The following is a 52581-nucleotide window of genomic DNA, read 5'->3' as shown; positions in this document are numbered from 1 at the left end:
CTCGTGATCGTGGTGGATCGCCGCATTCCGGCACTCGTGCCGGCGATCGACGAGGCGCTCGCATCGGGGGTGTTGCGCAATGCGGGTGAGCGGCTCGCGTTCCGGCACCCGCTGATCCGCACGGCGTTGTACGACGGGATCGCGGAGGCCGTCCGCCCCGCGTGGCACCTCGACACAGCCCGCGCACTCGCCAGGGCGGGCGTACCGCACCGGCGGGTCGCCCAGCAGCTGCTACACGCATTCAGCACGCCCAACGCCGGCCAGCTGGACGAAACGCTGCTGAGCTGGCTCGCCGACGCCGCGCCGACACTTGTCGCCCAGGCCCCGCGGACCGCGATCGACGTGCTGCGCCTGGCATGCCGCCGGTCGCCGGTCACGAGCACGCGGGGTGCGGCCCTGGTCGGCCGGCTGGCAGACGCGCTGTTCCGGGCGGGGGAGCACGCCGAGGCCGAGCGCATCGCATCCCGAGCCATGGAGCGCGTCGCCGATCCCGAGGCACTAGCTGATCTACATTGGACAGTTTCGCAGTGCCGGGCGCTGACCGGCCGGACGGGCGAGTCACTCGAGTCGCTGACCCGCGCACTCAGGCGGCCGAATCTGACCGACCGGGAACGAGCGCGGCTGCTCGTACTGGTCGCTCGGGCCCAGCGAAACCTAGGCGAAGTAACGACGGCCGATGAACTCGCCCGAGAAGCCCTTGCCGTGGCCGAGCAAGTCGGCGACAGCTGGGCGATCGGCTGGTCCCTGCACGTGCTGATCATCGTCGCGATGATGCGGGGCGACGCCTCCACCGCCCTTCCGCTGTTCAAGGGTGCGCTGGACGTCGTCGAAGGCGACACCGCCCTCACAGACCTCGGCCTGCTGTTACGGGTCAATGAGGCAGTTGCGCTCGGCGACCTGGACCGCTATGACGAGGGCATAGCTGCGGCTACGCGAGTGCGCGAACGCGCAGACAATGCCGGCAGCCTCGTGCGGCTTGCCCAGGCCCAGAGCGCGCTCGGTGAGTTGTTGTTCAGAGTAGGGCGCTGGGACGACGCCCAGGCGGAAGTCGAGACGTTGCCGGACGAGTTCAAAGATCCGGCCGTGATCTGTTGTGACCGAGGAGTGGCCGCGGTGATCGCGTTTCATCGCGGCGATCCGATCACGGCACGGAGACACCTGGCGTCTGCCGCCTCCAGCGCGGAAAAGATCGGTACACGTGTCATCGCGACGTTGGCCGCCGCGCGAAGCCTAGAACATGAAATCTCCGGCGATACCGGCAAAGCACTGGGGTTACTCACTGCCGGTGTGGCCGACAACCTCGAGGAACTCGACGAGATGGAGGACCTGCTTCCGGAAGTCGCTCGGCTGGCCGCACGAACCGGATCCGCCGAAGTCGCCGCCGATGTCGCCATTCGAGCCGAGGCTCTGGCCCGACAGGCGGACATACCCCATCGACGTGCCGCCGCGGCCTACTGCCGCGGCCTGCTCGACGACGATCCGGCGCTGCTCCAGGACGCGGCCGACCTCTTCGGCGACGCGGGCCTCCCGCTGTTGCGTGCCAAGGCGTTGGAGGCGGCCGCCGTCGGGCACGCGATCCAGGGTCATCGCGCCTCCGCGCGCACGGCGTTCACCCGGGCGGACGACCTCTACGACCAGCTCGGCGCGCACTGGGACCTGGCCCATCTGCGTGCCCGGCTGCGCCGGTACGGCGTCCGTCGCGGGCCCCGATCGAAGCACCGCCAGGATCGGACGGGTTGGCACAGCCTCACCCCGACCGAGACCAGGATCGCCGCGATGGTCGCCGAGGGACTGTCGAACAAGCAGATCGCCGAGCAGCTGGTCCTGTCCACCCGCACGGTCGAGACGCACGTGTCGCACATTCTGACCAAACTCGCCGTCCGGTCTCGAGTGGACATCACCCGCGAGGCGGGCAACCACCTCCGGACATCGGGTTGAGCACGGCCTGAGCGGTCACGACGTCGGGGCGGCGGCGGGCTGGTCCGGGTCCTGCTCGTCCGACGCGGCGCGGAGGTACTCGTCCACCAGCGCGGTGTCCGGTTGGCCGGCGCGCAGCTGCTTCGCCTTCTCCAGGAGCTCGACCGCGTCGGTCAGGACTTCGGCCACAGCGGGATCGGACAGGGCCGCGGCGCCCAGGTGTTGCAGGCAGCGTGCCTCGCCCTGTTCCTCGCCGATCGCCTGGAACAGCTGGCGGGCCTCCTGCCACATCGGCACCGCCTCGGCGAGATCGGTTGCCGCCAGCGCGATCCCGCGCAGCTCCACCGCCTGCGCCCGGCAGCCGACGTCGTGCCGCTCGCGGGCCATCGCCTCGGCCTTCTCCAGGTAGCCCAGCGCCTTGTCGTACGAGCTCTCCGCCAGGTGCAGCGCGCCCAGGTTCAGCATCGCGATGCCGGCACCCGGATGCCGCTTGCGGCAGGCGATCTCCTCGAGCTCCCGGCGCGCCTTCTCGCGGTCCGCGGTCCGGGTCGCGGCCATTCCGAGCAACGCCTTCTCCACCCGCACGCGCGTCACGAGCTCGGCCGCCAGGTCGTTCGCGGTCGGGTCGCGCGCCTCGCCGGCTGCCAGGGCCAGCGACGCCATCGCCTGCTCCCGGTGCCCGACCATCCGGTGCGCGGTCGCCCGGCGCGCCGCGGCCAGCGCGGCGAGACCGGAGCGGTCCGCTCGGTCGGCCAGCTCGCCGAACGCGGCGCTGACCTTGAGCAAGCCGTCCGCCTGCTGCTCGCGCACGTACCAGTACTCGAGCGCGCTCGCGATGCGCGCCAGGTCGTCGATCACCGCGAGCAGTACCGCGGTGTCCTGGTAGTGCTCGGCCGAGAACAGCGGGCGCAGGGACGGCTCTTCCTCGTGCAGCCACGCCGCCGCCCGGGCGCCGACCGACCGCACGTCGAGCTGGTTCGCCTGGCGTACCACGCGGTCCGCGTGGTGGCGCACCAGCGCGGGCACGGCGACCCGCGCGATCTCGAGGTTCTTCTCGGGGGTCTGGCCCGTGATCGCCCACCGGATCTCCAGCGGCAGTCGGTACCGGTCGCGCACCCGGTACACGAACCCCCGCACCCGCAGCTCCTCGAACGGCGCGGGCAGCGAGTCAGCCGAGCCCGCGTCCGCGTCCGGCACGCGGGCGGCCACGAGCGCCCGGATCGCGTCTCGGGTCAGCGCGGTCACCGGGAGCTCGGCCAGCGCGTGCAGCAGCCACGCCGCCGCGGGGCTCAGGCTGTCCTCGGTCCGGACCTTGATGGCCCGCCAGATCCCGACGAGCGGGTTGCGCTCGTCGGAGTGCAGCGACGACAGCAGCTTGGCCACCTCGGCGTCACGCTCGGATCCGGACGTCTCCCGTGCCACGGCCTTGATCGCGCGAGGCCGGCCGCCGCAGACCGCGACCAGCTCGTCAATCGGGTCCCGAGTGGACGGGGGGGCCGGCTGTGCCTCGTCGGGCCGTGGCCGGAGCACGTCGCGTAGCCGCGCCAGGAAGGACCGGTGCCGCCGGTCGGGCAGCGGACGGGGCGGCTCCTTCGGCACCGTGTCGGTGTCGGCGTACCAGATCTTGCGCATCCCGTCCGCCGACAGCGGAGCGACCGGCACGCGGCTGCCCGGTACGGCCGCGCCGATCGCCATCTCGCCGGCGATCACGAGCCACGGCTGGCGGTTGTTCCGCTCCGTCCACTGTGGAAGGAGCCAAGAGATCTCGTCCGGCGCGGTCACGTTGTCCAGCAACAGCACCGAGTACCGCTTGGCGAGCACGTCGTGCAGCCGCTCGGCGGCGTTGGCCAGGACCTCCGGCGTCCCGTTCGCCGGCTCGTCCAACCGGAACATCGACAGGATGCGACCCGCCGTGGCCCGCGCGTCGTCCGGGCTCCGGCTCGACCGGCTGCGTAGGTCCAGCCGGACGACATACCGGTCCTCGATCCGCCGCTCGTCGATCAGCGACTGCACCGCCGCCTCGGCGACCGCGGACGTGCCGACGTCACGAGCCCCGCACACCACCGCCACACCGGTGTCCAGCAGCGTGCGTACCACCATCGCCACCTCGGCGTCACGTTCGTAGACCGGGCCCGGCGGCCGCCACTCCGGCGGGTCCGGCTCGGCGGGCCAGGTCACCGTCGCCGGCGCAGGCGGTTCGGGCAATGCCGGATGCCGCCACTGCCACAGCTTGATCCCGGCCCACCCCACCGCGATCAGCGGCATCACGCCGATCCCGATGATCAGCAGGTACCAGCCGATCCGCTGGCCGACCTCGGTCGCGTTCGCCTGGTTGCCGATCAGCTCGCCGGCCAGCGCAGCGAGGAACCAGCCCAGCGCGCCGAGCGCGAACACGCCGATGCGCCTGAGGAACGTCTTGACCGTGGGGTTGCCGTCGCTCATTCGGTGGCACCTCCGGCGAGCCCGGAGATCACCTTCGGCCAGGTGGCCAGCAGCAGCGCGACGGGAATCACCGACGCGACGACGGCCCCGGCGGCGACCGTGCCGGTCGAAATGCCGAACTGCCGCGCCTCGCCCCACAGCAGCAGGTTGAGCGGCGTCGACCGGGGGCCGCTGATCAGGAAGCCGACGATGAAGTCGTTCCACACCAGGACGAACTCGAGCACGCCCACCGCGATCAGCGCCCGCATGTACCGGGCGAGCCAGGTGCCGTCCAGCGCGGGCCGGCGGGTGCCCGACGGATCCGGCGGCGCCGCCTGGAACGCGGTGCGCAGAACCAGCGTGGCGAACGGGAGGCCGGCCGCCGCGTGCACGAGGGACAGCGGCGTGCGGGCTCCGGCGATGCCCAGCGCGTCGAAGATGTCGCGCAGCGGCCCGGCGTACATCTGCACCGGCGCCACGGCCAGGATCACGAGCAGCAGGGTCAGCGAGCGGGTGAGCCACCTCGGCATCCCGCCCCAGGTGAGCAGGTAGGCCGCCGGAACCGCCGCCGCCACGACGAGGGCGGTGGCGAGCACGGCGAGGAACACGCTGCCGAGGACGGCCGGCCACAGCCAGCTCGCGCTCACCTCGGCGAACGACTCGAACCCGAGGCCGGAAAGCCGCCACCAGCCGGCCGATCCGGCCGCTCTCGGGTCGTGGAAAGCGGTGGCCAGCAAGATCACTACGGGCACCAGCCAGAGCACCGCGAGGCCTATCCCGACCAGCCAGCTCAGCCACCGGCGGTTCGCCGACGTGGTGGTCGCGGGTCCGCTGGGCTCGGCGGGCGCCGGGATCTCCTGCTCGGCCCGGCGCTGCCGCATGGTCGCGAGGCTGAGCGCACCCACGATGACGAACAGCAGCACCGCGAGGGCGGCGGGCGCGCCGGTGTCCGCGCTGCGCGAGGTCATCCGCCACCAGTGCAGCCCGACCACGTCGACGTCGTCCTGCATCGAGCCCGGCGCCGCGATCAGCACCAGGTCGAACACCCGGATCGCGGCTACCAGCACGGTCAGGAGCACGATGTAGGTGACCGGCCCCGGGTTGGGGAGTCCGGAACGGCCGAGCAGCACCGGCTCGCCCCGCGGTTGCGCGTCCAGGCCGGCCCGGAACAGCACCACGACGAAACCGACCCAGGTCCAGGCGAACGACGACGCGAGCACGAGCCAGATCAGCCCGGGCCCGAGCCACACGACGTCCCCGCCGAACAGCGCGCCGGCCATGCCGCGCTCGGGTGCCGGGTCGAAGATCATCCGGAACAGGGCGCCGGAGACGAGCGCGGAGACGCCGAACGGGAGGATCAGCAGGTACAGCAGGACGCGCCACAGCCCGTGGACCACCCTGCTGACGACCGCGATCCCGTAGCCGAGCGCGACGACGATCAGCGCGATGCCCACCCACAGCACGCTGTTCCGCGCCGCGGCCAGCGCGTCCTCATCGGTGACGACCGTGACGAAGTTGCCGATCAGCGGGATGTCGGCGTGCAGCGCCCAGACCACGGTCCACACGATCGGCACCAGGAGCACGAGCAGCAGCACGACCGCGGGCACGCCGAGCAGGAATCGCGTCGGCTGGCCCTGGTCGCCGGTCTGGTCGAGCGCACGGCCGGCGACTTCACGCCCGGCCACCTCGAGCTTGAGGCCGGGCTGGGGTTCGACGTACCGCGGGGTCATCCGGCGTCCTCCGCGATCGTGACCATCTTTCGTGCGGCCTCGCGTGCCGCGGTCGCCGGTGGCGTGCCGTCGGCGAGGGCGCGCACGAGTTGTTGCAGGACACGGCCGAGCCCGTCGCGACCGCCGACCGGGCCGAGCTGGTCGGCGAGCCGGAAGCGGATCGGCTGCTCCCGCACCTCGCGGGCGAGCCGGCGCTCGGTGGTGCTGTAGTAGCGGTCGTCGGTTTCCGGGTTCGCCGCGATGAAGCCGCCGGTGTCCCGGATCCACGGCATCGGTGCTTGCGGTTTCGCCAGGTAGCGCAGGAGGTCCCACGCGGACTCGCGCGCCGGCTTGACCACGACCAGCAGGTCGCCGGCCACGGCGAGCGGGGGAGAGGTGCCCTCACGCGCGGGGAAGGTGAACGTGTCCACTTCGCCCTCCGGCGCGCCGAACCGGCGGATCACGGACTCGGCGTAGTCCGGCGCGACGACCATCGCGGCCCGCCGGTACAGGAACGCCTCCTGCACGGCGTCCGGATACTGCAGGACGAGCGCACGGTCGAGCCCACCGGAGACCGCGCCCGGCACGACCCACATGCCGGCCAGCATGCGCAGTGCCTCCTCGACGTCGCCGCGGCGCCACAGGTCGGGGTCGTAGGACGGCTCGCTCAGCTTGTCGTAGGTGGCCGGAAAGTGGCGCAGCAGAACGTTTTCGAATGAGACCGCCAGCAGCCAGCTGTCCGCACAGCCGAGCGCGAGCGGCGCGATCCCGGCGTCGCTGAGCGCGGGGTCGTCGATGATCCGCTGGTTCAGCTCCATCCAGTCCGACCACGTCTGCGGCGGCCGGAGGTCGTGCTCGTCGAACAGCCGCTTGCGGTACCAGACCACCGACGAGTGCGCGAGCTTGAACGGAAGCGCGAAGTGCCGGCCGTCCCGGGCGCCGGCGATCCCGTCGTACGCCGGCTGCCACACGTCGTCCGGCAGGGGCGCCAGATCGTCGATGCTGGCGCTGACCGTCCCGGGCTGCGGCATCGCCACCACGTCGGGCCGCCCCGCGGTGCGGGCACCGAGCGCGGAGGCGATGTCGTCGCCGAGCGGGACGAGCTCGTAGCCGTACCGGTAGCCGGCGAGCACGGCCCGGAACGCCTCGAGCTCGGCGGCACTCCACGCGACGCCCACCCGGACGTTGTCCCCGACGCCGGCGGTGCTCGCCAGCACGGAGCAGCCGGAGAGCGCCATGGCCGCCGAGCCGAGCCCGCCGGCGCGGAGCAGGGCACGCCTGGACAGCCCGGTACCGCGGACACACGCGGCTTGTGGCTCCGCCATCCCACCCCCAGCGACGCGGACGGATTCCGCGCTCACCTTACGCGCACGATGGATGACGGAAGCGAGCCCTTCCCCGAGCGGTCAGCCCACGAGCTGGTCCTCGCTGGACGGCACCGCGGCCGCCACCGGTGCCTGCCGTATTCCTGTGTGGACGAACGCGAAGCCGGCCAGGGCGGCCAGCAGCGCCGTACCCAGGAGGTAGGGGACTGTGGGGGCGATCTCGTAGAGGCCGGTACCGAGCAGCGGGCCGCCCATGAACGCGAGCGCGCTGCTGGAGCCGACGAGCCCGGCGACGGCGCCCTGCTCCTCGCGGGTGGCCAGGAGCGTCGGCGCGGACATGAACCCCGGCGTGCCGAACCCCATCCCGGCGCCGAGCACGGCGACCCCGGCGTCGAGGAGGATCTCGCTCGACGCGAAGGCGACGACGACCATGCCGGCGGCCATCACGACGGTGCCCACCCGGATGAGCCGCACCGGGGCCCACCCGAGGCGGGGCACCGCCAGGACCTGGACGAGGATGACCATCCCGGCGCAGGCCAGCAGGACCAGGCTCGTCACCCGACCGGTCTCCTGCGTGCCCAGGTGCAACCGGTCCTGCACCAGGAAGCCGACGGTCATGAGCACGATCGCGAGCGCGAGGTACAGGCCGAACCCGACGGTCAGGAACGGCCACATGCGACGGTCGAGCGGGCTGATCCGCACCGTCGCGGGACGTGCCCGGCCGGCCGGCGGCCGCGGCAGGCCGCGCCAGACCACCACGGCGATCACGCCGAGGACGACGGGTGCGGCGTAGATCGGCACCAGCAGGCCGGCAAGGCTCAGCACGCCGCCCAGCGCGGGCCCGACGGCCAGGGCGAGGCCCTGCGCCGCGCCGATCATGGACATGCCGCGCACGCGCTCCGCCGTGCCGGAGGTCATGTCGGCCACATAGGACTGTGCGGTCACCGGCGTCGCCGCCCAGGCGAGGCCGAACACGACGCCGCGGCTGAGCAGGACCAGCGTGAACAGCAGCGGCACGGCGAGCACGCCGGTCAGCCCGACCTGCGCGATGATCGCGAACGCGAGCAGGCCGGCCAGCGCGCCCAGCAGCGAGATCAACAGCACCGGCCGGTGTCCCCACGACGCGCCGCGGCGACCCCAGAACGGGCTCGCCAGGACGACACCCGCGCCGCCGACCGCCCACACGGTGCCCAGCGCGAGCTCGCCGAAGCCGAACTCGCGGGCGAGCGGCGGAAGGATGGGATTCAGCATCTGCTGGCCCGCCATGAGGCCGAACACGGCCAGGCACGCCAACAGGATCGGCCGTCGGGTGCTCATCGTTATTCCGCCGCCTTCTCGTGTTCGGTGCCGGCGCGCGGGGTGATCGTCAACATGTCGCCGGCCTCGACGACTGCCAGGCGGTGCCACCGTCCGGCGGGGACGATGAAGGACCGGCCCGCGGTCAGCGTCGCCGCCGGCGCGTTCCCGCGGTCGCGCAGGTGGACATGCAGCTCGCCGGAGAGCACGACGAGCACCTCGTGCCCGGTCGGGTGGCGCTCCCAGACATCCGCGTGCACCGCCCGGTCGCTGTCCGCGTGAAACGCCCCCACGGTCCAGAGTGCGGCGTCGGCCGGACCGCCGGGTCTTGTGCCCGCGTCGGCCACGCCGCCGTGCCGGAGGTGGATCCGGTGGTCGTAGAGGTCAATCGAGTCAAGGTTTTCGAACATGTTCCGAAAGTATCACCAGCCGCGTCGACGTGTCGAACGCGATTGGCGACCGCGTGCCGGTTTCGCGCCGGATCGCGGGGAGCAGCATGATGTGGTGATGCCACGACCAGCGACGTCGCACGGCCGCACCGGCCGGCCGCCGACCACGTCGCGCGAGCGGATCCTCGCGGCGGCGCGCCGGATCATCGACCGGGACGGCTGGCAGAAGCTGACCATCCGCCGGCTGGCCGCGGAGCTCGGCGTCGGCGCGACGACGCTGTACCACCACGTGCGCGACAAGGAAGACCTGCTCGTCCAGCTGCTCAACCACTACGCCGAGCAGATCGAGCGACCGCCGCTGCCCGCGGACCCGAGAGAGCGCATCGTCCTCGCGGCCACCGTCATGCACGACGGCCTCGCCGCGTGGCCGCAGGCCGCCGAGATGCTGACGGCGGACAACCTCCTCGGGGAGTCGGCGCTGTGGATGGTCGACACGATCGTCGGCGGCGCGCTCGACTGCGGCCGCACGCCGGAGCAGGCCGTGGAGCTGTACCGCAGCATCTGGTACTACACGGTCGGCGAGATCCTCGTCCGCGCACACGCGAAGCGCCGCGCCGCGCAGGACCGCCCCCGCTACCGCGACGTGATCTTCAAGAACCTCGACGCGTCCCGGTTCCCGAATCTCGCGCCGCTCGCGAACCGCTGGCCGGAGCTGACGGCCCGCGACACGTACGCCGAAGGCCTGCGCGCCTTCGTCGACGGGCTGCTCGGCCACGAACACTGACCGGGAACCGCCTTCGGCCCCGAACTCCGGCCGACCGGCACACCACCGGCCCTGGCGGCGCCGACCGCTCTCACGCGGCCGGCTTCGCGCGGTCAGGCGCCGGACGGGCCAGAATTGACGCGTGGCGATCGAGTTGCTGGAGCCGGCGCGGGCCGCGGCGCTGCGTACCCAACGCCTGACCTATCCGGAGGTCGGTGCGACGGCCGGCGACCTGCCGCGCGGCTACCGGGTGATCACCCGCACGGCTGCGCTGCCGGCCGGGGTCGACCTCGACGGGGCCGCCCGGGAGCTGTTTCGATGGCAGGTGCAGCAGCGCGCCGGTCTTCGCGTCGCCGTGTCGGACGAGCGGGTCGTGCCGGACGCCGTCGTCGTGCTGAGCTTCGGGATCGGCCCGCTGGCGGTGCGGGCGCCGTGCCGGGTCGTTTACGTCGTGGACGAGCCGCAACGCCGCGGCTTCGCCTACGGCACGCTGCCCGGCCATGCCGAGAGCGGGGAGGAGGCGTTCGTCCTGGAGCGCCGGGCCGACGGCAGCGCGACCTTCACGATCACGGCCTTCTCGCGGCCCGCCACCGCACTGGCCAAACTCGCCGGTCCACTCGGCCGGCGGGTCCAGGACCTCGCCACCGCGCGCTACCTCCGCGCGTTCGAGTAGGCGCCTTCGCCGGTCAGGGCCGCGACAGGCAGCGGTCGATCGCCTTCCGTGCTGCCTCGAGCACCTCGGCCGTTGCCTGGTCGCCGACGCGGCCCGCCCGGGCGGCCCACCCGATGTCGTCAGCGGTCGGCATGTCGTTTGCGGCAGGCCGACAGGAAGGCGACGCTCGCCACGATGAACGGCACCACGTAGTTGACCGCGATCCGTACCCACGTGCCCGCCGTGGCGTGCCCGCCGATGATCACGTCGGCCTGGTTCACCACAGACAGGACCGTGCCCACGATGGCCGCGATGGGGCCGGCGGTGTGTGCGGTCCGGCCGCGCAGGATCAGTCCGACCGCTTCAACCCGTGTCGACCAGATCGGCGTCGACGCAGTCATCGCTCACCTCTCTCGCAACTGCCCTACCACGACAGCTTCCACGCCGGCCGCTCGCATGTCAGCACATGGACGCCACTGCGGCGCGAGAACGGCACGATGCGAGACATGAGCTTCGGCCATCGGCGGCGCATCCGCCGCAGACCAAGATCACGCTCAGGTGGCCGCGCCCGCCGGAACGGCATAGCCTGCGGCCGTTAGTGCAGCTACACGTCTTGGAGCGCCATTCATGCGTCTGTCCACGCGTAACCAGCTCAGCGGAACCGTCGACTCGGTCGAGCCCGGCGCCGTGATGTCGATCGTGAAGGTCACCCTCACCGGCGGCCAGCAGATCGTCTCGTCGATCACCAGGGACGCGGCCGAGGAGCTCGCGCTCGAGCCCGGCAAGCCGGTCACCGTCCTGGTGAAGTCGACGGAGGTCATGCTCGGCGTCGAGTGACCCGGCTCGCCGGCCGACGAAGCTCGAGGTTCGCGGCCTGGGCGGCGGAACCGGGAGGCTGGCTATCATCGCGCAGGTGACCGCGGCTGGTGTTGTGCTTGCGGGTGGGCGTTCCACCCGCATGGGTACCGCCAAGGCCGACCTCGAGTGGCACGGGTCCACGTTGCTGTACCGGGCCGCGGCGGTCCTCGCGCGTTCGGTCGACGGGCCGGTGGTCGTCGTCGCGGCGCCTGGGCAGGCGTTGCCCGCACTGCCGGGCGGGGTCGCGGTCGTCGAGGATCCGGTCGAGGGGCTCGGGCCGATGCAAGGGCTCGCTGCCGGGCTGGCGGCGGTCGCGGACCGGGCCGACGTCGCGTTCGTGTGCTCGACCGACCTGCCGTTCCTGCACCCCGCGTACGTGCGCCGGGTGCTGCGTGGGCTCGCCGGCGACGCCGAGGTGGCGCTGCCCGTGGCACGCGGGTTCCGCCAGCCGCTGGCCGCCGCGTACCGCACGCGGATCGCCGGGCTGGTGGCCGACCTGCTGGCTCAAGGCAACCAGCGGCCGGGCATGATCTTCAAGCACTGCGAGGTCGTGCAGCTGGACGACGCCGCCCTGCTCGACGACACCGCGCTCGCCAAGCACGACCCGGAGCTGGACTCCGTGGTCAACGTGAACACGCCGGAGGACTACCGGGCCGCACGTGACCGGGAGCCGCCGGAGGTCGTGATCGAGCGGTTCGGCGCGCTGGCCAAGGGCGGCGGGCACCGGCCGAGAACCTTCCACGCGGCCACGATCGGCGCCGCCGCGGCGGCGGTGGGCCTCACGTTGGACCGCCACGTCGTCGCCGCGCTCAACGGCGACCAGGTCACCCGCGACGCGCTGACACCGCTGGTCGCGGGGGACACCGTCGCCTTCCTGTCGGCCGACGCGGGCGGCTGACGGACGGCGAGGCATACAGTCGACACATGGCCCCGGGTGGATTCTTCGGACGCGCGCTGGTCGTCGACGTCAGCGGCCGCGCCGCCACGGGCACCCCGCTCGAGCTCGACGACCGCGTCCTGCGGTCCTACCTCGGCGGCGTCGGCCTGGGCACCTGGCTCCTGCACCGGCTCGCCCCGCCGCAGGTCGACCCGCTGGCTCCCGAAGCCCCGCTCGCATTCGTCTTCTCCTCGCTGGTAGGCACACCGCTGACGACGAGCGCCAAGTTCGCCGTGGTCGCCAAGTCCCCGCTGACCGGCCTGCTGACCGACGCGCTCGCGTCCAGCCAGTTCGCGATCGCCGGCAAGCTGACCGGCCACGACGCCATCGTGATCCGCGGCCACGCCGACGAGCTGTCCGTGCTCCTCGTCGACGGCGACGGCGCGCGCCTGGAACCCGCGCCCGAGCTGGCCGGGCTGCCGGCCGCGAACGCGGAAACCCAGGCACGGCAACGGTTCGGACGCGGCTGGCGCACCGCCGCGATCGGCCCGGCGGGGGAGCGCGGCGTGCGCTACGCGACGATCAGCCACGACGGCCGGCACGCGGGCCGGGGCGGCCTCGGCGCCGTGCTGGGCGCGAAGAACATCAAGGCCGTGCTGGTCAAGGCCGCCACCAAGGTCGGCGTGGCCGACCAGGAAAGCGTCCTGCGGGCCGCCCGCGACCTGCGCAAACGCAGCTTCGGCCCGGCCACCGCGAAGTACCGCGAGCTCGGCACGCTCGCGAACCTGCTGGCGTTCAACGCGGTCAGCACGCTGCCCACCCGCAACTTCACCGCCGCCACGTTCGACGGCGCGCCCCGGCTCGCGGCCGAGGAGCTGCACGAGCTGCGCGGCGTGGCCCGCAACAGCTGCGCCTCCTGCTCGATCGGCTGCGAGCACATCTACGCCCGCAAGGGTGGCGGCAGCCAGCGGATGGAGTACGAGAACGTGTTCGCGCTGGGCCCGCTGTGCGGCGTCGACGACCCGGACGACGTGTTCGCGGCGAGCGCGCGCTGCGACGAGCTCGGCATCGACACGATCTCCGCCGGCGGCACGATCGCGTGGGCCATGGAGTGCGTCGAGCGCGGCCTCATCGACGAGCCGTGGCTGCGCTTCGGCGATGGCGCCGCGTTGCTGCGCGCGCTCGACGAGATCGGCGGCCGCAAGCCCGGTGTCGGGGAGCTGCTCGCGCACGGCTCGCGGCGCGCGGCCGAACTGGTCGGTCACGGCTCGATCGACTTCGCCGCCCAGGTCAAGGGCCTGGAGATGCCCGGCTACGAGCCGCGCAGCCTGCAGTCGATGGCGCTCGGTCTGGCGGTCAACGCCCGCGGCGCCGACCACAACCGCTCGGGCGCGTACGAGGCCGACCTGTCCGGGAACGTCGACCGGTTCGCCGGTGGATCCGCGCACGTCGCGGCCGCTGTCGACACCGAGGACCGCGCGGCCGTGATGGACTCGATGATCTTGTGCAAGTTCCTCCGCGGTGTGTTCGAGGACCCGTTCGCCGAGTGGGCCCGGCTGCTCGCGCTGGTCACCGGCTGGGACCTCGACGCGGCCGAGCTGCACGCCGCCGCGCGCCGGATCGTCCGCGCGAAACGGGCCTTCAACCTGCGCGAAGGTGCCACCGCGGCGGACGACACGCTGCCCGCCCGGATGCTCTCGACACCGCTCGAACTGGGGTCCGGCCGGACCGTCACACTGACCGCCGATCGCCTGCGTGCGATGGTCGCCGGCTACTACGCCGCGCGAGGTTTGGACCAGGACGGCAGAGTGGCGCCCGCCGATCTGGCGGATCTTCTTCTGGACGCCTAGCGTCGGCCTCACGACCGGGTCACAGCCATAGTCGTATGCTGTATGCAATACCATGAGAACGGAGCGACATGACGACTCTTGAGGAACCGGAGACGTCGGTGCGGACCGTTACCGCCGAGATCGACGGCCGGTCCGTGACCGTGCCGGAGGGCACCACGATCTACGACGCCGCCAAGCAGGTAGGTGTCGACATCCCGGTGCTGTGCCACAACGAGCGCTACGACCCGGTAGGCGTGTGCCGCATGTGCGTGGTCGACACCGGCGGGCGCGTGCTCGCCGCCGCGTGCGTGCGGCCGTGCGAGGACGGGATGACCGTCAAGACGCGGACCGAGGAGATCGAGCGCAACCGGGCGGTGCTGACCGAGCTGCTGATCTCCGACCAGCCGCCGCGCGCCGAGGACCCCAAGCAGACGACGACGGCCGACAACATGCTGCTGGACCTGGCCGACCGGTTCGATGTCGCCCGCGAGACGACCGACCTGCCGTGCGGCTCGGGCCGCGGTCACGACTCGTCGAACCCCGTCATCGACGTCAACCACGACGCCTGCATCCTCTGCGACCGCTGCGTGCGCGCGTGCGACGACATCCAGGGCAACGACGTCATCGGCCGCTCCGGCAAGGGCTACTCGACCACCATCGCGTTCGATCTCAACGACCCCATGGGCGCGAGCTCCTGCGTGACGTGCGGCGAGTGCGTGCAGGCCTGCCCGACCGGCGCGCTGACCAACAAGCCGATCAACAACATCCCGATCCAGCCGCGCGAGCAGCTCGACGCCGTCGACAGCGTCTGCCCGTACTGCGGCGTCGGCTGCGCGCTGACCTACTACGTGGACCGCGAGCGCGGCGCGATCGCCTTCGCCGAAGGCCGCGACCAGCCGGGCTCGCAGAGCCGGCTGTGCGTGAAGGGCCGCTACGGCTGGGACTACGCCGCCTCGCCGCAACGCCTCACGGTGCCGCTGATCCGCCGCGAGGACTCCTACCCGAAGGGGCCGCTGTCCGCCGACGTCCGCGGCGACATGTACAACGACCGCGGCCGTGGCCTGGAGGGCGGCGACCGCAGCGGTGGTGGCCGGGGCAAGGGCGGCAAGAAGGGCCGCCGCAAGCCGGGCGGGCTCGTCGACTACGACGAGGTCCTGCCGCACTTCCGGGAGGCCACCTGGGAGGAGGCGCTGAGCCTGGTGGCCCGGCGGCTCAAGGAGATCCACGCAGAGGGCGGGCCGGGCGCGATCGCCGGCTTCGGCTCGGCGAAGTGCTCCAACGAGGAGGCCTACCTCTTCCAGAAGCTCATCCGGGCCGGGTTCGGTACGAACAACGTCGACCACTGCACGCGGCTCTGCCACGCCTCGTCGGTCGCGGCGCTGTTCGAGGGCGTCGGCTCGGGCGCGGTGTCCACGACCTACGGCGACGTGGCGAACGCGGACGTCGTGATCATCACCGGGTCCAACCCGACCGCGAACCATCCGGTCGCGAGCTCGTTCTTCAAGCAGGCCCGCCGGCGCGGCACCAAGATCGTGTACGTCGACCCGCGCGCGAGCACGGTCGCCGAGCACGCCGACTACCACTGCCAGGTCAAGCCCGGCACGGACGTGGCGTTCTACAACGCGCTCATGCACGAGGTCATCCGCCTCGGGCTGATCGACCGCGAGTTCATCGCCGCGCGCGTGTCGAACTACGAGGAGCTGGCCCGCACGGTCGCCGACTACCCACCCGAGCGCGCCGCGCAGATCACCGGCGTGGACACCGACCTGATCCGCGAGGTCGCCCGCGTGTGGGGCGAGGCGGGCGCGGCCGTCATCTACTGGGGGATGGGCATCTCCCAGCACACCACCGGCACCGACAACGCCCGCTGCCTGATCGCGCTGTGCTCGATCACCGGCAACGTCGGCCGCCCGGGAACCGGGCTGCATCCGTTGCGCGGGCAGAACAACGTGCAGGGTGCCTCGGACGCCGGGCTGATCCCGATGTTCTACCCGGACTACCAGGGCGTGGACAAGGACGGGACGCGCGAGCGGTTCGAGCAGGCGTGGGGCACGAAGCTGGACCCGAACCGCGGCCTGACGGTCACCGAGATCATCGGCTCCGTGCTCAAGCCCGGCGGGGTGCGCGGCATGTACATGCTGGGCGAGAACCCGTTCCTGTCCGACCCGAACATCAACAAGGTGCGCAAGGCCCTCGCGGCGCTGGACTTCCTGGTGGTGCAGGACATCTTCCTCACCGAGACCGCCGAGTTCGCCGACGTGATCCTGCCGGCGTCGTCCTACCTGGAGAAGGACGGCAGCTACACCAACACCGACCGCCGCGTGCAGCTCGGCCGGAAGGTGATGGACCCGCCGGGCCAGGCGCGAGTGGACTGGGAGGTCATCCAGGACATCGCGCAGCGCGTCGGGCTCGACTGGTCCTACACCTCCGCGAGCGAGGTGTTCGACGAGATGGTCGCGCTGATGCCGTCGTACGCGAACCTGCAGCACGGCAACCTCGGGCTCTCCGGCAAGCTGTACCCGAACGCCGACCCCGAGCACACCGACGGGACCGTGGTGCTGTTCGACGAGCGGTTCAACACCGACGACGGGCTCGCGCACCTGGTGCCGGCGCAGTGGCTGCCGGCCAAGGAGCTGCCGGACGCGGAGTACCCGCTGGTGCTCAACACCGGCCGGCTGCTCGAGCACTGGCACACCGGGTCGATGACGCGCCGCTCGTACGCGCTGGACACGATCTCGCCGATCGCCGAGGTGTACATGCACCCGAAGGACGCGGCCGACCGTGGCCTCGCGCACGGCGAGATGGTGCGGGTGCGGTCGCGGCGCGGGGTGATCGAGCTGCGGGTGCGCATCTCGCACCGCGAACAGCTGGGCAACTGCTTCATCCCGTTCCACTTCCGGGAGGCGGCGGCCAACCTGCTGACGATCGACGAGATCGACCCGTTCGGCAAGATTCCGGAGTTCAAGTTCTGCGCGATCCAGGTCGAGGCCCTGGGCGCCGACCACGCAGAGAACGGAACGGCAAGCGTCCTGGGAGCGCAGGAATGAAGTCCCGTGGCCGTCGACCGCACCCGAGGGGAACGGGGCGCAACCCAGCCACAGTAGGTGCCGAACTGGACGGAACCAACGATGGTGACCACAAGGTTTAGTTCCGGGGAGGCGGAATGTTGAGTCCCGAGCGGGCGGCACAGGCGAGGGCGCGCCGCGTCCCTGGGGTGGAGGCGCGGGCCGGGAAGTTCCCCGGTCCGTCGCTGATCCCCGCGCTCAACGCGATCCAGGCCCGGCTGGGCTGGCTGCCGCGCGAGGAGCTCGAGGAGCTGGCCCGCGAGGCACGGCGGCCGCGGTACGAGATCGAAGGGCTCATCTCGTTCTACCCGCACTTCCGCACGACGCCGCCCGCGAAGGTCGCGCTGCACGTCTGCCACGACCTGTCCTGCTGGGCGCGGTCCGGCGAGGACCGGATCGCGGAGCTGCGCGCGCGGTACGGCGAGGACACCGACGTCGAGTTCGTCGAGGTGTCCTGCCTCGGGCGCTGCGACGTGGCGCCGGCCGCGTCGGTCAACGAGCATCCCGGCGCGATGTCCGATGTGGATTCGCTGGTGACCGCGGCCCGCGACAAGGGCGTCGGCGAGCCGGTCGCGACCCCGAGCCGGACCGACCCGTGGCCGAACGACCCGTACCCGGCCGGCACGGGCGTCGCGGAACGCTACGCGTCCCTGCGTGCGCTGCTGCGCGGCGAGCTCCGGGCCGACGAGATCGTGGCCACGCTGTCGGAGTCCGGGCTGCGCGGAATGGGTGGCGCCGGCTTCCCCACGGGCAAGAAGTGGGAGCTGGTCGCCGGCACCGACGACCCGGTCAAGTACGCGATCTGCAATGCCGACGAGTCCGAGCCGGGCACCTTCAAGGACCGGCAGATCCTGGCCGACCAGCCGCACCTCGTGCTCGAGGGGCTGCTGCTCGGCATGGCCGTGGTCGGCGCCGAGCAGGGCTGGGTGTTCATCCGGCACGAGTACGGCCCCGAGGAGCGGGCCCTGCGCGCCGAGATCGAGGCGCTCCGAGCGGGCGGCGTCATCGGGCCGGACGCGTGCGGCAGCGGCCGCCGGCTCGACCTCGAGATCTTCGTCTCGCCCGGCGGCTACATCCTCGGCGAGGAGACCGCGCTGCTGGAGTGCATGGAAGGCCACCGCGGCGAGCCACGGAACAAGCCGCCGTTCCCGGGCACCTACGGCCTGCACGGCCGGCCCACGCTGATCAACTCGGTGGAGACGTTCGCGGACGTGCCGGTGATCCTGCAGCGCGGCGCGCAGTGGTGGCAGGACCAGGGCGCCGGCGAGTCGGTCGGCTGGAAGTTCTTCGCGGTGTCCGGCCACGTCGAGAACCCCGCGGTGTACTGCGTGCCGATGGGCACGACCGTCCGCGAGCTGATCGACGTCGCCGGCGGGGTGTCCGGCGGCCGGGCGGTGGGCGCGGTGCAGCCGGGCGGTGCGTCGTCGAACTTCATCGGCGCGGACCAGCTCGACCTGCGGTTGGACTTCGGCACGCTCGCCAAGGCCGGCACGATGCTCGGCTCGGGCGCGCTCGTCGTGCTCGCGGAGGGCACCGACCTGCTGGCCGCGTCCACGAACGTGCTCCGCTTCTTCCGCAACGAGTCCTGCGGCAAGTGCGTGCCCTGCCGGGTAGGGTCCACAAAGGCCCACACGCTGCTACGGGAGGTGCTGGACGCCGGCTCGCCCCTCGACGACGCGCGGCGCGGGCGGGTCCTGCAGCTGGAGGAGGCCATGCGCAAGACGTCGATCTGCGGGCTGGGCCAGGTCGCGCTCGGACCCGTGGTCTCGGTGCTGGGCCTGGACAAGGGCGGCGCGGCCGCGCGCCCGCAGCCGCGTCCCGAGGGTGACGGGGGGCAGCCGCCGAGGTGAGCGGACGCGAGTTCTTCTCCACCCGCACCGTCGCCGAAGCCCTTGCGGGGTTCCGCCCCGCGCACCGCACGCCCGTCGAGGACGTCCCGCTGGCCGCGGCCCTGCACCGGGTGCCCGCGGCGCCGGTGTCGGCGGCCGCGCCGCTGCCCGGCTTCGCCCGTTCCACAGTGGACGGCTTCGCCGTGCGCGCGGCCGACACGTACGGCGCCTCCGAGGGCTTGCCGTCCTATCTGGACCTGCTCGGCACTGTGCGGATGGGCGCCGAGCCGACGGTCGCGGTCCGCCCGGGCGGCTGCGTAGCGATGCCGACCGGAGGAGTGCTGCCCGCGGGCGCGGACGCGGTGGTGATGGTCGAGTACACCGCGGAGACGATGCCCGGCACGATCGAGGTCACCCGGCCGGTCGCGCCCGGCGGCGGGGTGGTTCGGGCGGACGAGGACGTCGCGGCCGGCGGCACGCTGGTGCCGGCGGGCCGGCCACTGCGCGCTCCCGACCTGGGGTTGCTCGCGGCCGCCGGGGTCACCGCCGTCCCGGTGCACGCCCGGCCGCGCGTCACGATCATCTCGACCGGCGACGAGGTCGTGCCACCCTCGACGGTGTCGCCGGCACCGGGCCAGGTGCGCGACGCGACGGCGTCCGCGCTCGCCGGCCTGGTCGCCGACGCCGGGGGAGAGCCGGTGCTCGCGGGCATCGTCGACGACGAGCCCGGCGCGCTGAAGTCCCGGCTGACCGAGGTGCTGCCGGAGTCGGATCTCGTCGTGGTGTCCGCCGGCTCGTCGGTCGGCGCCCGCGACGAGACCGCGGGCGCGGTGGCCTCCGTCGGCGAGATCTGGTGCCACGGGCTCGCGATCAAGCCGGGCAAGCCCACGCTGCTGGCGGACTGCGGCGGGATCCCGCTGATCGGGCTGCCCGGCAACCCGCTGTCCGCGCTCGTCGTTTTCGGCCAGGTCGGCATCCCGCTGCTGTGGCGACTGTCCGGTTGCGACGCTCCACCCCCCGTACCGAGCACGCGCGCGCGGCTGTCGCGCGACCTGGCGTCGGCGAGCGGCCGGCTGGACATCGTGCAGGTGACCGTCCACGAAGGAGTCGCCGAGCCGCTGTTCGGCCCGTCCGCGCTGCTGTCGGTGCTGACCCGCGCGGACGGCTACGTACGCATCCCCGAGCCGGCCACCGGGCTGGACGGGGGCACGGAGGTCGAGGTCGTCCTGTACCGATGAGTCCTGTGTCGAAAGGTCCGGAGAGCCCGTTCGTCTCCGACGTGCCGGCCGCGCAGGCGATCGCCGCGTGGCGGGAGGCCCGTGCGGCCGCGGGCTGCCCGGCCCGGATCGACGTGGTCCGGCTCCCGGTCGGTTCCGCGGTGGGCCGCGTGACCGCCGAGCCCGTGTGGGCGGCGCGGTCCTCGCCCGCGTTCGACTCGGCCGGCATGGACGGGATCGCGGTCCGCACCGCGGACACCGTGGGCGCGACCGAGACCACGCCGGTCCTGCTGGCCGACTACGAGGTCGTCGACACCGGCGACCCGATGCCCGCCGGCTACGACGCGGTCGTCATGCGCGAGCACGTGCACCGCGCGGTCGACGGCAAGGCCGAGCTGCGCGCGGCGGTCCCGCCGTACCAGCACGTGCGCTCGATCGGCGAGGACATCAGCGCCGCCGAGCTGCTGTTGCCGGCCGGCCACCGGTTGCGCCCGGTCGATGTCGCGGCCTGCGCCGCCGCGGGTGTCGTGTCGCTCGCGGTGCGCCGGCCGCCCGTGGTGGCGATCATCCCGACCGGCGACGAGATCCGCGCGGTGGGCAGCGAGCTCGAGCCGGGCGACATCCTCGACACCAACTCGCTGATGCTTGCCGCCCAGGCACGGGAGGTCGGCTGCGAGGCGCGGGTCGCCGACATCGTCGCGGACGACCCCGCGCTGATCACCGCGGCACTGCGCGCCGCCGCGGCCGAGGCGGACCTCGTCCTGCTCATCGCGGGCTCGAGCGCGGGCCGCGACGACTACACCGCCCGCGTCGTCGCGGACGCGGGAACCCTTGCGGTGCACGGGGTCGCGGTGCGGCCCGGCCACCCGGTCGTGCTCGGTGCGGTCGACGGGACACCGGTCGTCGGCGTGCCCGGCTACCCGGTGTCCGCGGCGCTGACGTTCGACATCTTCGCCGCACCGGCGCTGGCCGAACTGGAGGGCGCCGCGCCGCGCGAGCGCCCGTCGACGACCGCCCACCTGGCGCGCAAGCTGCCGTCCACCATCGGCATGGACGACTGGGTGCGCGTGCGGCTCGGCCGCGTCCGGGACCGCGTCGTCGCGACCCCGCTGCCGCGCGGCGCGGGCGTGCTCACGTCCCTCGTCCGCGCCGACGGCCTGCTGGTCGTCCCGTCCGGGGTGGAAGGTCACCACGCGGGGGAGAAGGTGCGGATCGAGCTCCTGCGCGGCCTGGCCGAGATCGACCGCACCATCGTGGCGATCGGCTCCCACGACCTGGTCCTCGACCTCGCCGCGTCGGCCCTCCGCGCGCGGGACCCACTCATGACGCTGGCGTCGTCGAACGTCGGCTCGCTCGGTGGCTTGGTTGCCCTGCGCGACGGCCTGTGCCACCTGGCCGGCTCACACCTGCTCGACCCGGCCACGGGTGAGTACACATTGCCCTATGTGGACCGGCTGCTGGGCGGCAGCACGGCAGTGGTCCGGCTGGTGCACCGCGACCAGGGGCTGATCGTCGCACCCGGCAACCCACTGGACCTGACCGGCGTCGAGGACCTGACCCGGCCGGACCTGCACTACGTGAACCGCCAGCGCGGCGCCGGCACCCGAGCGCTGCTCGACCACGAGCTCGCCCGGCGGGGCATCGACCCCGCCGACGTGCCCGGCTACGCCCGCGAGGAGCACACGCACCTCGCGGTGGCGGCCGCCGTGGCAGCGGGCCGGGCGGACGTGGGCATGGGCATCCTCGCCGCGGCACGTGCCTTCGGTCTCGACTTCGTACCGGTCGCCCAGGAGCCGTACGACCTGGTGGTCAGCGACATCGACGACCCGCTGCTGGCGCCGCTGTGGGATCTCCTGTCGAGCCCCGGCTTCCGCACCGCGGTCGAGGACCTGGGCGGCTACTCCTGCGCGGAGACCGGCAGGCGGATCCGCTGACCTCACGACCGCGGGAGCTTCGGGTAGCGCCGGGAACCCGTTGCAAGCAGCAGCCCGATGCCCGTCGAGTGCGCGTCGGCCTCTGACGACCACACCTGCTCGACCTGCCGCGAACGCGCCCGTCGACCGGCCCGGGCCGGATAGGGTGTCGCGGGTCGAGCACGTCGGGGCGTGCACGGAATTTCGGCGACGACGGCACCGCGGTGGCTTCCGGTGCGTCCCACCGACGGCCGAGCTGGGCGACGAGCGCGCGAGGGGAACGATGGCGGACGGCTACGACGTACTGACCGGCGAGCTCGAGGGGCACGCGGGCAAGGTGGACGGCCTGACCGACCGGCTGCGGACGGCCGTGGACGCGGCGAACACGGTGACCATGAACAACGACGCGTTCGGCGTCGTGTGCCAGCCGTTCGCGGCGATGCTCCAGCCGTTCGAGGAGATGGGGGTCCGGGCGCTGCGGCAGGGGGCGGACACCATGGCCGACATCGCGGGCAAGGTGCGGGACACCGCGCGCGACTACGGCACGACCGAGACCGCCGAGCAGGACCGGTTCCGGACCATCGAGGGGGAGATGTAGATGCCGGACGGGAACCCGCTGGTCGCGGCACCACAGGAGACCACCAACGCGGTGACCGGCATCGGCATCGCCGAGGCCTGCGTCGACATCGCGGGTGGCGTGTCCGACGGGAGCTGGGTGGAGGCCGGGCTCGGTGTGCTCGGCGCCGGCCTCGAGGTCCTGTCGATGGTGATCGACCCGCTCGGCACGCTCGCGTCGTACGGCGTGTCCTGGCTGATCGAGCACGTCCGGCCGCTGAAGGAGGCGCTGGACTGGTTCGCGGGCGACCCGCCGGTGATCCGGTCGTTCTCCGAGACCTGGGGCAACGTCGCGGCCGAGGTCGAGAACGTCGTGCAGGAGTACGGCGCCGAGGCGGCCGGCGGAACCGCCGGCTGGACCGGCACGGCGGCCGACAGCTACCGCGGCCACGCCACGCAGACGGCCGACGCGCTCGCCGGCGCCGGCACGCTGGCGGACGGCATCTCCGCCGGCGTCATGATCATGGGCGAAGTCGTCGCGTTCGTCCGCGAGTTCATCCGTGACATGGTCGGCGAGCTGGTGGGCCGGCTCATCGCCTGGGCCGCCGAGGTGGCCGCCACGCTCGGACTCGCCACCCCGGCCGTCGTCGCGCAGGCCACGGCCGCGATCACCAAGGTGGTCAACAAGGTCGCCGATGTGGTCCGCAAGCTGGTCAAGACCATAGGCAACGTCTCACCACGCATTCGCAAGATCATCGACAAGCTCGACGAGATCTTCGAGAAGCTGGCCAAGCTCACCCGCCGCGCCGACGGCCACGCGCCCGGCACCACCAGCCCGAGCAGCGCCACCTCCCCGTCGCACGCGCCGGACACGCACGCACCGGACGCGCCCGACACGACGCCGTCCGGGACACACCCCGACGGCACCGGCCCGGACGGGTCGACCACGCCGGCGGGCAGCCGCAACGGCGACTCACCATCCACATCGGACTCGCCGAACCGCCCGAAGGACCCGGAGCGCGAGTCCGTCCCGGAGGAGGAGCGGGTCTGCGAGAACGACCCCATCGACGTCGTGACCGGCGACATGGTGCTGGCCCACGACGACATCGAGCTGCCGGGCGTTCTCCCACTCGCGCTGCGCCGCACGCACGTGTCCTCCTACCGCGCCGGAATCTCGTTCGGCCGCACCTGGGCATCGACGGTGGACCAGCGGCTCGAGGTCGACGGGCAGGGCGTGATCTTCCTCGCCGAGGACGGTATGACGCTCGTCTACCCGGACCCGGCCGAGGGTGATCTCGAGGCCGTGTTCCCCGTCGCCGGCCCCCGGTGGGCGTTGTCGCGCACCGCGAACGAGTACGTCATCCGTCCACATGGGTCGGTCACGACGCTGCACTTCCCGGCGGGGCAGCAGGTTTGCCCGCTCGCCGCGATCACCGACGACAACGACAACCGCATCGACTTCGACCGGGACGCGGGCGGTGCCGTGACGGCCGTGCGGCACTCCGGCGGCTACCGGCTCGATGCCGTCCGCGCGGCAGGCCACCTCGCCGGGTTCCGGATGGGCGAGGTCAGCCTCGTGCAGTACGCCCACGACACCGATGGCCGGCTGACCGAGGTGACGAACTCCTCCGGCCGCCCGATGCGCTTCGACTACGACCACGCCGGGCGCCTCACGAAGTGGACCGACCGCAACGGCGAGTGGTACCGCTACGTGTACGACGCGCAGGGCCGTTGCGTGGCGAACGAGGGCTCCGGCGGGTTCCTCAACGGCACCTTCACCTACGCCGACGACCGCACGACGTTCACCGACGCGCTCGGCAACGCGACCACCTACCGGATCAACGAGCACCACCGGGTCGTCGAGATCACCGACGGGCTCGGCCACACGACGACCCAGGAGTGGGACGGCGACAACCGGCTCGCCGCACGCACCGATCCGCTGGGGCACACGACCCGGTTCACCTACGACGACACGGGCAACCTGGTCGCCACCACCCGGCCGGACGGCGCGCAGGCGCTCGCCGAGTACGACCCGGCCGGGCGCGTCACCGCGTTCGTCGCCCCGGACGGCGCGACCTGGCGCCACGAGTACGACCAGCGCGGCAACCTGGTCACCGACACCGACCCGACCGGCGTGGTCACCCGGTACACCGTCAACGAGCACGGCCACCGCGTCGCGATCACCGATGCGCTGGGCAACGTGCGCCGCATCGAGACGAACCCGGCCGGCCTGCCGCTCGCGGTCGTCGATCCGAACGGTGCGCGCACGCGCTACGACCGTGACATCTTCGGCCGCGTCACCGCGGTCACCGACCCGCTCGGCCGGATCACCCGCTGCGCGTGGACGGTCGAGGGCCGGATGCTGTCGCTCACCCGGCCCGACGGCGGAACCGAGCGCTGGCGCTACGACCCCGAGGGCAACGAGGTCGAGCACGTCGACGCGCTCGGCAACGTGACCCGCACCCGCACGACGCACTTCAACCTGCCGACCGAGGAGACCCGGCCGGACGGCAGCACGTTCCGCTTCGCCTACGACGAGGCGCTGCAACTCGTCTCGGTCACCAACGCCGCCGGCCTGACGTGGGAGTACACCTACGACGCGGCGGGCAACGTGGTGGCCGAACGCGACTTCAACGGCCGCGAGCTGACCTACCGGCACGACGCGATGGGCAGGCTGGTCGAGCGCACCAACGGCGCCGGGCAGACCGTGCGGCTCACCCGTGACGCGCTCGGCCGGATCACCGAGCGCCGCGGTCCGGACGTGCACACCCGCTACTCCTACGACCTCGTCGGCCGCATCGAGCGGGCGACGGGCGACGGTGCCGAGCTCACCTTCACGCGCGACGCCGCCGGCCGCGTCCTGACCGAGACGGTCAACGGCCGCACGGTGTCGTCGACCTACGACCCGCTCGGCCGGCGCATCGGCCGGCGCACGCCGACGGGCATGGAGAGCCGCTGGGGCTACGACGGCGCGTCCCGGCCGGCGCAGGTGGCGGTCGGCAGGCACACCATGTCGTTCCGCTACGACGCGGCGGGCCAGGAGATCGGCCGCGAGGTCGACGACCTGGTGCTGACCCAGGCCTGGGACGTCAACCGCCGGCTGGTCAACCAGGCGATGACCGCGAGCGGCGGCGGCGCCGTCGTCCGGCGCGGCTACCACTACCAGGGTGCCGAGCTGTCCGCAGTGGACGACGCGGTCGCGCCGCGCCGCTACGGGCTCGACCGGCTCGGCCGGGTCACCTCGGTCGAAGGTCCGCAGTGGACGGAGCGGTACGGCTACAGCGCCACCGGCAACCTCGCCAGTGACGCCACGTCCGCGGGCACGCTGACGATGACCGCCCGTGATGCCGACTACTCCTACGACCGGCAGGGCCGCGTCGTGCTGCGGCGCCGCAAGCGCCTGTCGCACAAGCCGGATCTCTGGCGCTACCAGTGGAACTCCGACGACCGGCTGGTCGGCGTGACGACGCCGGACGGCGTCCGGTGGACCTACCTGTACGACCCGCTGGGCCGGCGCATCGCCAAGCAGCGCCACGCGGCGGACGGCTCGGTGGCCGAGCGGATCGACTTCGCCTGGGACGGCTCGGTGCTCGTCGAGCAGACCCACTCGGCCGGCCACACCACGTCGTGGGAGTACGACACGGCGTCGTTCCGCCCGCTGGCACAGACCGAGCGCGTGCGCACCGCCGACCAGACATGGGTCGACCAGCGGTTCTACGCGATCGTCACCGACATCGTCGGCACGCCGACGGAGCTGGTCGACGAGCACGGAACCGTGGCCTGGCAGGGGCGGGCAAACCTGTGGGGCGACGGTGTGGGGGCCGGCACGGCGAGCACGCCGCTTCGCTTCCCCGGCCAGTACTTCGATCCCGAGTCCGGCCTGCACTACAACTACCTGCGCCACTACGACCCGGTCTCCGCGAGCTACGTCAGCCCGGACCCGCTCGGCCTCTTCGGCGGTCCCTCGCCGCACGGCTACGTGCACAACCCGACCGGCTGGACCGACGCCCTGGGCCTGACCGAGTCGAACGGCCAGGAGTTCCTCGATCCGGAAGACATCAACTTCTCCCAGCGCACCGTGACCGAGAACAGCTACGCGGACGCGATGCGGGCGGGCGAGTGGGACTGGGACCGCAGCCCCATCCACGTCATGGAGGTCGACGGCCAGCTGGTCAGCTACGACAACCGCCGGCTCAACGCGGCGCGCGAGGCCGGGGTGCCGGTGCGCGTGGAGCGGGTCAACCCGAACGACGTGTTCCCGGACCCGCAGACCGGCCAGCCGACGCGCAAGACCTGGGCGCAGAAGTTCCAGGATCGCTACCGCGACCCACGAAACCGCGGGCCGAACGGGGAACCGGTGCCCGACCAGGGCTTGCGCGACCGGCCGACCGCGCTGCCGCCCGGCGCCTGTGGCGGGCGAGGACGGAGGAGGCGTTGATGACCGCGCCCATCGACGACCTGTGGAAGGCCGGCCGGCTGCCCATCGAGGACGCGGTCTTCTACGCCGACGGGCGGTCGGTCGCGGTCGAGGTGAGCGGCGACCGCCTGGTGGCGGTGGAGGAGTTCGACCTGGCCGAGCTGCTCGAGGAGGACCCGGAGTGGCTCGCCACGGTCGACGTCACCGGTGAGCAGGAGCTGCCCGGCGGAGCCGGGTTCCTGGTCCGCGGCGAGGGCGCGTACGGGTCCGAAGGGTTCTTCGGCCGCCTCGACGCGGAGCGGGAGCTCGTGTGGGTGTGTTACCTGTCCGAGGGCAACCCGTTCGTCGACATCGCCCGCGGGGAGGGCACGGCGACGTTCACCTCGACGTCGGGCGTCACCGTGACCGTCGACCTCGACCGTCCGGTCTGACCGGCTACGACCGGCCGGCCTCGCGCTTGAGCTTGCGCCAGCCGCCCGCCCGGTTGTTGGCGATGATCTGACGGAACATGGCCAGCAGCGCGGGCTTGTTGATCGGCTCGCCCTGGCGGACGGCCACCGTCCGCGCGGTCTTGTTGTCGTGGCCGGCGGTGATGATGCCCTCCGGGTCGGGCACGATCGCGCCGTCGTAGAGGAACACGTTCACGTGTGTCTTGGCCGCGAGCAGCGCGCACACGTTGCCCTGCAGCACGAAGTACGGCTGGACCGTGCGCTTGATGGTCTCCTCGACCTCCGGGTCCGCCTCGTGCACCAGGTCGCGGACCTCCTGGCAGATCTCCTGCTGCCAGTCCGGCAGCCGGTTGATGTAGTCGTCCACCCGGGGATCGACCTCGTGGCTCATGCGCGCCATTGTGCGCCCACGTCCCACCGGGCGCGGCTAGCCGCGCCCGGTGCGCGCCTGCAGCCGGTCGATGAGCTCGGACGCGCGGGCCTTGGTCAACCCCTCCGGCACCGCCACCCCGGCCTCCTGTGCGAGCGTGTGCAGGTAGGACTCCTGCGGTCCCGTCATCGGCTCGTCGCCGGTGATCCAGTCCTTGGGGTCCTTGTCCGGCACGGGAACGACTTCGCTGGTCACGGGCACTCCCTTCGTCGAACGCGTGTTCGAGATACCCGTGCTCGTCGTGCCTGAAACGCGAAGCGGAACACCGCCTATCACCGTGTGCGCACGCCGGATAACCCGTTGTCATGCTACGAACCGCATGGCTCGATCGGTAGCCACCGATCTTGGCTGATTAGATCGTCGGTCCCGCGCTCATAGCGCCTTACGCTGCACATATGGCGGAAGGCAAGCGCGATTCCGGGATCACGTTGGCCGAGGTGCTGGCCGCGTTCTCGCTCGCGACCGATCTTGGGCTGGGGCAGCCCATGGAGCACCTGCTGCGGGCGTGGCGCATCGCCGCTCGGTTGGCTGATCGGCTCGGTGTGGCGGGGGAGCAGCGGGACGCGTTGTTCTACGTCGCGATGTTGTCCTGGGTGGGGTGCGTCGCCGACGCGCCCGAGGTCGCGGCCTCCTTCGGCGACGACATCGCCTTCCGCGCCGAGAGCTACGACGTCGATCTCGCCGGCCTGCCGGGGGCCGGGTTCTTCGTCCGCCACGCCGGGGCCGGCAAGGCGCCACCGCGCCGGGTCCGGGCGGCGGCCTCGCTGGTCCTCACCGGTGGCCGGCGTGTGGTGCGGGGCATCCAGTCGCACTGCCTGACGACCGCGACGCTCGCGGAGCGGCTGGGCCTCGCCGACGAGGTGGGCGCCGCGCTGCGCCAGTTCTTCACGCGGTGGGACGGCCGCGGCATCCCGGGGGGCGCCGGAAACACCGGTGTGTCCCCCCTGGTGCATCTGTTCCATGTGGCCGATGTCGTCGAGGTGCACTACCGGCACGGCGGCGTGGACGCGGCCGTCGACGTGGCCAGAGCGCGCCGCGGCGGGCAGTTCGCGCCGGCCGTCGCCGACGCGTTCTGTGCGGACGCGGGCCGCCTGCTTGCCGAGCTCGACGGCGACGGCGACGCCGACGGCGACGCGTTGCGGGCGATCGCGGCGGAACCCGCACTCGGCCGTCGACTGTCCGAACGGGAGCTCGACTCCGCGCTGGAAGGGCTGGCCGACTTCACCGACCTGCGCAGCGGCCGGCGGGCCGGGCACTCCCGCGGAGTCGGCGAGCTGGCCGGCCAGGCGGCCCGCGTGATGGGGCTGCCGGCCGGCAACGTGACCGTGCTGCACCGGGCCGGCCTCGTCCACGACATCGGGTTGCACGGCGTGCCGGTGACCATCCTCGACAAGCCGGGCCCGCTCACGGTGACCGAGTGGGAGCGGATCCGGCTCAGCGCGTACTACACCGAACGGGTCCTCGCCCGCCCGGCCGTGCTGGGCAGGATCGGTGCGGTCGCGGCGCTGGCGCACGAGCGCGCCGACGGCAGCGGGTATCACCGCGGGCTCGGCGGCGCCGCGGTGCCGATGACCGGGCGCATCCTGGCCGCCGCGTGCGCGTACCGGGCCATGCTCGAGCCGCGCGCCCACCGCCCGGCCCACCCGGCGAAGGCGGCCACCAGCCTGCTGCGTGGCGAAGTGCGGGACGGACGCCTCGACGCCGACGCCGTCGACGCCGTGCTGTCCGCAGCCGGCGTGGGGGAGCGCCGCCGCCCGACCGGGCCGGCGGGCCTGACCCCACGCGAGGTGGAGGTCCTGGTGCTGATCGCGCGGGGTGCCGCGACCGGCGACGTGGCCACCCAGCTGGGCATCTCGCGCAAGACCGCCGGCACCCACATCGAGCGGATCTACACCAAGACCGGAGCGTCCTCGAGAGCGACGGCCACCCTGTTCGCGCTGCGCAACGGGTTGCTCGATCCGCTCGATCTGTAGGGAGAACACCCGACGACACGGCGCTTGCCCGCTCCTACCGTTCGCTCAGCCGAACCGAGGAGGAGTTATGGCAAGCAAAGCGGTCATCAGCCTGAGTACTGGCCTGGAAGATCCGGAGAAGGTCACCGTCGCGTTCCTGGTCGCCGTCGGCGCGGCCGAGACCGGCCGCGAGACGCTCATGTTCATGTCCAAGGAGGCGGTCCGGCTGGCCGTCGCGGGACACGCGATCGGTGTGGCGTGTGACGGTTGCCCGCCGCTGGCGGATCTGGTCAAGCGGTACGAGGCCGCGGGCGGGCGGTACTTCGTCTGCCCGATCTGCTTCAACGCCAAGCAACTGGACAGCGAGACATTGATCGACGGAGCGGAGCTGGGCGGCACCGTTCCGATGTGGAACTGGATCGGTGACGAGCCGGCCACCACGTTCAGCTACTGATCTGTCTGCTGTGGAGCGGCGGCACGCGGTGCCGCCGCTCCACAGTGGTCACAGAGCGCGCAGCTGCTTGATCGTGTCGCGGATCCAGTGCGCCTCGACGGGGATCGACGTGTACCCGGCGACGAGCGGGTCGGGACTGTCCGAGCCGAGGGACAGCACCCCGGCCTGCCGGAAGCCACCACAGCGGTCGCGGATGAGCATGGGACCGCCGGAGTCACCGGGCACGACCGTCGAGTTGTCGTCGATGCCGACGGTGCAGACGGTCGTGGGCCCGAACGCCGGCGGGTTCTGGAAGATCTCCGGACCGCAGCCTTCCGCGTCGGTGAGCACCTTCTGGCCGGTCTCCTGCAGCACGTCGGGACGGGTCACGCAGGTCGGCGGGACCGGGATGTTGGTGCAGCCGAACCCGGCGATCACCACGTGCGACCCGACAGGTGGCTCGGCCGTGGCGAGCCGGACGGTGGGGCTGGACTGCGGGGTCGCCAGCCGGACCAGCGCGATGTCGTCCCGGTTGTTCGCGGCGGGGTCGTAGTGCCGACCGACGGCGTGGCCGAGCGTGGCGATCTTCGGCGCGGCGGCCCAGTCGGGGATGTTGGCGCCGACCACGGCGACGAGCCCGCCCTGGGGAACGCCGACGACGCAGTGGGCGGCGGTCATGAAGATGTCGGGCTCGATGAGCGTGCCGCCGCAGCGCGGGTTGTCCGGCGTGCCGGCGAGGCGCAGGGAGACCATGAACCGGTACTCGCTGAAGTCGGCGTCGTGGCCCTTGTAGATCGCCTGCGCCGGGGCCGCGGCCACCAGCGCGGCCACGAGCGCGAGCAGGACGCCCAGGAGCATCGCCCCGGCTCGGCGGGGTCTGACAGGCATGCGTTTCCTCCCTCGTACGGCATCCGGTCGCCGCCAAGGGTGCGGCGGAGGTCGTCGGGGATGATGTCGGAATCATGAAATGGCTGCCCGCGGGGCCGGCGGGGTGACACGATTCGTCGCGGAGTTGAGCGATGACGGTTGAGTTCCGGTTGCTCGGCGACGTCGCGATGTGCGTCGGCGGGCGGCATGTCGACGTCGGCCACGCCCGCCAGCGCTGTGTGCTGGCCGCGCTGCTGGTCGACGCGAACCGGGTGGTCCCCGTGCCGACCCTGGCCGACCGGGTGTGGGCCGGGCACCCGCCGCAAAGCGCTCGCAACGCGCTTTCCGGATACGTGTCCCGCCTGCGGCGGCTGGTCACGTCCAGCGGCGAGGCGCGGCTCGTCCGCCAGCCGAGCGGCTACCTGCTCACCGTCGAGCCGACGGCGGTGGACCTGCACCGGTTCCGGCACCTGATCGCCCTGGCCCGCTCGGCGCCGGACGGGTCCGAGGCGCTGACGTTGCTGACGGAGGCGTTGCGGCTGTGGCGCGGCGACGCCTTCGCCGACCTGGACACCCCGTGGCTCAACGGGGTCCGCGACGCGCTCGACGCCGAGCGCCTCGCGGCCGAGCTCGACCGCAACGACCTCGCCCTCGACCTCGGCCGGCACGCGAGCCTGCTGCCCGAGCTGACCGCCCGCGCCGCTACCGACCCGCTCGACGAGCGGCTCGCCGCGCAGCTCATGCTCGCCCTCTACCGCAACGGCCGGCAGGCCGACGCGCTGCACCACTACGACGGGTTGCGGCTACGCCTGGCCGAGGAGCTCGGCGCCGACCCGTGCCCGTCGGTACGGCAGTTGCACCAGCGGATCCTCGCCGCGGATCCCGCCCTCACCGTGGCCACCGGCAGCACGGAACCCGTACCCCGCCAGCTCCCGGCGCCACCCGCGGCCTTCACCGGGCGGGCCGGCGAGCTGGAGCGCTTGCACGCCGTCCTGCCCGCCGACGCACCGTCCACAGTGGAGATCGCGGTCGTGTCCGGGACACCTGGCGTCGGGAAGACCGCGCTGGCACTGCACTGGGCGCACCGGGTGGCGCCGCGATTCCCGGACGGCCAGCTCTACGTCAACCTGCGCGGCTTCGACCCGGCCGGCTCGGTGCTCGGCCCCGCCGCAGCCGTCCGCGGGTTCCTCGAGGCGTTCGGCGTGCCACCGCGGTCGATTCCGGCTGGGATCGACGGCCAGGCCGCGCTGTGGCGCAGCACGCTGGCGGGCAAGCGCGTCCTGGTCGTGCTCGACAACGCCCGCGACGTCGAGCAGGTCCGCCCGCTGCTCCCCGGTACGCCCGGCTGCCTGGTCGTCGTCACCAGCCGCAACCGGCTGAGCGGCCTGATCGCCGACCACGGCGCCCACCCGATCACGCTCGGCCTCCTCGGCCACGGCGAAGCCCGCGACCTGCTGGCCGCCCGCGTCGGCATCCACCGAGTCACAGCGGAACCCGGCGCGGTCGACGAGATCATCGCCCGCTGCGCCCGGCTTCCCCTGGCCCTGACCGTCACCGCCGCACGCGCCGCCACGCACCCGGGGTCTCCGCTCGCGGACCTCGCCGCCGAGCTGACCAGCACCGACTCGCTCGCCGACCTGCGCGCGGTCTTCTCGTGGTCGTACCGGACGCTCAGCCCGGCGGCCGCGAGGCTGTTCCGGTTGCTCGGCCTGCACGTCGGCCCCGAGCTCACGGCGCAGGCCGCGGCGAGCCTGGCCGGCCTGCCGGTCGTCGACGTGCGCCCGCTGCTGGCCGAGCTCGCCGACACGCACCTGGTCACCGAGCACACCCCGGGCCACTTCACGATGCACGACCTGCTGTACGCGTACGCCATCGAGCTGAACCAGGAACACGACAGCGGCGCCGAGCGACACCGGGCGACGAACCGGATGCTCGAGCACTACCTGTACACCGCGCGGGAGGCGGAGCGGCTGCTGCGGCCCGACGGCAGGCCGGTTCGCCTGACGCCGGCCCGGGGTGGGGTGACCCCGCAGCGCCTGGCCGATCACGAGCAGGCGATGAGCTGGCTCGCCGCCCAGCACCCGGCACTGGTCGAGGCGGTGCGCAAGGCGGAGAGCGCAGGGGTCGCGACCCAGGTGTCGTGGACCCTCGCGACGTTCTTCGACCGGCGGGCGCACTGGCACACCTGGGCGGCGGACGGCTACGACGACGCGTACGGCCAACTGCGCCGGGCGCTGGACCTGTTCGAGGCGCGGGGCGACGACGCGGGCCGGGCCAGAACGTTGCTCGCGCTCAGCTGGATCCGCGACCGGCAGGACCGCCTGCCCGACGCGATGGTCCACGCCCGGCAGGCTGACGAGCTGTACCGGGACACCGGCGATCGGCTCGGTCAGGCGCGGTCCGCCAACATGCTCGGCTGGTTCGAGGCTCGGCTCGGCGACCCGGGCGCCGCCGAGCACTGCCGCCGGGCCGTCGTCCTGCACCAGGAGGTAGGGGACCGCTACGGCGAGGCGGCGAGCTGGGACTCGCTCGGCTACGCCCACCACCGCGCGGGCGAGCCGAGCGAGGCCCTCGACTGCTACCGCCAGGCCCTGAAACTGCACCGCACGGTCGGCCACCGCTACGACGAGGCGTACGTACTGATCCACATAGGCGAGACCCAGTCCACCACCGGCGAGGAGGGCCTCGCGACCGAATCCTGGCAGCAGGCGCATGCCATCCTCACCGAACTGGACCACCCGGACGCCGAAGCCCTCCACGCCAGGCTGGAGACCAACGGCGACCGTCAGGGATGGCCGGGGCCGTAGTCGGGACGTGCGGAGAAGGTGATCGCCTGCACGACTTCGGACACCTGTCGCGGTAGCTGGTCCAGCGGTAGTTCGAGCGGCTCGCCGGTGAGGGCCGTGGCGCCGAACTGCCGCTCGAAGGCGGCGCGCGGCCCGGTGATGGTGGACGAGATCCCGCGCAGAGGGGAGACGGTGAAGCCCTCGGCCTGAAAGTAGTCCCGCACGGCCGAGACGGCCGCTTCGTCCGGCCGCATGGCTGCCACCGTCTCCGCGGTGATCTGCTCCCATCCACTCATCGGCCGGCCGGCCGGTCGCAGCACGACCTCGGCGGTGAGCTCCGGATCGTCGTCACGCATGAGGTCAGCCTGTCATGGCCGCGTCGGCGGTCAGCGTTCCAGACCCTGACCGCTCGCGGTTCCCGTCGCCGCCAGCTCGTCGGCGTCCACACCGCGCTCGGCCGCCGGCCCGCTGCCGGCGGTCTGGGCTTCGCGCACCGCGGCGTGTGCGTCGACGAGTCCCCATCCGGTGGCCACGTCATAGCCGGGCCCGGCCGGATCGCCGTTGCCGTTGACGCCGGTGGTGACGTCGACCGCGGTCCTCGTGAGGATCCCCTTGACCGCCTGTGGTGTGAGGTCGGCTCGTACCTGCTTCAGCAGTGCACACACCCCGGCGACCTGCGGTGCGGCGGCCGAGGTGCCACTGAACCCACCCCAACCGTCGTTCGTGGTGGTCTCGTCGCCGTCGGGGAAGGCCCCGCCGGCCCGATCCCGGTCGATCTCGTCGCCCGGCTGCACGGGCAGCATGATGGAGATCGCCTTGGGCCGCATGCCGACCAGCCCGGAGACGTCCGGCACCTTCCGATTCGGGTAGACCGCGCTGACTCCACCCATGGCGTAGTTGGACGCGTGCAGCGTGCCGTCCTGCTCGAGCATGACACCGCCCGCGGAGACGACGTCCGGATGCTGTCCGGGGAACCCCAGGCCGCTCCCGTTTCCGGCGGAGAACACGACGACGATGCCCGCCGCCACGGCTGTCGCGATCGCTGCCGCGAGAGCCTGGTCGGCGGCGGTCAGCGGACCGACGGGCAGGTTTCGGCCCCAGCTGCAGCTGATGATGTGCGGGCGCAGCGCGACCGCGACGTTGAACGCGCCGATCGAGTTGACGAAGTTCACCTTGACCATCGTGAGCTCGACGTCCGGCGCCACGGCGAACAGGTTGGCGGACTCGCCGGTCCCGTGGCCGACCTCGTCGTCGGCCGGGCTCGTCGTGGCCGGTCCGAGCACGACGGGGCCGGATCGATAGCCCCGCCGTTCGAAGTACGGGTGTCGATACCAGCCGCTGTCGACCATCACGGCCCGTACACCCCGGCCCGTGACCTCCGCCCGGTGCGCCCGATCGGCGTTGACGCCTGCCGAGATGTCACCGGGCACCGTGAGATGCCAGTACTGCCTGGTGGGCGCGAATGCGGACTCGTGGAAGTAGATCGGACTCTCGATGGCGACGCCCTCGAGAACGTCCGCGGCAGGGCTGCGATCGGTGGGTATGAGCCCGTACATGTCGGTCAACGGGCAGTCCACGTACGTCGCGGTGTCTGCCACCCCACCGGCCTTGACGACGGACCGCTCGTCCGCGCGAAGGGGGACCTGAAAATAGTCCTCGTACAACTGCGGCGGTCCCGCCAGGTTGATCGTGGTCGGCGACTCGTGAATTACCTGGAACCCCGCCTCCCGCAAGAGCGCTGCCGCGCTCCGGGTGACTTCCTGATCGGAGTGGAAGTTGGCGACGTTCTCCGTCACGTCCTGCGGTGTCGCGGCGAACAGCGACACGCCGCCCACGGATTTGGGGGACGCCTGGGCGTACATGACCTCCGGGAGAACCGGCGCCGCGTCGTTTGCATTTGTCGACATGGTTGCCTCCTGTGTTCGCGAGCCCGCCCGCGATGGCGGGGGCACGCGAACATCTCGCGATAATATTAATGTCGCTCGAAATCCCGGCCATGTTCCATGGACCCGCGCCGTCGACATCCGGGTTCCGGTGCCCGATGCCAGCAGTTTGCGCTGGTAAGCGAGTTGCCGACCGCGGCTTTTCCATGCATCCATGAAATGATCGCGTACAGCGCGGCGATTTTATCGACGTAGCACTGCGCGATCTCGGAGAGCCCCATGACAACACTCGTATGCATCCACGGCCGAGGCCAGCACGGAAATAACCCCAACGAGCTGCGCCGCAGGTGGATGGCCGGGCTGAACTTCGGCCTCACCATGGCGGGCCGCAAGACGGTGGACGCCGAAAAGGTTGTGTTTCCTTTTTACGGCGATCTTCTCGAGAAAAAGAAGAACGAGGCCGTCCGGACCGGCGCGAATATCCAACTCGCCTTCGACGACGCGGTGGGCGAGATGCGCCTCGACCCGCTCATGCCACAGCCGATCGCCGAACTGGAGTCGGACCTTCTGAAGTCCATGGGCGAGCAGGCCGGCGTCGAGCTGCTCCAGTTCGACGGCTTCGCGGACGCGCTGCTCAGAATCCCGGCCGCCCGCCGCATCCTGCAGTTCCTCGCGGACAAGACGAACATCGACCAGGAAGTGATCGAGTCGTTCCTGACCGACGTGGCCGTGTACTTCCGGACCGCCCGTGAGGACGTGCTCAACCTCGTACGGGCCGAGCTGCCGAACAACGGTGAGCCACTAGTGATCATCGGCCACAGCCTCGGCAGTCTGGTCGCCCACGATCTCCTCCAGGAGCCGTCCATATCGTCCCGGACGGACCTGCTCGTGACGGCCGGGTCACCGCTCGGTCTGCAGGCGTGCTACCGCAACCTGCTCGCCGGCGGGCCCAGGCACCCCGCCGTGCCGAAGTGGTCCACGGCGTACGACGTCGACGACGTCGTCGCTCTCGGACACCCTCTCCAGCCGCTCTACGGCGTCCCGCTCGACGACCTGACGGTCGACAACCCGCCGCAGAAGGCGCACAGCATCGAGAGCTACCTGAGTCACCCGTCAGTCGCGGCGGGCATCGCCGACGTGCTGACCTGAGACTTCCGCCCGGCCCGACCGGCAAGGCCCGCAAGCACGAACCGCGCACCCGCCACGCGAGTATGTTCGCCACTGTCTGAGACGGATGACGCCCGGGAGGCAGCCACCCCGGCCTGTGGCTGCCTCCCGGTCTGCGATGGGGGTGGCTCCTTTGCTGGACCTGCACGAACGGGCTATGCGGCACAGCGTGCTGATCGTGTCGCAGATCGAGGATGACCACTGGGACGTGCCGACGCCGTGTGCCGGGTGGACGGTGCGTGCCCTGCTGACCCACATGACCACCGAGAACCGCGGGTTCGCCGCCGCCGCGCGCGGCGAGACGACCTCCCGGGACGCGTGGGCGGACCGCCCGTTCGGCCCCGACCCGCGCCAGGACTACGCGGAGTCCGCCGACGAGGTCGTCACCGCGTTCGCCACCGCCGCGCCGGAGTTCTGGCTGCCGAACGTCCACGAGACGCATCGGTTCCCCGCGGCGCGGGCCATCGGCTTCCACCTGCTCGACTACGTCGTCCACTCCTGGGACGTGGCCGCCTCGATCGGCCGCCCGCTCACCATCGCCGAGGACCTCGTCGCCGCCGCGCAGGAGGTCGCCGACCGCGACGTACCGGACAACGAACGCCGGCGGCGCCCGAACGCGGGCTTCCAGCCGCCGGTCGCCGGCACCGACGACCCGGACCCGTTCCGCCGCCTGCTGGCCTTCCTGGGTCGCGACCCGGACTGGGCCCCGCCCGCCCCGTGAGCCGCTAGGAGTCCGCCAGCCACGCCAGCAGGCGGCCCCGAGACCAGCAGCGGCCGACGGATTCGGCGCGCAGGGTCGAGTGGTCGAACACGGCCACGCCGACGATGCTGTGGCCGGAGGCGCGGCGATCGCCGAACGTCGGTATCGCCGGCGCGACTCCGACCCCCTCCACCGACACCCACGCCACCGGCCGGTGGGTTGCCGCGTCGTCGAGGCGGTGCAGGAAGCGCAGGCGGCTTTCGAGCGAGAAGCGCGACAGCGCCCAGGTCGTGGTGACGACCGGCAGGGCATCCGCGGGCACCCGGGCCAAGGCCTCGGGCAGCACCTCGACGGCGTCACCGGGCAACAGCAGCGGCGGGACCGTCGCCGCCAGCGCCATCTCCGCCTCGAGCCTCGCCATCCGCTCCCGCTGGTCCGGCCACACGCAGGCGCGCAACCATCGGGCCTCGTCCGCGTCGGTCACGTCGACCGGATCGGGGTCGACGCCGACGCGCGCGACGACCTCGGGCATCGCCCGCGTCGGGATGGACCGGTCTCCCACGAGCGAGCACGACAGCTGTACCGGAGACGCCGGGTCACCCAGCGACTGTCCGTTGCTGTAGGTGATGCCGACGCGGTCGACGTTGAGGTTGAGCCCAGCCGAAGAGCCCACGTCGACGAGCCCGACGGCACTCGCGCCGACCCGGCGCGCCGCCTCGGCGACAGCCGGGTACAGCACGGCGCCGCGTCCGGTCTCGCCGGCACGCACCCGCCGGTGCGCGACGATGGCCACGACCGAGTCGGTCATTCGCAGCAGCGTGTCGATCACCGCCCTCGCTGCGGTGTCCGCGTCCGCTGCGGCATAGGCCGCGGCGAGCGCCGGAGCGCGGCCGGCGAGGGCGAGGTCGTGCAGCGCGGCGAGGATCACCGTGGGGTGCCGCTTGCGGGCCGGCATCGCCTCGATCGCGCGCAGCGCCTCCGCGGACTCGCTCAGGGCTACGGCGATCCGCTCGTAGAGAGGCGATGTGCCGGCGGCGTCGACCTCACCGAAGCGCCGGTACACCTGCGCGAGCGTGCGGGACTTCGCCACGGATACGGCGCTTCCTGCGGTCGGTCCTGGCATTCCGGCGATTCTGCCATTCCAGCGGCCGGCGCGGTACGGAACTGGCCGCCGAGTACGCTCGCGTGCGATTCGGCTGCCGGCTCGGCGACCCCGAGGGGCGCTCGGGTCGCCGTGTCCACTTCGGACGATCCGGTGCACGCTCACGCCAGCGGCACCTCGGTCAGGTACCGCTCCGACTCCTGCTTGTGCATCCGCTCGTCGTGGCCGATCTGGCGCAGCAGGTCCGCCATCGAGTCGAGCGCGCCGTACTCGGTCGCGAACGCGGAGCCGTGGCGCACCGTCTCGAACTCCGGGTGCTCGGCCACGAACTCGGCGTACTCGTGCTCGGCCTGGTCCTCGAAGTCCGCGTTGAGCCGGTAGCTCCACTTCGGACGGAGGACGAACAGCAGCCACGCCGTGTGGTAGTAGCCGACCGCCATGAGCCACGGCAGGAACCGGTGGCGGACACGGCCGAGCCGCACGCCGCTGGAGCGCACGAGCTCGCTCGTGATCAGCAGGTGCCACTCCTCGTTGTCCTGCTGCTCACGGTTCTCCACGATCCGCTCCTGTATCCGCCGAGCAAGCTTGCCGTCGCGATGCTTGCGGGTCAGCAGGCGGTACGCCGCGTTCTCCCAGATCTGGTACGGGATCCGCGCGACGACCTCCAGCACCTGGAACTTCACGAGCGTGCGCCTGCGCCCGTAGATCAGGTCCATCGTGCGGAAGAGGAACCGCGCGGCCAGGCTGTATTTGCGGCGCGGTGCCTCGAGGGTCTCGCGCTGGGCACGCACCAGCGCGTCGCGGTCCAGCTTCGGCGTCTCGGCCGCCGTCAGGCGCACCGGGTGCGCGGGCTCGGCCACGAGCCGGTCGAGCAGCTTGTCCCGGGCCGTGTTCATCGTCGAGGTCATCGTTCGCTCCTGTCCACTGTGCTCATCCGGTCCGTCCGGCGGCGACAGACAACAGAGTCCGTGAAGCGTGCGTCTGATACCACGAGGCCACTGGCAGTCTTGGGGAGCGGAGGACCCCTCCTCCGCACCGGGGCTGCCACCCCGACCGGCGGTCCCGAAGGACGCGGTGGCGGACCCGCTCACCCGGTTCTACATTGGGACCGCGAGTAGGGGAGGCGACGGCCGTGACGAGCCTGCATACCGACATTCCCACCCACGCACAGGTGACGCGCCTGCTGACGACCCGAGCGCCGGTCGCGGTGTCGCTGTACGTGCAGACCCGGCCGGACGGGTCCGGCGACGCGGAGCGGATCGAGCTGAAGAACCTCGCCGGGACGGCGGTGGGCCAGCTGCGGGACGGTGACGCCGAGCGGGGCGCGGTGGCCTCGGTCGAGGAACAGCTGGCCGACCTGGCCGAGGACGACGAGTTCTGGCGCTACCAGGCGCGCAGCCTCGCGGTGTTCGTGACGCCGGAGGCGCTGACGACGTTCCGCCTGCCCAACCAGCTGAGCCGGTCGGTAGAGGTCTCCGACCGGTTTCACGTCAAGCCCCTGCTGCGGTCGATGACCTTCACCCAGGCGGCGTTCGTGCTCGAGCTCACGCAGGGCTCGGTGCGGCTGCTGGAGATCGTGCCGGAGCTGCGTCCGGCCGAGGTGTCCGTGCCGGACATGCCGAGCGACGTGGCGAGTGCGGTCGGCAAGTCCTCGATCGCCGACCGCGCACCCATCCGGCGGTTGCAGGGCAGCGAGGGGCAGAAGGTCCGGATGCGCCAGTTCGCCCGCCAGGTGGACCAGGCGTTGCGGCCCATCCTCGCCGGCCAGGACGTGCCGCTCATCCTCGCGGCGGTCGAGCCGATGGTGAGCATCTTCCGGTCGGTGTGCAGCTACCCGCACCTGACGCCGACGACCATCTCGGCGGGCTCGGGTGACACCGAGCTGATCGCCGACGCGCGCCGGGTCCTGGACGAGACACACACCGAGCAGCTCCGCGGCGCGTGGGCACTGTTCGAGCAACGGACGTCGCAGGGACGCACGGCCACCGACATCGCCGACATCGCGCGGTACGCCACCGCGGGTGCCGTGGACACGCTGTTCGTCGACATCGACGCGACGATCTCCGGCTTCGTCGACGAGCAGACCGGCGCCGTCGAGTTCCGGGAGACCGGGGACGCGGCCGACTACGGCGTGCTCGACGAGATCAGCCGCCGGGTGTGGCTCACCGGCGGCCGGATCTTCGCGGTCCGGCGCGAGGACGTCCCCGGCGGCGGCGAGACCGCCGCGATCCTCCGGTTCGCCCCCGGCGCCTGAACGCGGCGGTTATCGCGGCCGTGCGGCCGGCCACGCGAGGTCGTCGATCGCGACGGATGACGCATGGGCCGCCGAGCAGCGGTCTGGCCGATGTCGCCGTGCCACCGCACCGCGCTCGCGCATGATCCACCGCGAATGCACCGGGCGAATACGGTCATGGCATGTGTGCTGCCAGTGCTTGTCGAGTCGCCGTGGTTCAGGCCGCGCCGAGGCTGTTCGACCTGCCGGAGACGCTTCGCCGCTTCGAGACGCTGCTCGCCGAGGCCACCGCGGGCGGTGCGGAGCTGGTCGTCTTCCCCGAGGCCTTCGTCGGTGGCTATCCCAGGGGCGCGACGTTCGGCGCCACCGTGGGCGAACGCACCGACGACGGGCGCGCGTTGTTCGCCCGGTACCGCAGGTCGGCCGTGGAGATACCCGGTGACACGTTCGACCGTATTCGCGCGACCGTGGCCAGCTGTGAGACCCATGTCGTGGTCGGCGTGATCGAACGGGCCGGGCACACCCTGTACTGCACGGCACTGCTGATCGCGCCGGACGGCACGCTGCTCGGCCACCACCGCAAGCTCGTGCCCACCGGAACCGAACGGCTGATCTGGGGGCAGGGCGGTGCCGGCGACGTAGCGGTCGTCGGCACCGACCTCGGCCGGGTCGGCCTGGCCATCTGCTGGGAGAACTACATGCCGCTCTACCGAACGGCGCTCTACCAGCAGGGTGTGCAGATCTACTGCGCGCCGACGGTCGACAGCCGGGACACCTGGGCGGCCACCATGCGCCACATCGGCGTCGAGGGCCGTTGCTTCGTGGCATCCGCCACCCAGTACGCCGTCCGCGACGACTACCCGCCGGACTTCCCCCTGGGCACCGAGCCGGTCGTCATCCGCGGCGGAAGCTGCGTCGTCGACCCGTTCGGGCGGTTCCTCGCCGGCCCGGTGTTCGAGCGGCAGGAGGTGCTCTTCGCCGAGCTCGACCTAACCGTGCTCGACGGCGCCTATCTCGACCTCGACGTGGTCGGCCACTACGCGCGCCCGGACCTCTTCACGCTCGGCACGGCGACCGCGCCCGCGCGGGCCGCCTCGACTCGACGTGTGCGAAGCGACGGCCGGGAAGATCGCCGGGAAACCTGGCGACCAACCCCAACATGACCGCGACCGTGATGAAGAGGGCGGTGCCGGGCTCACTGCCCGACATCGCGGGCGACGGCTACCGATCCGCCTGGCCGTCGAAGAGGTCGCCTGCCATGCTGCCGTGCGCGGCGCCCGGTTCCTCCGGTGTGGCCTGGGGGTCGACAGGCTCCGCCACGGCCTGGTCCGCGGCGGTGGGCGGGATCGACGGCAGCGGGGCAGTGGGTGGCGCCGAGGCGGCCGGCGTGTTCATGTCCGCTCGCCGGGCGGCCGCGTCGCCGGCGGCGACCCGTTTCGCGGTCGCCGCGTCGAGTGGTAGCAGATCGGTCGGCGGGTCGAGGGTTTCCTCGCCGACACCGCCAGGGACCTGAGCGTCGTCCGGCTGGTGGGCGGCTGTCTCGGTCGACGGCAGGCCGTCGTTCTCGACTGTCATCGAGTCTCCTCGTCCATGATGGTCCGCACGGACTACCCACCGCGGGCCGCAGCCACGCCTGTCGAGGGGACCGGATCACCGGAAATGCCCGGTGCGATGCCGCGGCACGACCTTCAGGCCCCAGCCACTTGGCCGGATGTTCGGCGTAGTCGATGCCGCCGGCCACGTCCGAGGCACGCAGTGTAGGGTCAGCGCCGGTCACAGTTTTGTGTTCGTGTCTCAGCGCGCTCGCGAAACAGTTGTTGCGGGCGTTTCGCGTTCTCAGGTTGGTCGAAGCGGTCCGTCACACAACCCCGGCTCGCCGTGCCCGCGGCGTTCCGCATTCGACCTGTTGAGGAGACAGATATGGCTCAGGGCGTTGTGAAGTGGTTCAACTCGGAGAAGGGCTTTGGTTTCATCGCCCCCGATGACGGTTCTGCCGACGTGTTCGTGCACTACTCGGAGATCCAGGGCAACGGCTTCAAGTCGCTCGAGGAGAACCAGCGCGTGCAGTTCGAGGTCGGCCAGGGCCAGAAGGGTCCGCAGGCCACCGGCGTCACCACCATCTGACCCGGCTTGCGGGCGACGCCCGCGTTCGACGTCACCGGCAGGCTTTCGCGAGTGCGAGGGCCTGCCGGTTTTTGTCCTCGTAGGACATTGCCGAGGCGCCGTCGCCCACTGCCCGTACGGGCCGGGTGACTGACCGGATCGTGTCTATGGCTGGGTCCTGCCACGGCCCTAGAGTCTTGCCGGTGGGGGGAACGTCGTGCCGGCGTCGCGAATGTCGTTGCGCCCACGCACAAAGGTAGGAGCGCGCAAGTGACCAACCCCGAACGCAACTTGGCGGACACTCTCAAGGCGGCGGCGGACGTGGACCTCACCACGGTGCTCGACCAGGACACGAGCCAGGACGAGAAGGCCGCGCAGATCGACGAGCAGCACGCGGCGGCGGAGAACACCCAAGTGGGTGCGCAGTCGAACGACCAGGACCAGAACACCGACACCGACACCACGACCGTTGGCGGGGACGGCGGCAGTGGTGGCGTCGCCGTGGGTGGCAGCGCCGACGGTGGCTCCGGGCTCGGCATCGGTGGCGACGCCGGCGACATCTCGCAGGCGGGCAAGTTCAACATCAACTTCGGCGACTCGACCGCCGGTGACGGTGTCGGTGTCGGCGGCAGCGGCGGGTTCGGCGGCAACGCGGACGCCAGCGGCGGCGCCGGTGGCAACGCGACCGCGGACGTCGACGTGGACGCCGATCAGACCAGCGACCAGGACCTGGATCAGACGAACGCGATCGACCAGGACCTCGACAGCGACCAGACCCAGGTGCAGGACCAGGACGCCGACCTGCACCAGGACCTCGCCGCGGACGTGAGGAGCGACGTCGACCAGCGGCTCGCGGATCTCGACGTAGACATCTGATCCTGAGTGGACGAACGCGGCGGCCGGACGAGCTCCGGCCCGCCGCGGCATTTGTGGGTGCGTTCCCCCGGCTCCTGGCCAAGGCAGCCTCGCGGGCGGCATCGGCGTGGACGGTGCGGAGGACGTCGACGAGACCACCTCCGGCATGGTCGCGTCGCGGCCGGCGCCTGTGGCGACGACCAGGACTGGCGAGGCAGCGGGTCTGCCGGCAGCCTTCCGCTTCCGACCGGTGGTGTGGCGCTGGGGCTGATCGCTCGTCGCACGACGCCGGCCGGGTGAACTCGCGGAACCTGCCGCGTCGTGTGATGCCGATCCGGGCCCGCCGTGACTAGCATCACAACCATGGACTACGAAGACGTCGTGGTGACGTTCACCACGGACAGCAAGCAGCTTGCCAACACCATGGCGGCCGAGGTCGCGAGCACCGAGTTCAGTTGCTGCGCGCACATCGAAGGACCGATCAGGCGGGTCCACCGGTGGCACGGCCGCAAGCATTCGAGCGAGCAGTGGCGGGTGGAGATCGAGGTCGTCGCGGACGGGGCCCGCGCGCTGGTCGACCACATCACCGGCCACCACGGCGACGAGGTGCACGACCTCGTGGTGACCGACAACGTGCGGCACCTGGTGGGCGACGCCGTCGAGTCGCCCTGATTCCGCCGTCACAGCGGCCGCCGGCCGCGTATGAGGGTCAGCGCGCCGGCAGGTAGCGGATCTCCAGCATCGTGCAGCCGGTCTCGGTGCGGTAGGGACCGTGCGGCATGCCCGGCGGTCGAGAGGTGTAGTGGCCGGCGGTGAACGTGCGTCCCAGGGTCAGGTCTTCGAGGACGCCGTCGAGGAGGTAGACCTCCTCGTAGTAGTCGTGACGGATCACGCCCGTGGCCGTCTCGGTGCCCGGTGCCCAGCGGGCGACCCTGGTGAGGGTGCGCTCGTCCTCGCCGCGACTCAGAACACGCTCACTGATGGTCGGCGCGTGCGCATCGACCTGCCACGGCACCTGATCAACCGCGAAGAACTCGTGCTCGGCCTTCATGGCAACCAGTGTCCCGCTGCCACCGATCAGTGCGCGGTGAGCGTCAGTTCCATCGCGCGCGTGAGGCGGTCGCACCGTTCGGGATTCGCGGGTCTGACAACGCCTTTCAGGACACGCCCTGGCCGTTCCCGCCCCCGACGGCGTGCGGCTTGGCCGCGAAGCCGAGCTCGCGTTGTCGCGCTGTGGTGAGCGCCGAGCACGGCCGCGCCCGCACCGCCTCGAGATCAGCCGGTATCGGCGCCGGCGAAGCGGTCGTCGGCCGCGGCGACATGCACCAGTTGCCATCTCGCCCCCGACCGGTTGTGTACGGTAAGTCACCGATCGTGACACTGGGTCGCAGCCGGTCCCGAGGTGCCGGTATGGACGGGCCGGAGGGGCGCATGAGCGCGGTGGTGGTCAGAGCGTCGGTTTGCCCGGCTGGTAGAGCCAGGTCTGGAAGAACGCGTCGAGGTCGCGATGCGTCAGGCGCTCGACGAATCGGATGAACTCCCGCGTCGAGACGTTGCCGTACCGGTGGGTCGTCGGCCACAGCGTGAGCATCCGGGTGAAGGCGCGGTCGCCGATCTTCATGCGTAGCGCCTGCAACGTCATCGCACCGCGGTTGTAGACCAGGTCGTCGAAGATGTGGTCCCGCCCGGGGTCGGCGACCTTGCCGCTCCAGTCCTCCTCCTCGGCGTACGTCTTCGCGAAGGACTGTGCCACGGGGACGCCGTTGAACTTCTCCTGGTAGAGCCACTCCGAGTAGGTGGCGAAGCCTTCGTTGAGCCAGATGTCAGCCCAGCGCACGGGGCTCAGGCTGTCGCCGAACCACTGGTGGCCGAGCTCGTGGGCGAGCAGGTCGCCGTCGACGGCACTGTCGGTCTGGTCGTAGACCGGTCGGCTCTGTGTCTCCAGCGCGTAACCGACGCCGACGTCGGCGAGGATGCCGCCGGTCGAGTCGAACGGGTATCGCCCGAACACCGACGACTCCCACTGGATGATCTGTGCCGTGGTCCGGTTGAACACCCTGCCCTGGCCGGGCTGGGTGTCGATCGACTTGCCGATCGCCGTGATGTTCGGCAGGCCGTGGCTCACGCTGCGCGTGACGTTGTAGTTGCCGATCGCGATCATGCTCAGCTCGCTCGCCATCGGCCTGTTCATGTGCCAGCGGAACGTGGTCTGGCCGTGGTGCGTGGTGGTGTGCCCGGGTTCCCCGTTTGCGAGCACGGTGAGCCCGCGCGGCACGGTGACGGTCTGGGCGTAGGTCGCCTTGTCGTTCGGGGTGTCGTTCACCGGGTAGTAGGTCGCCGCGCCGATCGGCTGGTTGAGCGCCACCGCGCCGTCCTGGGTGGCGACCCAGCCGGAGACGCCCAGCGCCGGGTCGTCGACCTTCTGCGGAACGCCGGCGTAGGTCACCGAGACGACGAACGGGCGGCCCTTCCGCAGACCGTGCGACGGAGTGATCACGAGTTCCTGTGCGCCGCTGCGGGCGAAGGTGGCGCGCCGCCCGTTGACCGAGAGCCCGCTGATCGTCAGGGGCCCCTGGAAGTCCAGGTCGAAGCGGGAGAGGTTCTGCGTGGCCCGGGCGAGGATCGTCGTCGTCGCGCTGATCGCCTGTGTCGTGGGGTCGAACGCGAGCCGGATGTCGTAGTGGCTGACGTCGTAGCCGCCGTTGCCCATGTCGGGGAAGTACGGGTCCCCGGCGCCCGGTGCACCGGGGGAGAACACCGGCGCTCGGCCCGGCGCGGCATCCGCGATCGGGTTCGCCGCGGCGACCAAGCCGATGGTCATCGCGCAGCCGATGATCGACAAGTAGCCGCGGCTGCGGTTGGCGCGTCCCATGACTCCTCCTCGCATCCCCGACCCACGAAGGCGCGAACGGCCTCGTGGGACCCGGTCCGGATTCCGCCACCCTGTGACAGCCGGCTGAGCCAGGCTGTCGTCACCCAGTCCGCGGGTCACACTACTGGGCCGCGGTGAGGCCGCACACCGTCCACACGGAACGTGCACGGGGCCGGAACACGGGGTAAGCGGCACACCGGCGATCTCTCGTCGCGTGCCACCAACGTGGCCGGCGTCCTTTCGCGGGCATATACCCTGACCGGACCGTGTGCGGAGGGTTGAACGGAGGGGTGTCATGAGCGGTGCGAGGGTGCACGGGTTCACCGATGACGCGTTGTCCGACCACGACGCTGTGGCGGTCGCCGACCTGATCCGCAAGGGCGAGATCAGCGCGCGCGAGGCGGCCGATGCGGCGATCGCACGCGCCGAGAAGGTCGACCCCGAGTTGAACGCCGTCGTGTTCGCGGCGTACGACCGGCTCGAACCAGCCACGGTGGACGGACCGCTCGCCGGCGTGCCGACATATGTCAAGGACAACACCGACGTGCGGGGAATGCCGACGAACCACGGCACCGCCGCATACGTCGGCAAACCGGCCGCGAAAGACGGCCCGTACGCCCGCCAGTACCTCAGCTCCGGAATGACGGTGCTCGGCAAGAGCAAGCTCCCCGAATTCGGCCTGAACGCCAGTACCGAGTTCGCCGACGCCGAACCGACGCGCAATCCGTGGAATCCCGAGCATTCGCCCGGTGCGTCTTCCGGTGGATCCGCCGCGCTGGTCGCCTCCGGGGTCGTCCCCATCGCGCATGCCAATGACGGCGGCGGCTCGATCCGCATCCCGGCCGCCTGCTGCGGACTCGTCGGCCTGAAGCCGTCCCGCGGCCGGCACGTCGACGCCGATCAAGCACGCAGCATGCCGATCAACCTCGTCTCCGAGTGCGTCGTCACCCGCTCGGTCCGCGACACCGCGACGTTCGTCGCCGCCATCGAGCGCGACTGGCGCAACGCCGCGCTGCCGCCGGTGGGGCTCGTCGAAGGACCGGCCAACCGCCGGCTGCGGATCGGCGTCCTCACCGACTCGCTGGGCGGCGTCTCCGCTGACGCCGAGACCACGGCGGCCGTGGCGGACACGGCCACGCGGCTGGAGAAAATGGGTCACGACATCGAGCCGGCCACCCTCCCCGTAGGCGACGAGTTCGTCGAGGACTTCATCACCTATTGGGGACTGCTCGCATTCTTTGCGGGCGCTCTCGGCAAGCGAACCATCGACAAGGAATTCGACTCGAGCAAACTCGACGGCTTCACCAAGGGCCTCGCCAGCATCTATCGCCATCGTTTCCATCGCACCCCGGCCACCCTTTTCCGGCTCTCCCGGGTGAAGAAGGCCTACGCCGGCATGCTGACCAAGCACGACGTCGTCCTCTCGCCGGTGCTCGCGCACTCGCCGCCGAAGCTGGGACACCTCAGTCCGAACGTTCCGTTCGACGAGCTGCTCACCCGCCTGCGGCACTATGTCGCGTACACCCCGCTCAACAACGTCGCGGGGGCGCCGGCTATCTCGCTGCCGACCGGTGCCACAGCCGATGGCCTGCCGATCGGCGTGCAGATCTCCGCCGCCCACGGCGACGAGCGCACCCTGCTCGAACTCGCCTACGCCCTCGAGCAGGACCGCCCGTGGCGCCGCATCCAGGACACCGACAAGGAGCGTGCTTGAGCGCGACGCGGTTTCCGGCCGCGCGCTGGATGGTCAGGGCTCGATGACGTGCTCACGGTCGGGCTTGCGATCCGCGGGAGCCCGGCTGTAGTCGCCGAAGGGCCCGTCGCGCCGGGCCACCGCGGCGCCGACGCCGTCGGACTCGGCGAGCTCGATGAAGCGATGCGCGTCCGGGGTGTTTCGCATGAGGCCATCCAGAATCGGGCCGAGGGTCTGCGTCGAGGCTAGGCCCATGTTGTCGTAGGCCTGGTTGACAATGAGCTTCATCGCTGCCAGCTGAGAGGCCGGGATGGTGGCCAGCCGCGCGGCCGTGTCCGCGACCTCGGCCGCCAGCTCGTCGAACGGGACTGCCTTGTTGATCAGCCCGATGTCGGCGGCCTCGCTGCCGGACAGCGGCTTGCCTGTCAGCGCGTACTCCTTCGCCCGGGTCAGGCCGAGCCGGTAGATCCACATGCCGGACAGATAGGCGCCCCACAGCCGCGAATACGGCGTTCCGATCTGGGCGTCGTCGGCGGCGATGACCAGGTCGGCGCACAGCGCGGTGTCGCTGCCGCCACCGACGCACCACCCGTGCACCTGGGCGATGACCGGCTTGGGGCAGCGCCACATGGACATGAACCGCTGGGTCGGCCCGAAGCCGAAGGTGCCCTGGAAGTCCTTGCCCGGATCCCACTTGCCGTCGGTGGTGAGCTCGTCGTCCCAGTGGTGGAACCCGCCGCCGAAGTCGTAGCCGGCACAGAACGCCCGCCCGGCACCACGCACGACGATCACCTTCACCGACTGGTCGTGCACCGCCGTGGTGATGGCGTTCTCGAACTCGTCGGGCATCGGCGGCACGATCGTGTTCAGGTGCTCCGGCCGGTTCAGGGTGATCGTCGCTACCGCGTTCGCCACGTCGAGCAGGATCGTCTCGTAGGTCATGCGCACACCTCTACCACCACGTCCGGCTCTCGAGCGTGAGGTACCGCAGCGTGTGGATCGCGCTCGGCCTGGTCGCGGTCGCCTTCGTCGCGTCGGTCGTGTTCGCCACCGTCGACGCGTGATCTCCGGCCAACCGCCGGCGGCTCCTCACGGGCGGACGTTGCGGACCTCCCGGCTCAGGAGCGGCAGCAGGCCGGCGAGGACGTAGGCGACCCCGCACGCCACGCTGACCTCCTTCGCTCCGTGAACCGCGGCCAGCGGTCCCACGACCAGCTGTGACAACGGGATCGCGACGTAGGACAGCAGGTCGTCGTAGGCGACGACCCGCGACAGGGACTCCTCGGGGACGGCGGCCTGGAGCGTGGTCTCCCACGTGATGGCTGCCACGGTGAAGCCGAGGCCGCCGACGAAGGCAGCGGCGGCCACGATCCACGCGTCCCCGGACAGGCCGACCGCCAGCAAAGGAAGGCCAGCGAGGGTTCCCCAGATCCGCCCGTCGCGCAGCGGACGGCGCAGGACGATCCTGACGGCGACGACGCTCATCACCAGCAGCCCGAGGGCCCGCGCGGTCTGCACCGTGCCCCAGCCCACGGCGCCGTCGTGGCCGGACACCACCTGCGGCCCCAGCACGTTCCACGGCCCGACGCTGAAGGCGTTAACGAGGGCGAACGAGACGGTCATGATGACCACCCAGCGCATCGACCGGAAGACCGACCAGCCGTCGACGAGGTCGCGCCACAGCGGCCGGTTCGCCGCCGGCGGTCGGCTCGCCCCGGGGATGCGCGCGAAGGCCGCGGCGGCGAGGAGGTAGGAGGCGGCATCGGCCGCGAGCGCCCACCCGCCGCCGGCCGTGGCCACCAGGACGCTCGCGAGCATGGGACCGAGGATGCGCGCGGTGTTCTGGCTGCTGGCCAGCAGCGCGTTGGCACGCTGCAGGTCCTGGCGCCCGACGAGTTCGGGCACGATGCCGCGGAGCGCCGGTTGCGAGAAGGCGCTCACGGCGCCGCTCACGAGGGCGAGGCCGGCGATCACGACAAGGTCGTAGTGAGCCGTGATCAGGACGGCGGCCATCGCGGCCATCGCGGCGGCGGTGCACAGGTTGGTCGCGATCAGCACGGTCCGCCTGCGCACGCGGTCGGCGACCGCGCCGCCCACCAGCAGGAGCACAAGGGCGGGAATCATGTTGGCGGCCAGGACGATGCCGAGGTCGGCCACCCTGCCGGACGCCTGCAGCACGGCGAGCGCAAGCGCGACGGTGGTCATGGACGAGCCGGCCAGATCGACGGTCCGGCCGGCGAAGAACCAGCCGAACCGGCCCGTCAACAGGATCCTCACCGGCGTGGGGGCGGCGGTATCGGTCACGCCGACACTGTGGGACACCGCCAGCAGCTGGTGAACTCTTGCGACGAGTGCCGTAAGAATGGCCGGGTGACCCTCCTGCGGTTCAGTCCGGACGCGTTGCACGCAAGCCGGTTCGCGCTGTCTCCTCTCGCCGAGACGCTGAGCGAGCTCACCCGGCTGCGGCAGTCGCTCGACCGGCGGGCCACCGACCCGCGCACCGAGGAGTTCGGCCGGTGGCTCGACTCGGACGCGTTCGCCGGCGGCCTGGTGCGGCTGGTGACCGCCACCAAGTTCCTGCCCGACTTCGTGGCCGTGCCACCGGGGAAGGGGCTGAACAACCGTCTGCGGGACGAGCTGGCGGCGATGCGTGCGATCGGGGACGGGCAGGCACGCGAAACGCTCGCCGAGGCGCAGCGGTTCGCGTGGGGGAGCGATGGGCTCGCGTGGGCCGACGTCGACGGGATCACCGGCCGCGCGGCAGAGTTCTTCGCCAGGTGCTGGGCACGGTTCGTCGAGCCGGACTGGCAGCGGCGGCGCGCCATCCTGGAACGCGACATCCGCCACCGCGCCGGGGTGATCGCGGTCAGCGGTTGGCGACATGCGCTGGACGGCATGGCGCCCGACGTCCAGTGGGTCGGCCACGACGCGATCCAGTTCTCCACCCAGACCTACGCCGACCGCCACATCGGGAGCGACGGCCTGGTCTTCGTCCCGCACGCGGGGTTGTCCGGGCGGTGGACCTGCGAGTCACCGTCGCGGATCGCGTTCGTGTACCCGGCCAAAGGAGCACTGGCCAGCCACTCGCCGGAACACGGCGGCGTGGCCCGACTCCTGGGACACGGCCGGGTCCGCATCCTCACCGAGGTACGAACGCCGGCGACACCGTCACAGCTGGCGGCTGTGCTCGGGGTCTCGCTAGGCACGGTGTCCGCTCACCTGGCCGCCCTGCGCGAAGCCGGGGTCGTGACGACCCGGCGAAGTGGCCGGGCGGTGTACTACGAACTCACGTCGGCGGGGGAGGAGCTCGCACGTCTCGTCACGACCGCCGAATGATCGGTGCGGTGGCGGACAGCGCGTCGCGGACGGTGCACCCGCGCAGCGCGTAGGCGGTGGGCTACCCGAGTTCCTCGAACAGCGTCAGCTGCAGCCCATCGGGAGCGGTGAGGCGTGAATTGAGCGAGTTCCACGGGGTTCGAACCGGCTCGGCAAGGACCGCGGCGCCGGCTGCGCTGAGGGTCGTGGTGGTGGCCGCCGCATCAGCGACCTCGAAGGCCACCCGAATGTGACCGGCGACCCGCCGTCCGACCTCGACCCGGTCGATGAACTCGGCCTGCCGCCGGTCGACGACCTCGACCGTCGCCCGGCCGGCGTCCAACAGGACGACGTTACCCTCAGCCGACGAGAAGTCGGCCAACTCCGGCAGGCCAAGTACGTCCCGATAGAACCGCACCGCCTCATCGTGGTCCTCGACGGTGACGACCAAACGAAGCTCGCGAACGCTCATGCCATGACAAAGCACCCCCGCGGGCGCCTTATTCCGCCCGCGTTTCACCGCCGACGGGATGAGTCTTTGGGTGCCGCAGTTGGGCGGGAGGTCGAGGCTCGAAACGCATCTCGACGACGTCTTCCGGGGCATCGCACACCCGGCGTGGCGGGTGCGCGACCGGACAGCTCGAGCCGTGGACCTCCGCCCCGCCCGCCCACGGCGCGGCCGCTATCCACTTCATGACGCCACCACCGC

Annotated in this window: 45 protein-coding genes; 25 read left to right on the top strand and 20 right to left on the bottom strand. The window is 71.7% G+C overall.

Annotated elements, in window-relative coordinates:
* Positions 1–1938: helix-turn-helix transcriptional regulator (locus tag VH969_RS29830; protein ID WP_331980303.1), on the top strand; the 1938-nt coding region annotated here is incomplete at its 5' end.
* Positions 1939–1953: 15 nt separating this feature from the next.
* Here the strand turns inward: VH969_RS29830 and VH969_RS29825 are convergent.
* The 5 genes from VH969_RS29825 to VH969_RS29805 form a co-directional block, all read right to left on the bottom strand.
* On the bottom strand, positions 1954–4359 hold the full coding sequence (locus VH969_RS29825; RefSeq protein ID WP_331980301.1) for a tetratricopeptide repeat protein: 2406 nt from the start codon (positions 4357–4359) through the stop codon (positions 1954–1956).
* On the bottom strand, positions 4356–6068 hold the full coding sequence (locus VH969_RS29820) for a hypothetical protein (RefSeq protein ID WP_331980299.1): 1713 nt from the start codon (positions 6066–6068) through the stop codon (positions 4356–4358). The genes VH969_RS29825 and VH969_RS29820 overlap by 4 nt, the downstream gene beginning before the upstream one ends.
* Positions 6065–7372, bottom strand: a complete 1308-nt coding sequence (locus VH969_RS29815) for an ABC transporter substrate-binding protein (RefSeq protein WP_331980297.1) — start codon at positions 7370–7372, stop codon at positions 6065–6067. Before VH969_RS29815 ends, VH969_RS29820 begins: the two co-directional genes overlap by 4 nt.
* A gap of 81 nt (positions 7373–7453) precedes the next feature.
* Positions 7454–8689 (bottom strand): MFS transporter, encoded by a 1236-nt coding sequence (locus VH969_RS29810; protein WP_331980295.1) that lies wholly within the window; start codon positions 8687–8689, stop codon positions 7454–7456.
* 2 nt (positions 8690–8691) lie between these two features.
* On the bottom strand, positions 8692–9078 hold the full coding sequence (locus tag VH969_RS29805) for a cupin domain-containing protein (RefSeq protein WP_331980293.1): 387 nt from the start codon (positions 9076–9078) through the stop codon (positions 8692–8694).
* Positions 9079–9175: 97 nt separating this feature from the next.
* Here VH969_RS29805 and VH969_RS29800 point away from each other — a divergent pair, with 97 nt between their 5' ends.
* Positions 9176–9841 (top strand): TetR/AcrR family transcriptional regulator, encoded by a 666-nt coding sequence (locus tag VH969_RS29800; RefSeq protein ID WP_331980291.1) that lies wholly within the window; start codon positions 9176–9178, stop codon positions 9839–9841.
* 121 nt (positions 9842–9962) lie between these two features.
* Positions 9963–10493: a DUF1990 domain-containing protein gene (locus tag VH969_RS29795; protein WP_331980289.1), complete on the top strand. Its 531-nt coding sequence runs from the start codon at positions 9963–9965 to the stop codon at positions 10491–10493.
* A 119-nt stretch (positions 10494–10612) separates the two neighbouring features.
* Here VH969_RS29795 and nrtS read toward each other — a convergent pair whose 3' ends face one another.
* Complete coding sequence (nrtS, locus tag VH969_RS29790) at positions 10613–10873, bottom strand: nitrate/nitrite transporter NrtS (protein ID WP_331980287.1); 261 nt, start codon at positions 10871–10873, stop codon at positions 10613–10615.
* A 226-nt stretch (positions 10874–11099) separates the two neighbouring features.
* Here nrtS and VH969_RS29785 point away from each other — a divergent pair, with 226 nt between their 5' ends.
* The 10 genes from VH969_RS29785 (at position 11100) to VH969_RS29740 (ending at position 27463) form a co-directional block, all read left to right on the top strand.
* A complete protein-coding gene (locus tag VH969_RS29785) occupies positions 11100–11309 on the top strand; it encodes a TOBE domain-containing protein (RefSeq protein WP_331980285.1) in 210 nt (69 codons plus the stop codon).
* Positions 11310–11385: 76 nt separating this feature from the next.
* Positions 11386–12228 (top strand): NTP transferase domain-containing protein, encoded by an 843-nt coding sequence (locus tag VH969_RS29780; RefSeq protein WP_331980283.1) that lies wholly within the window; start codon positions 11386–11388, stop codon positions 12226–12228.
* A gap of 26 nt (positions 12229–12254) precedes the next feature.
* Positions 12255–14057, top strand: coding sequence for an aldehyde ferredoxin oxidoreductase family protein (locus VH969_RS29775; protein WP_331980281.1), 1803 nt, complete (start codon positions 12255–12257; stop codon positions 14055–14057).
* Positions 14058–14125: 68 nt separating this feature from the next.
* Positions 14126–17083, top strand: a complete 2958-nt coding sequence (gene fdhF, locus VH969_RS29770) for a formate dehydrogenase subunit alpha (protein WP_331980279.1) — start codon at positions 14126–14128, stop codon at positions 17081–17083.
* A gap of 116 nt (positions 17084–17199) precedes the next feature.
* Positions 17200–18951: an NAD(P)H-dependent oxidoreductase subunit E gene (locus VH969_RS29765; protein ID WP_331980277.1), complete on the top strand. Its 1752-nt coding sequence runs from the start codon at positions 17200–17202 to the stop codon at positions 18949–18951.
* Positions 18948–20168, top strand: coding sequence for a molybdenum cofactor synthesis domain-containing protein (locus VH969_RS29760; protein WP_331980275.1), 1221 nt, complete (start codon positions 18948–18950; stop codon positions 20166–20168). Before VH969_RS29765 ends, VH969_RS29760 begins: the two co-directional genes overlap by 4 nt.
* 5 nt (positions 20169–20173) lie before the next feature.
* Complete coding sequence (locus tag VH969_RS29755) at positions 20174–22081, top strand: molybdopterin biosynthesis protein (RefSeq protein ID WP_331980273.1); 1908 nt, start codon at positions 20174–20176, stop codon at positions 22079–22081.
* Positions 22082–22343: 262 nt separating this feature from the next.
* The gene (locus VH969_RS29750) at positions 22344–22658 is read left to right on the top strand and encodes a type VII secretion target (RefSeq protein WP_331980271.1); all 315 of its coding nucleotides are present in this window, start codon (positions 22344–22346) and stop codon (positions 22656–22658) included.
* Positions 22659–27053: a DUF6531 domain-containing protein gene (locus VH969_RS29745; protein WP_331980269.1), complete on the top strand. Its 4395-nt coding sequence runs from the start codon at positions 22659–22661 to the stop codon at positions 27051–27053.
* Positions 27053–27463, top strand: a complete 411-nt coding sequence (locus VH969_RS29740) for a hypothetical protein (protein WP_331980267.1) — start codon at positions 27053–27055, stop codon at positions 27461–27463. Before VH969_RS29745 ends, VH969_RS29740 begins: the two co-directional genes overlap by 1 nt.
* 4 nt (positions 27464–27467) lie before the next feature.
* Here the strand turns inward: VH969_RS29740 and VH969_RS29735 are convergent, their stop codons facing one another.
* Together VH969_RS29735 and VH969_RS29730 are read right to left on the bottom strand one after the other, a co-directional pair.
* A complete protein-coding gene (locus tag VH969_RS29735; RefSeq protein ID WP_331980265.1) occupies positions 27468–27872 on the bottom strand; it encodes a DUF1801 domain-containing protein in 405 nt (134 codons plus the stop codon).
* A 36-nt stretch (positions 27873–27908) separates the two neighbouring features.
* Positions 27909–28106, bottom strand: coding sequence for a DUF3072 domain-containing protein (locus VH969_RS29730; RefSeq protein ID WP_331980264.1), 198 nt, complete (start codon positions 28104–28106; stop codon positions 27909–27911).
* Positions 28107–28306: 200 nt separating this feature from the next.
* Between VH969_RS29730 and VH969_RS29725 the strand changes: the two genes are divergently transcribed.
* Entirely contained in the window at positions 28307–29884 is a 1578-nt protein-coding gene (locus tag VH969_RS29725) for an HD domain-containing phosphohydrolase (RefSeq protein ID WP_331980262.1), read from the top strand.
* Positions 29885–29951: 67 nt separating this feature from the next.
* On the top strand, positions 29952–30317 hold the full coding sequence (locus VH969_RS29720; protein ID WP_331980260.1) for a DsrE family protein: 366 nt from the start codon (positions 29952–29954) through the stop codon (positions 30315–30317).
* 48 nt (positions 30318–30365) lie between these two features.
* Here the strand turns inward: VH969_RS29720 and VH969_RS29715 are convergent, their stop codons facing one another.
* A complete protein-coding gene (locus VH969_RS29715; protein WP_331980258.1) occupies positions 30366–31184 on the bottom strand; it encodes a S1 family peptidase in 819 nt (272 codons plus the stop codon).
* Positions 31185–31315: 131 nt separating this feature from the next.
* Here VH969_RS29715 and VH969_RS29710 point away from each other — a divergent pair, with 131 nt between their 5' ends.
* Positions 31316–33970, top strand: a complete 2655-nt coding sequence (locus VH969_RS29710) for an AfsR/SARP family transcriptional regulator (RefSeq protein WP_331980256.1) — start codon at positions 31316–31318, stop codon at positions 33968–33970.
* Here the strand turns inward: VH969_RS29710 and VH969_RS29705 are convergent.
* Positions 33949–34305, bottom strand: coding sequence for a hypothetical protein (locus VH969_RS29705; protein WP_331980254.1), 357 nt, complete (start codon positions 34303–34305; stop codon positions 33949–33951). The two genes, VH969_RS29710 and VH969_RS29705, sit on opposite strands and share 22 nt — an antisense overlap.
* 30 nt (positions 34306–34335) lie before the next feature.
* Positions 34336–36048 (bottom strand): S8 family serine peptidase, encoded by a 1713-nt coding sequence (locus tag VH969_RS29700; RefSeq protein WP_331980252.1) that lies wholly within the window; start codon positions 36046–36048, stop codon positions 34336–34338.
* A gap of 63 nt (positions 36049–36111) precedes the next feature.
* Here VH969_RS29700 and VH969_RS29695 point away from each other — a divergent pair, with 63 nt between their 5' ends.
* Together VH969_RS29695 and VH969_RS29690 are read left to right on the top strand one after the other, a co-directional pair.
* Positions 36112–36981, top strand: coding sequence for an alpha/beta hydrolase family protein (locus tag VH969_RS29695; RefSeq protein ID WP_331980250.1), 870 nt, complete (start codon positions 36112–36114; stop codon positions 36979–36981).
* Positions 36982–37132: 151 nt separating this feature from the next.
* A complete protein-coding gene (locus tag VH969_RS29690; RefSeq protein ID WP_331980248.1) occupies positions 37133–37720 on the top strand; it encodes a TIGR03086 family metal-binding protein in 588 nt (195 codons plus the stop codon).
* Positions 37721–37724: 4 nt separating this feature from the next.
* On the opposite strand, the gene VH969_RS29685 is transcribed toward VH969_RS29690, so the two are convergent.
* The gene (locus tag VH969_RS29685) at positions 37725–38789 is read right to left on the bottom strand and encodes a DUF2332 domain-containing protein (protein ID WP_331980246.1); all 1065 of its coding nucleotides are present in this window, start codon (positions 38787–38789) and stop codon (positions 37725–37727) included.
* A 173-nt stretch (positions 38790–38962) separates the two neighbouring features.
* A complete protein-coding gene (locus tag VH969_RS29680; RefSeq protein WP_331980244.1) occupies positions 38963–39709 on the bottom strand; it encodes an alternative oxidase in 747 nt (248 codons plus the stop codon).
* A 224-nt stretch (positions 39710–39933) separates the two neighbouring features.
* On the opposite strand from VH969_RS29680, the gene VH969_RS29675 reads away from it, so the two are divergent.
* Positions 39934–41055 carry a baeRF11 domain-containing protein gene (locus tag VH969_RS29675; RefSeq protein ID WP_331980242.1) on the top strand — a complete coding sequence of 374 codons (1122 nt, stop codon included), beginning with the start codon at positions 39934–39936 and terminating at the stop codon, positions 41053–41055.
* 191 nt (positions 41056–41246) lie between these two features.
* A complete protein-coding gene (locus VH969_RS29670; RefSeq protein ID WP_331980240.1) occupies positions 41247–42197 on the top strand; it encodes a carbon-nitrogen hydrolase family protein in 951 nt (316 codons plus the stop codon).
* Between the two features lie 58 nt (positions 42198–42255).
* Here the strand turns inward: VH969_RS29670 and VH969_RS29665 are convergent, their stop codons facing one another.
* The gene (locus tag VH969_RS29665; RefSeq protein WP_331980238.1) at positions 42256–42609 is read right to left on the bottom strand and encodes a hypothetical protein; all 354 of its coding nucleotides are present in this window, start codon (positions 42607–42609) and stop codon (positions 42256–42258) included.
* A gap of 345 nt (positions 42610–42954) precedes the next feature.
* Here VH969_RS29665 and VH969_RS29660 point away from each other — a divergent pair, with 345 nt between their 5' ends.
* From VH969_RS29660 to cutA, 3 genes are all read left to right on the top strand, one after another.
* Positions 42955–43158 carry a cold-shock protein gene (locus tag VH969_RS29660; RefSeq protein WP_331980236.1) on the top strand — a complete coding sequence of 68 codons (204 nt, stop codon included), beginning with the start codon at positions 42955–42957 and terminating at the stop codon, positions 43156–43158.
* A gap of 249 nt (positions 43159–43407) precedes the next feature.
* Positions 43408–44013 carry a hypothetical protein gene (locus tag VH969_RS29655; RefSeq protein ID WP_331980234.1) on the top strand — a complete coding sequence of 202 codons (606 nt, stop codon included), beginning with the start codon at positions 43408–43410 and terminating at the stop codon, positions 44011–44013.
* 342 nt (positions 44014–44355) lie between these two features.
* The gene (cutA, locus tag VH969_RS29650; RefSeq protein ID WP_331980232.1) at positions 44356–44664 is read left to right on the top strand and encodes a divalent cation tolerance protein CutA; all 309 of its coding nucleotides are present in this window, start codon (positions 44356–44358) and stop codon (positions 44662–44664) included.
* Positions 44665–44701: 37 nt separating this feature from the next.
* Here the strand turns inward: cutA and VH969_RS29645 are convergent, their stop codons facing one another.
* Together VH969_RS29645 and VH969_RS29640 are read right to left on the bottom strand one after the other, a co-directional pair.
* Positions 44702–45043, bottom strand: coding sequence for a cupin domain-containing protein (locus tag VH969_RS29645; RefSeq protein ID WP_331980230.1), 342 nt, complete (start codon positions 45041–45043; stop codon positions 44702–44704).
* A gap of 396 nt (positions 45044–45439) precedes the next feature.
* Positions 45440–46864: a M1 family metallopeptidase gene (locus tag VH969_RS29640; protein WP_331980228.1), complete on the bottom strand. Its 1425-nt coding sequence runs from the start codon at positions 46862–46864 to the stop codon at positions 45440–45442.
* Between the two features lie 295 nt (positions 46865–47159).
* On the opposite strand from VH969_RS29640, the gene VH969_RS29635 reads away from it, so the two are divergent.
* Positions 47160–48578 carry an amidase gene (locus tag VH969_RS29635; protein ID WP_331980226.1) on the top strand — a complete coding sequence of 473 codons (1419 nt, stop codon included), beginning with the start codon at positions 47160–47162 and terminating at the stop codon, positions 48576–48578.
* A gap of 33 nt (positions 48579–48611) precedes the next feature.
* Here the strand turns inward: VH969_RS29635 and VH969_RS29630 are convergent, their stop codons facing one another.
* The 3 genes from VH969_RS29630 to VH969_RS29620 are packed head-to-tail and all read right to left on the bottom strand — an operon-like array spanning position 48612 to position 50861.
* Complete coding sequence (locus VH969_RS29630; RefSeq protein WP_331980224.1) at positions 48612–49499, bottom strand: crotonase/enoyl-CoA hydratase family protein; 888 nt, start codon at positions 49497–49499, stop codon at positions 48612–48614.
* Positions 49500–49509: 10 nt separating this feature from the next.
* Positions 49510–49650: a hypothetical protein gene (locus VH969_RS29625; protein WP_331980222.1), complete on the bottom strand. Its 141-nt coding sequence runs from the start codon at positions 49648–49650 to the stop codon at positions 49510–49512.
* Positions 49647–50861, bottom strand: a complete 1215-nt coding sequence (locus tag VH969_RS29620; protein ID WP_331980220.1) for an MFS transporter — start codon at positions 50859–50861, stop codon at positions 49647–49649. Before VH969_RS29620 ends, VH969_RS29625 begins: the two co-directional genes overlap by 4 nt.
* A gap of 66 nt (positions 50862–50927) precedes the next feature.
* Here VH969_RS29620 and VH969_RS29615 point away from each other — a divergent pair, with 66 nt between their 5' ends.
* Positions 50928–51893 (top strand): ArsR/SmtB family transcription factor, encoded by a 966-nt coding sequence (locus VH969_RS29615; protein WP_331980218.1) that lies wholly within the window; start codon positions 50928–50930, stop codon positions 51891–51893.
* 61 nt (positions 51894–51954) lie between these two features.
* On the opposite strand, the gene VH969_RS29610 is transcribed toward VH969_RS29615, so the two are convergent.
* Entirely contained in the window at positions 51955–52344 is a 390-nt protein-coding gene (locus VH969_RS29610; RefSeq protein ID WP_331980216.1) for a VOC family protein, read from the bottom strand.
* Positions 52345–52581: the final 237 nt, after the last annotated feature.

Source organism: Actinophytocola sp., assembly GCF_036555685.1.
Lineage (GTDB): Bacteria > Actinomycetota > Actinomycetes > Mycobacteriales > Pseudonocardiaceae > Actinophytocola.
This window is presented reverse-complemented; position numbering and strand designations above follow the sequence as displayed.

Bases quoted from the DNA above. Each gene is read 5' to 3' on its own strand.
- VH969_RS29825 (WP_331980301.1), bottom strand. From the start codon at position 4,359: ATGAGCGACGGCAACCCCACGGTCAAGACGTTCCTCAGGCGCATCGGC.
- VH969_RS29820 (WP_331980299.1), bottom strand. From the start codon at position 6,068: ATGACCCCGCGGTACGTCGAACCCCAGCCCGGCCTCAAGCTCGAGGTG.
- VH969_RS29815 (WP_331980297.1), bottom strand. From the start codon at position 7,372: ATGGCGGAGCCACAAGCCGCGTGTGTCCGCGGTACCGGGCTGTCCAGG.
- VH969_RS29810 (WP_331980295.1), bottom strand. From the start codon at position 8,689: ATGAGCACCCGACGGCCGATCCTGTTGGCGTGCCTGGCCGTGTTCGGC.
- VH969_RS29805 (WP_331980293.1), bottom strand. From the start codon at position 9,078: ATGTTCGAAAACCTTGACTCGATTGACCTCTACGACCACCGGATCCAC.
- VH969_RS29800 (WP_331980291.1), top strand. From the start codon at position 9,176: ATGCCACGACCAGCGACGTCGCACGGCCGCACCGGCCGGCCGCCGACC.
- nrtS (WP_331980287.1), bottom strand. From the start codon at position 10,873: ATGACTGCGTCGACGCCGATCTGGTCGACACGGGTTGAAGCGGTCGGA.
- VH969_RS29785 (WP_331980285.1), top strand. From the start codon at position 11,100: ATGCGTCTGTCCACGCGTAACCAGCTCAGCGGAACCGTCGACTCGGTC.
- VH969_RS29775 (WP_331980281.1), top strand. From the start codon at position 12,255: ATGGCCCCGGGTGGATTCTTCGGACGCGCGCTGGTCGTCGACGTCAGC.
- fdhF (WP_331980279.1), top strand. From the start codon at position 14,126: ATGACGACTCTTGAGGAACCGGAGACGTCGGTGCGGACCGTTACCGCC.
- VH969_RS29765 (WP_331980277.1), top strand. From the start codon at position 17,200: ATGTTGAGTCCCGAGCGGGCGGCACAGGCGAGGGCGCGCCGCGTCCCT.
- VH969_RS29750 (WP_331980271.1), top strand. From the start codon at position 22,344: ATGGCGGACGGCTACGACGTACTGACCGGCGAGCTCGAGGGGCACGCG.
- VH969_RS29745 (WP_331980269.1), top strand. From the start codon at position 22,659: ATGCCGGACGGGAACCCGCTGGTCGCGGCACCACAGGAGACCACCAAC.
- VH969_RS29740 (WP_331980267.1), top strand. From the start codon at position 27,053: ATGACCGCGCCCATCGACGACCTGTGGAAGGCCGGCCGGCTGCCCATC.
- VH969_RS29735 (WP_331980265.1), bottom strand. From the start codon at position 27,872: ATGAGCCACGAGGTCGATCCCCGGGTGGACGACTACATCAACCGGCTG.
- VH969_RS29725 (WP_331980262.1), top strand. From the start codon at position 28,307: ATGGCGGAAGGCAAGCGCGATTCCGGGATCACGTTGGCCGAGGTGCTG.
- VH969_RS29720 (WP_331980260.1), top strand. From the start codon at position 29,952: ATGGCAAGCAAAGCGGTCATCAGCCTGAGTACTGGCCTGGAAGATCCG.
- VH969_RS29715 (WP_331980258.1), bottom strand. From the start codon at position 31,184: ATGCCTGTCAGACCCCGCCGAGCCGGGGCGATGCTCCTGGGCGTCCTG.
- VH969_RS29710 (WP_331980256.1), top strand. From the start codon at position 31,316: ATGACGGTTGAGTTCCGGTTGCTCGGCGACGTCGCGATGTGCGTCGGC.
- VH969_RS29705 (WP_331980254.1), bottom strand. From the start codon at position 34,305: ATGCGTGACGACGATCCGGAGCTCACCGCCGAGGTCGTGCTGCGACCG.
- VH969_RS29700 (WP_331980252.1), bottom strand. From the start codon at position 36,048: ATGGATGCATGGAAAAGCCGCGGTCGGCAACTCGCTTACCAGCGCAAA.
- VH969_RS29695 (WP_331980250.1), top strand. From the start codon at position 36,112: ATGACAACACTCGTATGCATCCACGGCCGAGGCCAGCACGGAAATAAC.
- VH969_RS29680 (WP_331980244.1), bottom strand. From the start codon at position 39,709: ATGACCTCGACGATGAACACGGCCCGGGACAAGCTGCTCGACCGGCTC.
- VH969_RS29665 (WP_331980238.1), bottom strand. From the start codon at position 42,609: ATGACAGTCGAGAACGACGGCCTGCCGTCGACCGAGACAGCCGCCCAC.
- VH969_RS29660 (WP_331980236.1), top strand. From the start codon at position 42,955: ATGGCTCAGGGCGTTGTGAAGTGGTTCAACTCGGAGAAGGGCTTTGGT.
- cutA (WP_331980232.1), top strand. From the start codon at position 44,356: ATGGACTACGAAGACGTCGTGGTGACGTTCACCACGGACAGCAAGCAG.
- VH969_RS29645 (WP_331980230.1), bottom strand. From the start codon at position 45,043: ATGAAGGCCGAGCACGAGTTCTTCGCGGTTGATCAGGTGCCGTGGCAG.
- VH969_RS29640 (WP_331980228.1), bottom strand. From the start codon at position 46,864: ATGGGACGCGCCAACCGCAGCCGCGGCTACTTGTCGATCATCGGCTGC.
- VH969_RS29635 (WP_331980226.1), top strand. From the start codon at position 47,160: ATGAGCGGTGCGAGGGTGCACGGGTTCACCGATGACGCGTTGTCCGAC.
- VH969_RS29630 (WP_331980224.1), bottom strand. From the start codon at position 49,499: ATGACCTACGAGACGATCCTGCTCGACGTGGCGAACGCGGTAGCGACG.
- VH969_RS29610 (WP_331980216.1), bottom strand. From the start codon at position 52,344: ATGAGCGTTCGCGAGCTTCGTTTGGTCGTCACCGTCGAGGACCACGAT.